The sequence below is a fragment of the Pseudomonas sp. Sample_11 genome (genome assembly GCF_004307505.1).
Classification (GTDB): Bacteria; Pseudomonadota; Gammaproteobacteria; order Pseudomonadales; family Pseudomonadaceae; genus Aquipseudomonas; species Aquipseudomonas atacamensis.
This window is the reverse complement of sequence record NZ_RCOD01000073.1, coordinates 1-51,966: the sequence shown is the minus strand read 5'-3', so window position 1 is coordinate 51,966 and position 51,966 is coordinate 1. Positions and strand designations below refer to the sequence as shown.

General features: G+C 61.5%; 41 protein-coding genes. 21 read left to right on the top strand and 20 right to left on the bottom strand.

Translation table 11 applies throughout. The features are described 5' to 3' along the window. From D8U60_RS20140 to D8U60_RS20115, 5 genes are all read right to left on the bottom strand, one after another. On the bottom strand, positions 1 to 168 hold a 168-nt coding region (locus D8U60_RS20140; protein WP_130900765.1), incomplete at its 3' end, for a pilus assembly protein TadG-related protein. 215 nt (positions 169 to 383) lie between these two features. Beyond that, positions 384 to 941: a DUF4136 domain-containing protein gene (locus D8U60_RS20130; protein ID WP_016771849.1), complete on the bottom strand. Its 558-nt coding sequence runs from the start codon at positions 939 to 941 to the stop codon at positions 384 to 386. Between the two features lie 41 nt (positions 942 to 982). Then, positions 983 to 1,594: a DUF4136 domain-containing protein gene (locus D8U60_RS20125; RefSeq protein ID WP_073471800.1), complete on the bottom strand. Its 612-nt coding sequence runs from the start codon at positions 1,592 to 1,594 to the stop codon at positions 983 to 985. Between the two features lie 12 nt (positions 1,595 to 1,606). Further along, positions 1,607 to 2,356 (bottom strand): methyltransferase, encoded by a 750-nt coding sequence (locus D8U60_RS20120; protein WP_130900761.1) that lies wholly within the window; start codon positions 2,354 to 2,356, stop codon positions 1,607 to 1,609. After that, positions 2,356 to 2,658 carry a MazG-like family protein gene (locus D8U60_RS20115; RefSeq protein WP_016771852.1) on the bottom strand — a complete coding sequence of 101 codons (303 nt, stop codon included), beginning with the start codon at positions 2,656 to 2,658 and terminating at the stop codon, positions 2,356 to 2,358. Before D8U60_RS20115 ends, D8U60_RS20120 begins: the two co-directional genes overlap by 1 nt. Positions 2,659 to 2,903: 245 nt before the next feature. On the opposite strand from D8U60_RS20115, the gene D8U60_RS20110 reads away from it, so the two are divergent. After that, complete coding sequence (locus tag D8U60_RS20110; protein WP_016771853.1) at positions 2,904 to 3,197, top strand: hypothetical protein; 294 nt, start codon at positions 2,904 to 2,906, stop codon at positions 3,195 to 3,197. Between the two features lie 214 nt (positions 3,198 to 3,411). Continuing rightward, positions 3,412 to 4,761, top strand: a complete 1,350-nt coding sequence (locus D8U60_RS20105; protein WP_130900760.1) for an MATE family efflux transporter — start codon at positions 3,412 to 3,414, stop codon at positions 4,759 to 4,761. 9 nt (positions 4,762 to 4,770) lie between these two features. Here the strand turns inward: D8U60_RS20105 and D8U60_RS20100 are convergent, their stop codons facing one another. The 6 genes from D8U60_RS20100 to D8U60_RS20075 all read right to left on the bottom strand — a co-directional run bounded on the left by D8U60_RS20100 (position 4,771) and on the right by D8U60_RS20075 (position 11,488). Then, on the bottom strand, positions 4,771 to 5,562 hold the full coding sequence (locus tag D8U60_RS20100; RefSeq protein ID WP_123443893.1) for a DUF4123 domain-containing protein: 792 nt from the start codon (positions 5,560 to 5,562) through the stop codon (positions 4,771 to 4,773). Then, positions 5,559 to 6,905, bottom strand: coding sequence for a contractile injection system protein, VgrG/Pvc8 family (locus tag D8U60_RS20095; protein ID WP_130900759.1), 1,347 nt, complete (start codon positions 6,903 to 6,905; stop codon positions 5,559 to 5,561). The genes D8U60_RS20100 and D8U60_RS20095 overlap by 4 nt, the downstream gene beginning before the upstream one ends. Before the next feature lie 233 nt (positions 6,906 to 7,138). After that, a complete protein-coding gene (gene speA, locus D8U60_RS20090) occupies positions 7,139 to 9,052 on the bottom strand; it encodes an arginine decarboxylase (RefSeq protein ID WP_016771856.1) in 1,914 nt (637 codons plus the stop codon). 220 nt (positions 9,053 to 9,272) lie between these two features. Further along, on the bottom strand, positions 9,273 to 9,644 hold the full coding sequence (locus D8U60_RS20085; RefSeq protein WP_007914613.1) for a translation initiation factor Sui1: 372 nt from the start codon (positions 9,642 to 9,644) through the stop codon (positions 9,273 to 9,275). A 215-nt stretch (positions 9,645 to 9,859) separates the two neighbouring features. After that, the gene (locus D8U60_RS20080; RefSeq protein ID WP_130900758.1) at positions 9,860 to 10,417 is read right to left on the bottom strand and encodes an NUDIX hydrolase; all 558 of its coding nucleotides are present in this window, start codon (positions 10,415 to 10,417) and stop codon (positions 9,860 to 9,862) included. Positions 10,418 to 10,420: 3 nt separating this feature from the next. Then, positions 10,421 to 11,488: a DUF2333 family protein gene (locus D8U60_RS20075; protein WP_016771859.1), complete on the bottom strand. Its 1,068-nt coding sequence runs from the start codon at positions 11,486 to 11,488 to the stop codon at positions 10,421 to 10,423. A gap of 415 nt (positions 11,489 to 11,903) precedes the next feature. Here D8U60_RS20075 and gcbA point away from each other — a divergent pair, with 415 nt between their 5' ends. From gcbA to accC, 5 genes are all read left to right on the top strand, one after another. After that, complete coding sequence (gcbA, locus tag D8U60_RS20070) at positions 11,904 to 13,574, top strand: diguanylate cyclase GcbA (RefSeq protein WP_016771860.1); 1,671 nt, start codon at positions 11,904 to 11,906, stop codon at positions 13,572 to 13,574. A 51-nt stretch (positions 13,575 to 13,625) separates the two neighbouring features. Further along, positions 13,626 to 15,572 carry a methyl-accepting chemotaxis protein gene (locus D8U60_RS20065; protein ID WP_130900757.1) on the top strand — a complete coding sequence of 649 codons (1,947 nt, stop codon included), beginning with the start codon at positions 13,626 to 13,628 and terminating at the stop codon, positions 15,570 to 15,572. Between the two features lie 241 nt (positions 15,573 to 15,813). After that, the gene (gene aroQ / locus D8U60_RS20060; protein WP_016771861.1) at positions 15,814 to 16,269 is read left to right on the top strand and encodes a type II 3-dehydroquinate dehydratase; all 456 of its coding nucleotides are present in this window, start codon (positions 15,814 to 15,816) and stop codon (positions 16,267 to 16,269) included. Positions 16,270 to 16,293: 24 nt separating this feature from the next. Next, entirely contained in the window at positions 16,294 to 16,752 is a 459-nt protein-coding gene (gene accB / locus D8U60_RS20055; RefSeq protein ID WP_016771862.1) for an acetyl-CoA carboxylase biotin carboxyl carrier protein, read from the top strand. A 17-nt stretch (positions 16,753 to 16,769) separates the two neighbouring features. After that, positions 16,770 to 18,125 carry an acetyl-CoA carboxylase biotin carboxylase subunit gene (accC, locus tag D8U60_RS20050; protein ID WP_024011424.1) on the top strand — a complete coding sequence of 452 codons (1,356 nt, stop codon included), beginning with the start codon at positions 16,770 to 16,772 and terminating at the stop codon, positions 18,123 to 18,125. A 65-nt stretch (positions 18,126 to 18,190) separates the two neighbouring features. Here accC and D8U60_RS20045 read toward each other — a convergent pair whose 3' ends face one another. Then, positions 18,191 to 22,144: a type III effector 1 gene (locus D8U60_RS20045; protein WP_130900756.1), complete on the bottom strand. Its 3,954-nt coding sequence runs from the start codon at positions 22,142 to 22,144 to the stop codon at positions 18,191 to 18,193. A 194-nt stretch (positions 22,145 to 22,338) separates the two neighbouring features. Here D8U60_RS20045 and prmA point away from each other — a divergent pair, with 194 nt between their 5' ends. The 8 genes from prmA to D8U60_RS20005 all read left to right on the top strand — a co-directional run bounded on the left by prmA (position 22,339) and on the right by D8U60_RS20005 (position 32,693). Continuing rightward, positions 22,339 to 23,217: a 50S ribosomal protein L11 methyltransferase gene (gene prmA, locus D8U60_RS20040; RefSeq protein ID WP_130900755.1), complete on the top strand. Its 879-nt coding sequence runs from the start codon at positions 22,339 to 22,341 to the stop codon at positions 23,215 to 23,217. Positions 23,218 to 23,247: 30 nt separating this feature from the next. Then, the gene (locus tag D8U60_RS20035; RefSeq protein ID WP_130900754.1) at positions 23,248 to 24,507 is read left to right on the top strand and encodes a DUF3426 domain-containing protein; all 1,260 of its coding nucleotides are present in this window, start codon (positions 23,248 to 23,250) and stop codon (positions 24,505 to 24,507) included. A gap of 184 nt (positions 24,508 to 24,691) precedes the next feature. Then, positions 24,692 to 25,702 (top strand): tRNA dihydrouridine synthase DusB, encoded by a 1,011-nt coding sequence (dusB, locus tag D8U60_RS20030; protein ID WP_016771866.1) that lies wholly within the window; start codon positions 24,692 to 24,694, stop codon positions 25,700 to 25,702. Further along, positions 25,699 to 26,019, top strand: coding sequence for a DNA-binding transcriptional regulator Fis (gene fis, locus D8U60_RS20025; protein ID WP_002555375.1), 321 nt, complete (start codon positions 25,699 to 25,701; stop codon positions 26,017 to 26,019). Before dusB ends, fis begins: the two co-directional genes overlap by 4 nt. A gap of 83 nt (positions 26,020 to 26,102) precedes the next feature. Further along, a complete protein-coding gene (purH, locus tag D8U60_RS20020; RefSeq protein ID WP_016771867.1) occupies positions 26,103 to 27,710 on the top strand; it encodes a bifunctional phosphoribosylaminoimidazolecarboxamide formyltransferase/IMP cyclohydrolase in 1,608 nt (535 codons plus the stop codon). 151 nt (positions 27,711 to 27,861) lie between these two features. Beyond that, the gene (gene purD, locus D8U60_RS20015) at positions 27,862 to 29,157 is read left to right on the top strand and encodes a phosphoribosylamine--glycine ligase (RefSeq protein WP_071174280.1); all 1,296 of its coding nucleotides are present in this window, start codon (positions 27,862 to 27,864) and stop codon (positions 29,155 to 29,157) included. A 99-nt stretch (positions 29,158 to 29,256) separates the two neighbouring features. Beyond that, a complete protein-coding gene (locus D8U60_RS20010) occupies positions 29,257 to 32,034 on the top strand; it encodes a hybrid sensor histidine kinase/response regulator (protein WP_130900753.1) in 2,778 nt (925 codons plus the stop codon). Between the two features lie 62 nt (positions 32,035 to 32,096). Then, a complete protein-coding gene (locus tag D8U60_RS20005) occupies positions 32,097 to 32,693 on the top strand; it encodes a MarC family protein (RefSeq protein WP_016771870.1) in 597 nt (198 codons plus the stop codon). A 77-nt stretch (positions 32,694 to 32,770) separates the two neighbouring features. On the opposite strand, the gene D8U60_RS20000 is transcribed toward D8U60_RS20005, so the two are convergent. The 8 genes from D8U60_RS20000 to D8U60_RS19965 form a co-directional block, all read right to left on the bottom strand. Then, on the bottom strand, positions 32,771 to 39,877 hold the full coding sequence (locus D8U60_RS20000; RefSeq protein WP_130900752.1) for a TcdA/TcdB pore-forming domain-containing protein: 7,107 nt from the start codon (positions 39,875 to 39,877) through the stop codon (positions 32,771 to 32,773). A gap of 368 nt (positions 39,878 to 40,245) precedes the next feature. Then, positions 40,246 to 41,946 (bottom strand): precorrin-3B C(17)-methyltransferase, encoded by a 1,701-nt coding sequence (gene cobJ, locus D8U60_RS19995; protein WP_130900751.1) that lies wholly within the window; start codon positions 41,944 to 41,946, stop codon positions 40,246 to 40,248. Then, entirely contained in the window at positions 41,946 to 42,677 is a 732-nt protein-coding gene (locus tag D8U60_RS19990) for a precorrin-2 C(20)-methyltransferase (protein ID WP_122693333.1), read from the bottom strand. Before D8U60_RS19990 ends, cobJ begins: the two co-directional genes overlap by 1 nt. Beyond that, on the bottom strand, positions 42,677 to 43,303 hold the full coding sequence (locus D8U60_RS19985; RefSeq protein WP_024011415.1) for a precorrin-8X methylmutase: 627 nt from the start codon (positions 43,301 to 43,303) through the stop codon (positions 42,677 to 42,679). The genes D8U60_RS19990 and D8U60_RS19985 overlap by 1 nt, the downstream gene beginning before the upstream one ends. Next, entirely contained in the window at positions 43,296 to 44,594 is a 1,299-nt protein-coding gene (cobG, locus tag D8U60_RS19980; protein ID WP_130900750.1) for a precorrin-3B synthase, read from the bottom strand. The genes D8U60_RS19985 and cobG overlap by 8 nt, the downstream gene beginning before the upstream one ends. Positions 44,595 to 44,750: 156 nt before the next feature. After that, the gene (locus D8U60_RS19975) at positions 44,751 to 45,401 is read right to left on the bottom strand and encodes a hypothetical protein (RefSeq protein ID WP_130900749.1); all 651 of its coding nucleotides are present in this window, start codon (positions 45,399 to 45,401) and stop codon (positions 44,751 to 44,753) included. 52 nt (positions 45,402 to 45,453) lie between these two features. Beyond that, positions 45,454 to 46,491, bottom strand: a complete 1,038-nt coding sequence (locus D8U60_RS19970; RefSeq protein ID WP_130900748.1) for a hypothetical protein — start codon at positions 46,489 to 46,491, stop codon at positions 45,454 to 45,456. Further along, positions 46,415 to 47,086 carry a hypothetical protein gene (locus tag D8U60_RS19965; protein ID WP_130900747.1) on the bottom strand — a complete coding sequence of 224 codons (672 nt, stop codon included), beginning with the start codon at positions 47,084 to 47,086 and terminating at the stop codon, positions 46,415 to 46,417. The genes D8U60_RS19970 and D8U60_RS19965 overlap by 77 nt, the downstream gene beginning before the upstream one ends. Positions 47,087 to 47,310: 224 nt before the next feature. On the opposite strand from D8U60_RS19965, the gene cbiE reads away from it, so the two are divergent. The 6 genes from cbiE to D8U60_RS19935 all read left to right on the top strand — a co-directional run. Further along, positions 47,311 to 48,522 (top strand): precorrin-6y C5,15-methyltransferase (decarboxylating) subunit CbiE, encoded by a 1,212-nt coding sequence (gene cbiE / locus D8U60_RS19960; RefSeq protein ID WP_130900746.1) that lies wholly within the window; start codon positions 47,311 to 47,313, stop codon positions 48,520 to 48,522. Continuing rightward, positions 48,515 to 49,612 (top strand): cobalt-precorrin-5B (C(1))-methyltransferase, encoded by a 1,098-nt coding sequence (locus tag D8U60_RS19955; protein WP_130900745.1) that lies wholly within the window; start codon positions 48,515 to 48,517, stop codon positions 49,610 to 49,612. Before cbiE ends, D8U60_RS19955 begins: the two co-directional genes overlap by 8 nt. Then, positions 49,609 to 50,325, top strand: coding sequence for a cobalt-precorrin-6A reductase (locus tag D8U60_RS19950; protein WP_130900744.1), 717 nt, complete (start codon positions 49,609 to 49,611; stop codon positions 50,323 to 50,325). Before D8U60_RS19955 ends, D8U60_RS19950 begins: the two co-directional genes overlap by 4 nt. A 317-nt stretch (positions 50,326 to 50,642) precedes the next feature. Beyond that, positions 50,643 to 51,041 carry a DUF2946 domain-containing protein gene (locus D8U60_RS19945; protein ID WP_073471760.1) on the top strand — a complete coding sequence of 133 codons (399 nt, stop codon included), beginning with the start codon at positions 50,643 to 50,645 and terminating at the stop codon, positions 51,039 to 51,041. Between the two features lie 48 nt (positions 51,042 to 51,089). Next, positions 51,090 to 51,569 carry a copper chaperone PCu(A)C gene (locus tag D8U60_RS19940; protein WP_073471757.1) on the top strand — a complete coding sequence of 160 codons (480 nt, stop codon included), beginning with the start codon at positions 51,090 to 51,092 and terminating at the stop codon, positions 51,567 to 51,569. 21 nt (positions 51,570 to 51,590) lie between these two features. Next, on the top strand, positions 51,591 to 51,966 hold a 376-nt coding region (locus D8U60_RS19935), incomplete at its 3' end, for a DUF2946 domain-containing protein (RefSeq protein ID WP_130900743.1).

The window sequence follows — 51,966 nt, the reverse complement described above, 5'->3', positions numbered from 1 at the left end:
GGCGGCGGTATCGACGACCCGCTGCAATTTGCGCTGTTCCATGTACAAGCGACCGCTGTCGACCACCAGCAACATCATCACCAGCGCCAGACTCAGGGTGGCAGCCGCCATCAAGCCGATCGCCCCGCGTTGCCGGGCCGGGCCGTTGCCTTGCGATCCTGGCGACATGGCGCACTCCTTTGCCGGCGCAGTGCCGAGCGCTACCTCCGTTGGTGAAAATGAGTGTAGACGCGGCTGCCGACAATGCGCTGTTGGCATGGCAAACCACCGTAGGAGCTGCCGAAGGCTGCGATCCTTTGATCTTGCCTCTGAAAATCAAAAGATCGCAGCCTTCGGCAGCTCCTACAGGGGATTTGCGTCCGGGCGGGAAAAGGGCCGTTCATTCAACGCGGTGGATAGTTCGCCAGGATCCGCGCGACGGTCTCGCGAATGGCATTACTGCGGTCGGCCGGATTCGGGCGGTTGCTGAGCATTTGCTCATCGCTGCCGCGCCAGACCAGTTTGCCGTCCTTGCCGTCGAGCAGGTCGATCTGAATGGTCGCGACCTTGTAGGTGATGTTGCGCGTTTCGTTGTACATCGGCGCGCCCCAGTAGCCGTTCCACGGGCCGCCCCAACCGCCGCCGTAATTGGTTGTCACCTGCTGCTGCCGGTCCTCGACGATCAGGTAGGTCTGCACGCTCAGATCACCCTTGCCGCCGCCGGCAGCCGGGCGCAAACCGCGCTGATCGAGTTGATCGGCCACCGCCTGGCGGATGCGCTGTTCGGTCAGGTCGCTTTTGATGCGCGGATCATCGGGGCGATATTGCAGGGCCGGGTCTTTCCAGCTCCAGCTGCGATAAGCGGCAAAGTCGCGGCTGGCGTCGAAATCGTGATTGACCTGATTGGCGGCGCAGGCACTGAGCAGCGCGGCAACAGCGAGTAGAGCGAGACGGCGGAACATGATTTTTCTCCGGGTGAAGACATGAACCTGCTGACACGACGTCAGCTGGGAGGATACGCCGCCATGGCTTTTTCCACAGCCTCGCGGATCGCATCGGCGCGTTCGATCTGATTGCCCTGGGTGCCGGTCTCGGCGCTGGCGCTCCACACTGGCTGACCATTGCCGGCATCGAACAGATCGACCCGCACCACCACGACCTGCTCCTGATAAGTGCGCATGACCGGCACGCTGTTGTACATGCCGTAACCGCGACCATAACGATCATAGCCGCCGTATCCGCCGTAGTAGCCGTAATCATCGCGCACCTGACGCAAACGGGTTTCCAGACGCAGGTCGGCGCTGACCAGCAGGTCGGCCGGGCGGTTGTCGCGCATCGGCCGCAAGCCGCGTTGGTCGAGGGCGTTGCTGACCGCCTCGGCCACTTGCGCCGAGTCAGCCCACGCCGTGCCCGGCGGCAACTGCCCGTCGCGCCAGGCCCAATTGCGGTAGCGTCCGTAATCCCGCGGCGGCGCCGGGTAGGCGCTGCGGTCGAAGGTGGTGGCGGCTTGCGGCGGTGCCGGCGGCAACGGCCGTGACTGGGCCACGTAGGGGTTGCTGCCCTGGCAAGCGGCCAACCCCAGACTTATCAGCAATAACCCGCATCGAGCTTTCATGTCGCGCTCCGCTCAGATCGGCCGGCAGATCCAGTGCAAGTAACGCCCAAGCCCGGCGAAGCCTGGGTGACGACGGTGCGCGAGTTCCATTTCCAGCAAGTCCGCCAGTTCGGCGCGGGCCTGGAATTCCACCGGCATGTAATCGTGAAATACCCGTACGCCGCTCTGACTTTCGACCTGCCACATACCCGCGAGTTGCGTTGCCAATTCCCGAGGGTCGAGAGGCTGCTGCGGGGTCAGGCTCTGCTTCTCGCCGGCCATGACGTTCTTGCGCATTTTCTTGAAATGGCCCTTGAGCAGATTGCGATAAATCAGCGCATCACGGTTGTAGAACGCCAGCGACAGCCAGCCGCCGGGCTTGGTCAGTTGATGCAGCACCGGCAGGATCGCGTGGGGTTCGGCGAGCCATTCCAGTACGGCGTGGCAGATCACCAGATCGTAGGGCTCGGTGAGCTGACCGGGCAGTTCCTGCCACGGCGCCTGAATGAACGTAGCGGTGTGTCCGGCTTCGGCAAAACGCTGGCGCGCGCCTTCGAGCATCGGTTCGGCCGGCTCGGTGAAGGTGACGTCATGGCCGCGCTCGGCCAGCCACAGCGACATATGCCCCAGCCCCCCGCCGATATCCAGCACGCGTAGCGGCCGATCCGGCAAGGCCTCGATCAGATCGGCCTGCAATACCGCGAGGCGAATCGCGCCTTTGGCGCCGCCGTAGATTTTTTCGGCGAAGCGCGTGGCCAACTGGTCGAAATGACGGTCGCTCATCAGCTGAACCGCCGTTCGCTGTCGGCGAGCTTGGCGCGCACCACTTCATTCATGTCCAGACCCAGTTCGCTGCACAGAAGCAACAGATACAGGACGATATCGCCGACTTCCTGCCCGGCATGGGCGAGTTTGTCCGCCGGCAACTGGCGCGACTGGTCTTCTGTCAGCCACTGGAAGATTTCCACCAGCTCGGCCATTTCGACGCTGGCGGCCATGGCGAGGTTTTTCGGGCTGTGAAATTGCCGCCAGTCATTGCGGTCGCGAATGGCGTGCAGGCGTTCGGTCAGTTCAACAAGGTTCATCGGGCTCTCCTGAAGACGCATAGCTTCGGGGGGATGCGGGCTGAAGGCAAGCAGCGCAGATGATCTATTGGGGGAGCGAGCTTGCTCGCGAAGGCGTTGGCTCATCCAGACCGGATTTGCCTGACACGCCCCCTTCGCGAGCAGGCTCGCTCCCACACATGATCCGGGCAAACCTTCTATCATGCAGGGAACTCGGCCGCCCTCGGCGTGGCCCAAGGCTCAGCTCTTTCATCAGGGATGCACACATGCGTGTAGAAAGCTTTTTCGAATGGCTCGGCCAGGCACTCGGTTCGGTCATCCGCTTTATCGTCGATGGCCTCAGCGGCCTGTTCAATATGCTCAGCAATGCCGGCAGCAACTTTGTCGACGGCCTGGCGCAAACGCTGGGGATGGACACCTCGATCATCAGCATCATCGCCCTGATCGTTGGCCTGATGCTGCTGTGGTCGGCGATCCGGGCGTTCATGAACGCGTCGATCATTGCCGGGATCATCTGGTTGCTGCTGGGGTTGTGGTTGTTGAGCTGGATTATTCACTAGCGCTTCAAAAGCCCCTCACCCCAGCCCTCTCCCAGAGGGCGAGGGAGTTGACCGCGTTGCTTTGAAGTTCTCCACCGACCTGGAATATCGAGTCGAACTCACGCTTGAGAGCGACGAAGATCGGCCCCCTCTCCCTCTGGGAGAGGGCTGGGCGGGCGGCGTTCCGATGAGGGTGTTTCTGCCGCTACAATCCCCGCTCCCCCAAGGAGCCTGCATGTCCTCTCTGATTACCGACTGGCGCGACCGCCCGACTCACCGCAAGGTCTGGGCGCTCGCCGCGCCGATGATTCTTTCCAATATTTCCGTGCCGCTGGTGGCGCTGGTCGACAGCACTGTCATCGGTCATTTGCCGCATGCCCACCAACTCGGCGCGGTGGCGGTCGGCGCCAGTCTGTACACCTTTCTCGCCTGGGCGATGGGTTTTCTGCGCATGGGCACCACCGGTTTTGCCGCCCAGGCTGCCGGGCGCAGCGATGGCGCGGCGTTGCGGCAGATTCTCTTGCAGGGTCTGTTGCTGGCACTGGGCTTGGCCGTCGTGCTCGGCGGCCTCGGCGTGCCGCTCAGCGGCGTCGCGCTGCACTTCATGCAGCCGTCGGCGGAGCTGGAGCAACTGACCCGGGAGTTTTTCCACACGCGCTTGTTTGGCCTGCCCGCAGCGCTGGCGACGTATGCGCTGGTCGGCTGGTTCCTCGGCACGCAGAACGCGCGGGCGCCGCTGGCGATTCTGCTGAGCACCAACCTGATCAACATTGTGCTCAATCTGTGGTTTGTCATCGGCCTTGACTGGGGCGTGGTCGGCTCGGCGCGCGCTTCGGTAATCGCCGAATGGAGCGGCGCCCTGCTCGGCCTGTGGCTGACGCGCACGGCGTTGCGCGCCTATCCGGGGCAGATCATCTGGTCGGCGCTGAAAGTCTGGCAGAGTTGGCGGCCGCTGCTGGCAGTCAACCGTGACATTTTCATCCGCAGCCTCGCCCTGCAATCGGTGTTTTTCCTCATTACTGTGCAGGGCGCACGGCTCGGCGATGCGACCGTAGCGGCCAACGCGCTGCTGCTCAACGGCCTGCTGCTGACGGCCCATGCACTGGACGGACTGGCCCACGCAGTTGAAGCCTTGTGCGGCCATGCCATCGGCGCGCGGGATCGCCTGGCCTTGCGTCGATCGCTGGTGGTGGCCGGCGGCTGGTCGCTGATCGCCAGCCTCGGGTTCGCTGTGCTGTTTCTGCTGGCCGGGCACCTGTTCATCGAGATGCAGACCGACATTCAGAGCGTGCGCGAGACGGCGTTCATCTATCTGCCCTACCTCGCCGTGCTGCCGCTGATTGCGGTGTGGAGTTACCTGCTCGACGGCCTGTTCATCGGCGCTACCCGCGCGCGGGAAATGCGTAATGGCATGCTGCTGACGGTGTTGTTGCTCCTGCCATTCGCCTGGTTCTTGCAAGCGCTGGGCAATCACGGCCTGTGGATATCTTTTCTGCTGTTCATGGTCTTGCGCAGCGTGACCCTTGGCGCGCAAGCCTTGTGGCTCAAGCGCAGCGATGGCTGGTTCAGCGGCAAGGCTCACTGATCAGAAAAGTCAGTCCGCCGCGCCCCACTGCCGACGCAGAAAGTCGAGCCGTTCCGGCTGCGTCAATCCGGCCGGCGGCATAACCAGCACGGCGCGCGGATTGAGCAGGCGCAGCCACAGCCAGCCATCGAGCACAGCACGATCGCTGAAACCCAGCGCCAGACCTTGTTGCACATGCACAGCGATCGTCTGGTAATCAACGCTCAGAGACTGGCACCAGCGCCAGATGTGCTGCTCCAGCAGACAGGTTTGCAAGCGCTCGCGCTGGCGCCGGGTCAGGCTTTCTTCGATGCCCAAAGGTTCGACGAGCAGACCGGGATTGCGCAGCTGTTGCCAGCCCTGACTGCCGATGGCGCGGTCCGCCCAGGTGCCGCCAAACCAGCGCAACTGGCGGATTGGCCCGAGCCAGCGACTCAGTTGGGTGGCGTCGCAGGCGTCGAAGAAGTAGCTGGCGGTCTGACGGTTGTAATAGCTGAGCAAGGCCCGATGATTCAAACCGAACGAGACGGTAAGCATGCGCTGCAAGTGGCAGAGCAGTTGCTGCGCCGGTATTTCGCAGCTCAGCAACAGGCCGCGCCAGGTGTCCGGGTCGCGCAGGCACAGGGCGGTCAATGCCGGGCTCTCGCGCAAATCGACGAGAACCGGACCGTGCTCACTGACCGGCTGAAATTCGGTGCCGTCAAACAATCGGTGCCGCTGCACATCGGCAAAGCCCTGGCGCAAGGTCAGCAGGGCACGTGCCGCGTCCGGGGTATCGAGCAACAGCCATTGCGCCATGGGCTCTAGCGCCGCGCCGCTCATCGTGCGCTGCTCTGATCGAGCGCGGTGAGCAGCCGGCAACTGCATACGGACTCGGCGCAGTGGTTGAAGCTGCCACCGCCCGGCATCAGGCACAGCAACAGCAACGGCTCGCCAGACTGCAACAGTTGCTGCAACCCATCACTCACCAGCAGTTCCGGGAGCGATACCGGCTCATCGTCCTCGACCGCAGCCTCTGGCAACACCGAGGGCTGGAGCACGCCACTGACCACCGGCTGATCGGGATCGCCCTCAAGAAAACTCACCACCACTTCCACGCCATCGGCGAGTGCCGCCGAGGGCAGCTCGTTCAGGTCAGGCGCGAGGGGTAGCCAGCAATGGCTCGGCGCTGCGCCTTCGCCCTGGTAGAGCCAGTCGAATTGCACCGCGACCGGCCGCGCGCGATCCGGCTGCGGCTCATCGACGCTGACCACCCAGGCACGCTGCAAGCTGTGCATGCGCTGCTTGGACTGCGCAGCGGCGGGCACACAGACGGGTACCCGCGCGGCCGCGAACAGGCGATTGCAATAGGGCGATTCGAGAGATTGATCGGCACGGTGTTCGATGCGGGTCAGCAGCCATGGGCGGTTGCATTCGAGGAAAGGATGGCCGTCCAGCGGCAACCACTGACCACTGCGCAAGGCCGGCAGATCACTGTGGCCTTCGGCATCGGGGCCTCGCTGGCTGGCCTGCGAGTCTTCGTGCAGTTGCCATTGGCGGACGGCTGGAGCGACGCCACGCTGGTCATGCTCGCCCTGATAGTGCGCGACGTCTGCATGGGGCATCCGCGTCGGATCGTCGCCGAACACCAGGCAGTGCCTGTCGCGGTAATGTTCGAAGTAATAGTGAATGCGCGCCTCTGCGCACAGGCGCTGGAGCAGTTGCAGATCGGATTCGCGGTATTGCGTGCAGAAGGTGCGGGCCGGGTAGTCGCTGTGCAACTCGTAACGTCGCTGCAGGCCGACGATGCCATGTTCGCGCAGCACCTGTTCGATGATCTGCGGCACGCAGCGGCCACTGAAGATGCGCTGGCTCAAACGCAGGTCGAGGCAGTCGAGCCTGGGCCCGAGACGCACTCGGCACAAACGCAAGCCATGGCCGTGCTCGTGCTGGACAAGGCTGTGCAATTGCCCGTGCACACCCTGGTCGGGCGCGCCGAAACACAGGAACGCGGAACGGTGCAGCAGGCCGGCGAGATCCAGATGCGGATCGTCGATCACCACATCGATCTCGAAGGCGAAGGGTTCGCTGAGCGCTTCCCTTCCGGTAAAGGCGAGAACTTCGAAGGGGTCGGACAGGCCCGCTACATCGAGACGAAACGACGGCTCGTTGACTGGATCGAACATGGGCGGATCTCTACAGGAGGGGCGGCCGGGGATTCTCGCCGAGAGGCATGGCCGAGTAGAGAGGCGAAGTACAACTTAGGAAATGACCTACGCGAAAAGCAGACCAGATGAGTTTGCTGACCGTGATAGCACAGGTTTTCGGGAAAAAATCAGGAGATGTCCCACCGGGTTGTCCGAATTTTCCACAGCTTGCGGAAAAAAATCGGACAACCCGGACGGAACGCTATCGGGTCTCAGGAAGACAGATAGGAAGAGCGGGTCAGGCCCAGACGCAAGGCATCAAGGAACTGCGTGCGCTCGCTGGCACTGATGCGGGCACTGGCGCACTTGTCGCGGTAGTGAGTCATCAGTTCTTCCGGCGACAAGTGCACGTAACGCAGCATGTCTTCGATGGTGTCGTGGGTCTCGATACCGGCGTGGTACACGCTGCCATCGGCGTTCTGGTAGATGTTCACCGAGTCGGTGTCACCGAACAGGTTGTGCATGTCACCGAGGATTTCCTGATAGGCGCCGACCAGGAACACGCCCAGCAGGTAATCTTCGCCTTCATTCAACGCGTGCACCGGCAGGCTGGTTTCGATGCTCTGCTCGTCGACGTACTGGTTGATCTTGCCGTCGGAGTCGCAGGTCAGATCCTGCAGCACCGCGCGGCGCAGAGGCTCTTCGTCGAGGCGATGCAGCGGGATGATCGGCAACACCTGATCGATCGCCCAGGTGTCCGGCAGGCTCTGGAACACCGAGAAGTTGCAGATGTACTTGTCGGCCAGCTTGTCGTTGAGTTCGTCGAGCACCTGGCGGTGCGAACGCTGACGCGCCTTCAGCGAGTTGTGCAGGCGACGGCACACGGCGAAGTAGCATTGCTCGGCCAGGGCTTTTTCCGCCAGGGTCAGCTTGCCGTCGGCGTACTGCGCGGCGACGTCGCTCATGTAGTGGGTGGCGCGCCAGTAGGTTTCGGTGACCATTTCGATGTCGGTCGGGCCGAGCAGATCGACCAGCCACTGCACGGTTTCCGGCAGGCTTTCCTTGTTCTCGATCAGCGGGATTTCGTCGTTGTGTTTCTCGACGTCGGTGACCTGCACCACCAGCATTGCGTGGTGCGCCGTCAGCGAGCGGCCGCTTTCGGAGAAGATGTGCGGGTGCGGCAGGCTCTGCGCGTCGCAGAATTCCTTGAGCATGCCGACCACGACACCGGCGTAATCGTCCATGTCGTAGTTGATCGAACTGGCGTTGCGCGAGTGGGTGCCGTCGTAGTCGACACCGAGGCCACCGCCGACGTCGATGTGATCGACCGGCAGACCGAGGTTGCGCAATTCGCCGTAGTAACGGATCGCTTCCTTGAAACCGTGCTGATAGTCAGCGAGGTTGGCGATCTGCGACCCCATGTGGAAGTGCAGCAGGCGGATGCCCTGATCGAGGCCGGCGCCACGGAAGCGCTCGACCACCGACAGCAGTTGCGCCGCCGACAGACCGAATTTGGATTTCTCGCCACCGGTGTCCGCCCATTTCGACGAGGCCAGCGACGACAGCCGCACGCGCAGACCCACCTGCGGCTTGACCTTCAGCGAGGCGGCTTCTTCGATCACCAGGCCGACTTCGGATTCTTTCTCGATGACGATGAACACGTTATGGCCGAGCTTCTGGCCCATCAGCGCCAGACGGATGAACTCGCGGTCCTTGTAACCGTTGCAGACGATGGTGCCGCCCTTCGGCGCCAGCGCCAGCACCGCCAGCAGCTCAGGCTTGGAGCCGGCTTCCAGACCGATGGAGACGTTCTGGGTGGCGATGATGTTCTCGATCACCGCTTCCTGCTGGTTGACCTTGATCGGGTACAGCGCAGTGTATTTGCTCTGGTATTCCAGGCGCTCGATGTTCGAATCGAAAGCACCGGTCAACTGACGGACACGGTCTTGCAGGATGTCGGGGAACCGCACCAGCAGCGGCAAGGACAAACCGCTCTTGCGCAGTTGGTCGACTTGTTCGAACAGATCGATAGGCGAGCTGCTCGGGCCGTTCGGACGTACTTCGACGCGACCGGCTTCATTGATCGCGAAATACCCGGCCCCCCAATGGCGAATCCCGTAAACGCTGCGGCTGTCCGCAACTGTCCATTGGCTGCCATCGTCTTTACGTGTGCGTCGTACGGACATCGAAGTCCCCTATAAAGAAGTCAGAGTGCGTCGCCTGACGTTCAGGCCGGCGCAGTCTAAAGAATGAAAATGACGGTTCGTCAGTGCGGCGGTAGACCGCACTGACTGCGTGGAGTTTAGAAACCGGTCATGAACAGGCTCTGTGAAAACCATGGCGACGACGCCGGATCCGAGAACACTCGAAGCCGGATCAAGCCGCCGGAGGGTTTCACAGAGGCTGCTAGCCGCCGGATTTCTTCGCTTTGAAACCGTGCTTGATCAGCTCTGCCAAGAGTAGCTCGACGTGATCGCCCTGGATTTCGATGATGCCGTCCTTCAACGCCCCGCCGGTGCCACAACGTTTCTTCAACGTCGTCGCCAGCTCCTTGAGCGCGTCTTCGGCCAGGGGCACGCCGGTGATGGTGGTCACCGTCTTGCCGCCACGGCCCTTGCTTTCGCGACGCACGCGGGCAATGCCGTCACCGGCCGGGATCACGGTTTGTTTGCAGATACAGGCGTCCACCGGTTTGCTGCATTCCGGGCAATGACGACCTGCGTCGGTGGAAAATACCAGGCCGCCCAGGGCGGCGAAGGATGCGGCTTTCTTGGCCACCGGCAATCCTCTCGGGAGGACAAAGACTGATCGCAACCTTGGGCAAGGTCAGCGACCGCGAAGCCCCACTCAGGCAGGGGCAGCGCTACTGCATCGGAAAACTTTGAACGCTGGACTGAATCTGCAGGCCAACCTCAAGCTATCCGGTGCAGTTTGAAAAGGTCGCGCAGTGTAACGGCAAAAATCGCGATTGCTAAGTGCCAATCGGCGCCAATTCATGTGTTCTTTGCGACGTTGCTTTGCTGCGCCTTGAGATAGCGCTTCAGCGCGGCCAGAGAGTCCGGGCAATAAGGCTTTTCGCTGATTTCGCGCATGACCTGTTCGATGGGGATGAATCGCGCTTCGAGGACTTCTTCCGGCTGCAATTTCAGCGGCCCGTCCCACACGGCGGAAAACGCCGAACACCACAGGCGGTTGCCGGTGTCTTCGAAGTAGAAGTGATCGTGAGCGGTGAGTTCGACGCCGCTGACGCCCAGCTCTTCTGCAAGCTCGCGCGCCGCCGACTCGGCATAACTTTCGTCGGCCTGGACCATGCCGCCTGCGGCAACATCCCAGTAACCGGGGTAAATCGCCTTGCTCAACGTGCGCCGGTGCACGCACAGCTCACCGGCGGAATTGAACAGCATGATGTAGGTGCCACGGCCAATCAGCCCGCGCTCGCGCAAATCGGAGCGCACCAGCGCGCCGAGCAAGTTGTCATGCTCGTCGACCCAGGCGATCTGTTCGGCGTCCGAGGCGGCGCGGTGGGCCGCCTCTCTTGTGCTCTGGCTCACCTATCAGCCCTGATTGAGCAGTTGACGCAAGTCGATCACCGCAGCGTTGGCCCGGGAAATGTAGTTGGCCATGACCAGCGAGTGGTTGGCCAACACGCCGAAACCGCTGCCATTGAGAATCATCGGGCTCCACACCGGCTCTTGCGAAGCCTCCAGCTCACGGATGATCTGGCGCACGCTGACGGTGGCGTTCTTCTTCGCCAGCACATCGGCGAAGTCGACCTCGATGGCGCGCAGCAGATGCGACAGCGCCCAGGCCTGACCGCGTGCTTCGTAGAACACGTTGTCGATCTGCATCCACGGGGTTTCCACGACTTCTTCGTCAACCTGCGGCACTTCGCCGACTGCCGGAACTTCGGTCTTCAGCGCAGTATTGAGCTTGACCCGGCCGACACTGGCCGACAGGCGTTGCGACAGCGAACCAAGACGGGTACCGACATCGCCCAGCCAGTTGTTGAGGTTGTCGGCGCGGGCGTAGAACAGCGCGTTTTTCTGATTCGGATCCGACAAGCGCGACTGATAGCGGCTCAGGGAGTTGATGCCTTCCTGGTATTCCGACTCGCTGGACGGCAGCACCCAGCTCTTGTTGTCGAAGTTGAAGCGCGGTTCGGCCTTGGCCAGATCGGCGTCTTCGGCGGACTGCGATTGCGAACGTGCGAAGTCTTTGCGCAGGGCACGAGTCAGGTCACGCACCTGCACCAGCACGCCGTATTCCCAGCTCGGCGTGTTGTCCATCCACAGGCCCGGCGGGAAACGATCGTTGGAAATGTAACCGCCCGGCTTGTTGAGCAAGGTGCCGGCAACGGTCTTCAGGGTCTCGACCGTGGTGTAGCCGACCACCATTTGCTTGCCTTCTTTCTCGGCAGCGACCTGGGCGTTCTGCGCCACCGGAAACAGCTCCGGTTCCTGGCTCCAGTACCAGCCCAGCGCGATGGTGACCAGCAAATACAGACCGACCACTGTGGCCAGCGCCCGGCTGAACAGCAGCCCGCCGACATAGCTGCGGGTGGCCGACTTGGGCTCGGCAGCACGTTCAGGCGCGCTGCCCGCGCGGTTTTTCCAGTCCAGCATGGCGATATCCTTTCAATCACTTGGGTTCAACGGTTCGACCACAACCATACAACAACGTGCCAAGGCCGGGCACCCGTCGCTAACGATAAGCCGCAAATGGTGCGGCCCGATGACGCTTCGCGACACACTAAGGGATTCCCTGATACGGCAACGCCAGCAACGCAGTGAACTCTGATCCGGGTTCGGCCCGAGCAGCGATGTACAAATTCCCGACTGTTCTGCCCTGCCCTTCAAGTCAAGCGTCCGGATTTCGGGCATCTGACTGACCTGCAAGTGCATGAAAGAACCACCCGGTCAGAAACTGAATCGTGTCGTCCAGCAGATTATTGACGTACGACACTCGTCTAAGGGAAAAGAGGTGCTAGCATAGAGCCACCAGTCGATCTCAGCATGCACCCTAACTAGTAGTCAGGATATGACCGAGCCAGAAGACCCCAGCCGTGAGCGTCTCAAGCACCACTTTGCCCAGCGGGTAATTCATCAGGCACGTCAGATTCTTGAGATATGGCAGCGCCTGCAACGCAGTGAGTGGTCCACCGTCGACCTCGCCGAACTGAGCGAGGCGAATCTGCGTCTGCTGCGTTTTGCCGAGCGTTTCGAACAGCCTGAACACACTCAGTTGGCGCATCACATCAGCCAGTCGCTGCAAGCGGTGGATGCCAATCGTGGACGCCTCAGCAGCGGCCTGATCACCGATCTCAATCGTTTGATGCAGCGCCTGTCGCGCACCGGCCTGCGCCATGGTGATCAGCTCGACCAGACGTTCCTGCCGCCGCTGCGCAAGCCGATCTACGTAATGTTGCAGGATCACGACCGCGCCGAACGCCTGGCCAAGCAGCTCGAATTCTTTGGCCTAAGCGCGCAGGCACTGGACAGTGTCGCGGCGTTTCGCTCGTCGATGGTTGAGCGCTTGCCCGCGGCGATTGTCATGGACGTGGATTTCAGTGGCCCCGGCATCGGCCTGAAACTCGCCGCCGAAGCTCAGGTCGGCCTCGAAGAACCGCTGCCGCTGCTGTTCTTCAGCCTGCACGAAACCGACACCCCGACCCGCCTCGCCGCCGTGCGCGCCGGTGGCCAGGAATTCCTCACCGGCACGCTCGAAGCCTCGAGCCTGCTGGAAAAAATCGAAGTGCTGACCTGCGTCGCTCAGTACGAGCCCTATAAAGTGCTGATCATCGACGACTCGCGCGCCCAGGCCTTGCACACCGAGCGCCTGCTCAACAGCGCCGGGATTGTCACACGCACCCTGATCGAACCGATTCAGGCAATGGCCGAACTGGCGGATTTCCAGCCGGACCTGATCATCCTCGACATGTACATGCCGGCCTGCACCGGCACCGAGCTGGCCAAAGTCATCCGTCACAACGACCGCTACGTCAGCGTGCCGATCATTTACCTGTCGGCCGAGGATGATCTGGACAAGCAGCTCGACGCCATGAGCGAGGGCGGCGATGACTTCCTGACCAAACCGATCAAACCGCGGCACCTGATCACCACCGTGCGCAACCGCGCCGCGCGGGCACGCAACCTGAAAGCGCGGATGGTTCGCGACAGCCTCACCGGCCTGTACAACCACACGCACATCCTGCAATTGCTCGAAGACTGCTCGTTCCGCGCCCGCCGCGAGAACAAGCCGCTGAGCTTTGCCATGCTCGATATCGATCACTTCAAACGGGTCAACGACAGCCACGGCCACCCGATGGGCGACCGTGTGATCAAGAGCCTGGCGCTGTTTCTCAAGCAGCGGTTGCGCAAGACCGACTTCATCGGTCGTTACGGCGGCGAAGAGTTCGCCATTGTCATGCCCGACACCGATATCGATGCGGCGCACAAAGTCCTCGACGAGATTCGTCAGCGCTTCGCCGAGATTCATTACCCGGCGCAGCCGCAGGATCTGTGGTGCACGTTCAGCGCCGGCGTGGTGGAAATGTGCGATGACTCCGACAGCCTGATGATGGCCAGCCAGGCCGACGAGGCGCTGTACCGCGCCAAAGGTGCCGGACGCAATCGGGTGCAGACCGCGCGGCAGTCAAAGCAAAGTGCCACTTTTTCATCGGAATCCACTGATTCGGTCATAACCTTGTAATGGATCCGCAATAAATTCAGGCGCTTACCATTCCTGCCGTTGGTAGCCGTCATGCGCCTGAAGTTGCTCACCAATCTCAACACTCTGCTGTTGGTCGCCGTCTGCGTGGCCCTTGGCGCCACGCTGTGGTGGTCGCAAAAAGCCCTCGAACGTCCGTATCTGTTGATGGAGCGTTACCTCGGGCTGTCGCAACAATTTCAGAATGAAGTGGCGCGCAACATCGAGGATTACCTCGCCAGCGGTGACGCGCTGCGCCTGAGCAGCGCCGCCCAGGCCATCGACAGCGTGCACAAGCAACTGGGTGAGCTGCCCCCGGCGCTGGCCGACAGCGTGCAGCCAAGCCTGTCGAGCCTTGATGAATTCAGCAAAACCGACCTGCTCGCCGCCGGCAAACTGGCTGGCGATCCGCAGGCGCTGCTGTTGCAGGCCGAACGCGAACTCAGCGCCAGCCTCGACCAGCTCAACACCTACGCCAATGGCAACGCCGCCTACCTCGCGCCACTGCTCGCAGCATCGCAGCATCTGGGCAAACTGTCGCTGGCGCGGGACAAACTGGTCAGCAGCGGGCGCAGTGAACTGGCTGCCGATGTCGAGCGCGAAGTGAGCAACATGCGCGCCCAGGCCGAGGCCATCGATGCCCTGCCCTTGCTCGGCGTGGTCGCCAGCAACGAATCGAGCAGTGACGATTTCGCCGCGTTGATGGGCATCGAAACCACTGATAAAGCCGCCGCTGAAGATGCCGGTGTCGGCCTCAAACGCGAACTCAATAGCTTGCTCGGCCGCTATCCGGCGGAACTGGCGCGCACCCGCGAGCAGATCCAGAAACGCGCCGAGCTCAGCGCCGCGACCCACGAAAAAATCGCCAGCGTGCAACACGCCATCGCCGGCCTCGAACCGGTGGTGCGCGCGCAACATGGGCAGATCCAAGGCGAAGTGCGCCTGATGCAAGGCGTGATGATCGGCCTGATTCTGCTGATCGCCCTGCTCATCGATACCTTGCAGCGGCGCCTGGCCCGCACCCTGACCAACCTCGCCCCGGCATTGTCGACTTGGGCCGAGGGCGATTTCAGTCGCGACATCCAACTGGGCAAGACCAATCGCGAATTGCACGACATCGAAGCGTCGCTCAATCGCTTGCGCGCCTATCTGGTGGATCTGGTCGGCACCATTCGCGGCAACGCCGAGCAAGTCGCAGGCAGCAGCCGCACCCTCGCCGAACTGAGCAATGACTTGCACAGCGGCGCCGAGCATCAGGCAGGTGACACTGCGCTGATTCGCGACTCGCTGGGTGAACTCGAGGCGACCATTCAGCAGGTGGCCGGCGATGCCCGTCAGGCTGCCGACGCCAGTCGTCATGCCGGTCTCGCCGTCGAGCATGGGCAGGCTGTAATCGGCCAGAGCCTCACCGGGCTGCATGCTTTGGTCGGTGAAGTTCAAGGCAATGCGCAGATGATCGAACATCTGGCCGAAGAGTCGGCAACCATTGGCGGCGTGCTGACGGTGATTCGTTCGATTGCGGATCAGACCAATCTGCTCGCCCTGAATGCCGCGATCGAGGCGGCCCGCGCCGGGGAGATGGGCCGTGGTTTCGCCGTGGTCGCCGAGGAAGTGCGCTCGCTGGCACAACGCACCGCCGGGGCCACGGCAGAAATCCAGACGCTGATCGCCGGCCTGCAGACCGCCGCGCGGCAATCGGTCGAAGGCATGCGCGCGCAGGTCGAACACGCCGAAGCCACGGCCAGTCAGGCGCAAGCGGCGGACGGTGCATTGGACAAAATCGTCGGCGCGATCCAGACCATCGCCGACACCGCCGTGCGCATCGCCGATGTCACGGCGCAGCAAAGTGGTGCGGTCAGCGAGATCCGCGATCACAGCGAGCGCATTCATCAATTGGGTGGGGATAACCTGCTGCGCATCGGCCAGGGCCGCGAACAGGGCGAGAATCTGCTGGTTCTCGGCGGCCAATTGCATACAGCCGTTCAGGCCTTCCGCGTCTGACATACCACCTTCGCGAGCAGGCTCGCTCCCACTTTGGAATGCATGCCCCTGTGGGAGCGAGCCTGCTCGCGAAGAGGCCCTTGCCAACATCGCGAATGACCGGATCAGCTCACCCGGTCACAAATTTCGCGCAAACATCGCCCATCGTGCCGCCTATTGCATGGAACTGGACAGTCACAAAGGCTTTGCGGCATAGTCGCCGGGTTCTGACGACTGCTCATTGATAACAAGGACAACGCAGATGGCAACGCTACTGGTGCTGCACGGCCCCAACCTGAACCTGCTCGGCACCCGGGAACCGGGGACCTACGGGTCGACGACCCTGGCGCAGATCAATCAGGATCTGGAGCGGCGCGCCCGCGAAGCCGGCCATCATCTGCTGCACCTGCAAAGCAACGCCGAGTACGAATTGATCGATCGCATCCACGCTGCGCGCGGTGAAGGCGTGGACTTCATTCTGATCAATCCGGCGGCTTTTACGCACACAAGTGTCGCATTACGTGACGCGCTGCTGGGAGTGAGCATCCCATTCATCGAAGTGCATTTGTCCAACGTGCACAAGCGCGAACCTTTCCGCCATCACTCCTACTTCTCCGATGTAGCGGTAGGAGTGATCTGCGGCCTTGGCGCCAGCGGTTACCGACTGGCCCTGGAGGCCGCACTAGAGCAGCTTGAACACCAAGCTATACGCCCCTGACCGACCCTTGGGAGTTGATGATTCATGGATATCCGTAAAGTTAAGAAACTGATCGAATTGCTGGAAGAGTCCGGCATCGACGAGCTCGAGATCAAGGAAGGCGAAGAGTCCGTACGCATCAGCCGCCACAGCAAGACCCCGGCGCAGCAGTACTACGCGCCAGCCCCGATGCAGGCTCCGGCTGCTGCCCCTGCTGCCGCGCCAGTCGCTGCCGCTGCTCCGGCTGCCGCTGCTGCACCCGCGCTGAACGGCACCGTTGCCCGTTCGCCGATGGTCGGCACCTTCTACCGTAAATCTTCGCCAACCTCGCCAGCCTTCGTTGAAGTCGGCCAGACCGTGAAGAAAGGCGACACCCTGTGCATCGTCGAAGCCATGAAGATGATGAACCACATCGAAGCTGAAACCAGCGGTGTGATCGAATCCATCCTCGTCGAAGACGGCCAGCCGGTTGAGTACGACCAACCGCTGTTCACCATCGTTTGAACCGCGGAGAGCCTTTGATGACTGCGAAGTTGGAAAAAGTTCTGATCGCTAACCGCGGTGAGATCGCCCTGCGGATTCTGCGTGCCTGCAAAGAGATGGGCATCAAGACCGTCGCCGTTTACTCCAAGGCCGACAAAGAGCTGATGCACCTGGGTCTGGCAGACGAATCCGTCTGCATCGGCCCGGCGTCCGCCGCTCAGTCTTACCTGCACATTCCGGCCATCATCGCTGCCGCTGAAGTGACCGGCGCTACCGCCATTCACCCAGGCTACGGTTTCCTCGCGGAAAACGCCGATTTTGCCGAGCAGGTCGAGAACTCCGGCTTCGCCTTCATCGGCCCGAAAGCCGACACCATTCGCCTGATGGGCGACAAGGTATCGGCCAAGCACGCGATGATCGAAGCAGGCGTACCGACCGTTCCAGGTTCTGACGGCCCGCTGCCGGAAGACGAAGAAACGGCGCTGCGCATCGGTCGTGAAGTCGGCTACCCGGTGATCATCAAGGCCGCCGGTGGCGGTGGTGGTCGCGGCATGCGTGTGGTGCACAAGGAAGAAGACCTGATCGCCTCGGCGAAACTGACCCGCTCCGAAGCAGGCGCGGCGTTCGGCAACCCGATGGTCTATCTGGAAAAATTCCTCACCAACCCGCGCCACGTCGAAGTGCAGGTACTGTCCGACGGCCAGGGCCACGCCATCCACCTGGGCGACCGCGACTGCTCGCTGCAGCGTCGGCACCAGAAGGTTCTCGAAGAAGCGCCAGCACCGGGCATCGACGAGAAGGCGCGCCAGGAAGTATTGGCTCGCTGCGTCAAGGCATGCATCGACATCGGCTACCGTGGCGCCGGTACTTTCGAGTTCCTCTACGAGAACGGCCGTTTCTACTTCATCGAAATGAACACCCGTGTTCAGGTGGAGCACCCGGTTTCGGAGATGGTCACCGGTATCGACATCGTCAAGGAGATGCTCAGCATCGCCGCTGGCAACAAGCTGTCGTTCACTCAGGATGACGTGGTCATCCGCGGTCACTCGCTGGAGTGCCGGATCAACGCTGAAGATCCGAAGACCTTCATGCCGAGCCCGGGCACGGTCAAGCATTTCCACGCTCCAGGCGGCAACGGCGTTCGCGTCGATTCGCACCTGTACAGCGGTTATGCCGTGCCACCGAACTACGACTCGCTGATCGGCAAGCTGATCACTTACGGCGCAACCCGCGACGAAGCCATGGCACGCATGCGCAATGCCCTGGACGAAATCGTGGTCGACGGGATCAAGACCAACATCCCGCTGCACCGTGACCTGGTTCGTGACGAAGGCTTCTGCAAGGGCGGTGTGAACATTCACTACCTCGAGCACAAGCTGGCCAAACAGTCGTAAGGCTGAAGCCGCATGAAAAACCCGATCCCTGCGGATCGGGTTTTTTTATGCCTGCAACAAACCCATCAGACCATTACCGTGGAGAACGCCTGCTGCTCGACCATTGCGGCAGATGCCCGCAGGCCGGCATCATCGACCACCGCTCCTGCGGCGTTTTCATGTAACGGCCTGCGGGTGAACCGCCTCGTAAAGTTTCGGGCACGTATCGAGAGGCCGTCCGTGGCATAGCCCGATCTGGCGATAAGCGGGTTGTACAGCCTGCCAATCTGACCAGAGGAATGCTTGAACACTCTCGAGACTCCATTGTTCAGATTCAGCACCACGCCATAGCTGTTGCCCAGGCACGACGAGTACGACCAGTAATCCCAGGTCGGCTGCAGGCCCTGTTCGCGCAAAACGCGCCTGACCGGACCGCCGATGTCAGCGCCCGCCGAAAGCCAGTCGCCGCCCACCAGCGTGGCGCGAATGTTCTGCGGTGCGCCCCCCAGACGCTCCAGCACCTGCGTGACACTTCGCTCGATTAACGGGCGAATATTGTGATCAAAATGAATGACCGCCCCCACCCTCGTCGTCGGGTTATACAGCGAGGCGATGACGCAACTCTGCGCATTCAACGAAAACAGATAGTTATCTGGCGATCCGGGACGAAAATGCGCCACCACCGCTTCGCCCTGCAGCGCGCCGCGGTTCAGCACGGGCTCGACACCTCCAGGAAAAGCATCATTCAAATCGCTCACGCGCCCAAGGTTGCGCACGTTGCCACCTGTGAGTCCGACCCTGGCGTGTGTCCACTTGCCCCCCGGAGCAAGCCGAATCGGTTGCTGATAGATGGCGGTCGGGCGACGGGCATCGACCAGGCTCAGCCCACCAAAATGCGGATTTTCCCTGACCAGGAAATACTTGCCCTTGTTGCGAATGTAATAGGCCGGTTGCGGCTGCGCAGCGCTGGGCGGACTGCGCCATGTGCCGAAAAACACGCCTTCTTCGGTCACCCTTTGCAAACGCTCGGGCGCCTTGCTGACGGCCTGCCTGGCATGGAAGCGTACTTCCCGGATCGCCGGCAGTGCTTCCCTGCGCAGCGGAGCCACGGTGTTCAGACGCTCTGACAACAACGAGGCCGGCCGCATGGTGTGCTTCAGACTTCTGGCCGCACCGCCCAGCCACTTGATCGCACTGCCGGCGCCGACCATAGCGAACAACGCGCCCCACGACGCCTCCAGCCAGTGGCCGAGCGCGCCATCGACGTCACCCTCCAGATGCGCAGCGACCGCCTGACCGGCGCTGACGGCGATGAACACGACATCGAGCAGCAAGGCAAACGGAGGGAACACCATGCAAAACGGTGCAGCTGCAAACATCAGCCCCTTGACCACTTGGCGTTCGATCATTTGCGCGCGGCTGGTGGTGATGTCCTGCACATCCGTGACCGCGCGCTCGATGTACGCGTTGAACTCGCTGCGTGCGTCAATCAGGCGCTGCGCTTCGTACAGCGTATCGACGCGCTGTTTTTTTGCTGCAATCGCATACAGGGTGCGCGACACGATGCTGCGGGCGGCGACCGGCGTACGCGCCATCAAGTAGTCATGCAAAGCGCCTGCGATGTCGCCGAACAGCGACTGATACGCACGCACCACAATGCCGTCGGGCGCATCAGGCGTGTACAGCCACCAGGACGGCTCGGGGTTGAACGAGGTCAGGACATAAACCCCGAGCACGACGTGATGGCGCACGGTGAACCTGAACACGCCGTCACTTTCAACCATGCTGGCGCCCGGAAAATGCGTATCCGGCGCTGGCACCTGGCTCAACAGAGAGACCTGACGGACCAGCGCTGAATACACCGCGTCGCTCAATCGCGCCTGACTTCTCGCCACGCGCAAATCACGGTCCATCTTTGACAGCAGCACGTTGCGGTAGGCAAAGCGACGCGGTTCGTAGGCAGCATCACGCGGGTCGAGATATTTGCCACGGATCTCGCTGGCATATTTTTCACCCAGCCACGCCCGGCGCAGATACAGCGCCAGATCGGCGCTGCGCACCTGGCTCAGATCCTGGCCAACCGCCGATCGCACGCCTCTTTTCGGATGTTCGATGCCGGAGTTGTCATCGTAGCCGTGAATGGCCAGGTCGAGCAGCGTGGCCACCTGCTGCTTCCTGCGGTCAGCGACGCCAGGGTTGTAATCGATCAACACAGTGGCCGGATCGACCGGTTCCAGCACGTTCTTGCTGCGCATATAGGGCGTGATCGCTGCGGCAACCGTGCGCCTGGCGAAATCGACGAAAACCTCGAAACCGCCCAGCAGCTCGTTGAACACCTGCTGATGAACGATCAGTTCCTGATTGAGGCTGCTGATGCGCCGGCGAGCCTCGAGCCCGAGCGTCGTGTACCAGCGCAGCGAGTTGTCCTGCTCGACCCGCTGCAGGTTGTTTGCCAGGCCCATTTTTGCAGCGGCGTCGACGCATTCGGTGAACGGCAGGGGCGCTCGGCGAAGGTCACTCTGCATGCCCCAGAGAGCGGGGCTGGCCGCAGCGGCCAACAGATAATCCCGTGCAGGGTGATGTGCAGCCGGCGAAAGCTGCTGCAACAGATACTCACGACCGGATTCGCTCTGCGTCCAGCTCCATACTTCGCCGGTCAACGCCGCGATCGAAGGCAACCGGACCCACTCTTGACCGTCCGGCTTGTTGGGCGCGTACAGCACCAGGTTATTCACCGCTTGCTCAGTCTCTGCCTGGTAGAACACCAGAAGATCGGCGCATTGCATGCCGTTGGGCAGCGTCAGTGCGGCCACTTGCAACGGTTTCTTTATGGTTTGCCCAGACCACATCTGCTCCAGACGCTCATGGTCGGAGTCCGACAGATGAGCTGCGCAGCGCGCGACGAATGCGCTCTGCCTGAGCCGTAAGGCAAACCAGTCGACAAGTGCCTTTTGCACTTCTATACGCTGGTACTGCTCGGCGAGGGCTCGCAGGTAGTCCGCCGGATAATCCTGTTGCGCCAGCATGTCGGCAATGAATGTCGGCTTCAGTGACTGGTTGCGCAATGGCGCAGGACTGCTGATCTCCAGTACCGCTGCGAAGTCCTGTCCGATCGGCCCGCATGCCAGCAGGTCACTGAGGCTGCGATTGTGGGTCGGCTCACCGACCGCCGAGCGCCATCTGAGCCGCACGTCGATCCGGTCCGGTTCAACCGTCATGTCGAGCTTGAGCTGAATGTATTCGATGGCCTGCTGGCGGGCAAAGTCGCGCAACGAGCCGTAGCCCAGCAGCAGGTCATCAAGTGCTGCCTGGGCCAGTGAGGTCTGCTCCTGATAATCACGCAACAAGGCGCGATCCGGCTCCTTCAGCGCCTTCATCCATGACGGCAGTTGCGCGAATGAATGGGCCTCGAGAATCTTTTTTTCTGCACCGGTTGCCAGGGCGGTCAATCGGTACCGACGCGTGCTGCGGGCCTGAACCCGGTCGATTTTGCTGCGCAATTGATCCAGTGTCAGGCCAGCCAGTTGGTCACGGCGCAACAGCAACTCGATGTCCTTGATATAGCGCCGCAGCTTGCGTTTGATCAGGCGATCGAACAACGCCTCCCGCCCCTTTGTCGCCCAATGTTCTCGCAGGTATTTCTTGTACTGGTCGAGGAAGTGCAACGAAACGCTATCCACCGTCCGGATCACATGCTCATGACGGCTGGACGGCAAACCGGGATCGGCGCCCCCAGGCCAGCGAAATGGCGCGTCCTGGAGCGCCAGGAACATGACTGGCCGGCCGTCGATAAGCTTTTGCAGAATGGCGTCAAGCAGGGCAACCACAAAGCCCGGGGCGAAATGACCGTCCGGGTAATGCCTGCGCAGTTCAGTCAATGCGAAATGCTCCAGCGCCTCGAGCAACGTCATCTGGCTGCTCAAGCGCTTGTCGATCATCACCTGCCAGCGCGTGATGCGCAGGAGGATCTCCTGCACCGACCCCGTAGACGCAGCGGCTATCGGTGGTTTTTCTTCTACAGTCCCTTGTTGATCCGCCATGTCGTCCAGCCTTTTGTCGCGTAGAGATGAGCGCTCACTCTATTTGCCGACAAAAGTGCTCAGGCCATACATATGTATATCGCGGCCGCGAATGTGTAACAGCCAAGCGGTGTGTCCACTTTGCCGGCGACCTGGCGTAAACTGCGCGCTTTTGCAGCTTCGGGCTGCCCCACAGATTTTCAAAGGTGCCCGCCATGCCTTGGCTGCAAGTCCGTCTCGCCATCACCCCGGAACAAGCCGAAACCTACGAGGACGCATTCCTCGAAGTCGGCGCCGTGTCGGTGACTTTCATGGACGCCGAAGACCAGCCGATCTTCGAACCGGAACTCAACACCACGCCACTGTGGTCGCACACTCACTTGCTGGCCCTGTTTGAAGGCGGCACGCAACCGGAACCGGTCCTCGCCCACCTGGAGCTGCTGACCGGCAGCCCGTTGCCCGAGCACCACAGCGAAGTCATCGAAGACCAGGACTGGGAACGCAGCTGGATGGACGGTTTCGAGCCGATGCGTTTCGGCCAGCGTCTGTGGATCGTGCCGAGCTGGCACGCCGCGCCCGAGCCTGACGCGGTCAACCTGCTGCTGGACCCGGGCCTGGCGTTCGGCACCGGCACCCACCCGACCACCGCGCTGTGCCTGGAATGGCTCGACGGCCAGGATCTGAAAGACTGCCACGTGCTCGACTTCGGCTGTGGCTCGGGGATTCTGGCGATTGCCGCCCTGCTGCTCGGCGCCAAACAAGCTGTGGGCACCGACATCGACGTGCAAGCGCTGGAAGCCTCGCGCGACAACGCCGGGCGCAACAACATTGCCGATGAGCTGTTCCCGCTGTACCTGCCCGAGGATCTGCCGCAGGTTCCGGCCGACGTACTGGTGGCCAATATTCTCGCCGGCCCGCTGGTGTCGCTGGCACCGCAGCTGTCCAGCCTGGTCAAGAGCGGTGGGCGCCTGGCGCTGTCGGGCATTCTCGCCGAGCAGGGCGAAGAAGTAGCGGCAGCTTATGCGCAGGACTTCGAGCTCGACCCGATCGCCAATCGCGATGGCTGGGTGCGCATCACCGGGCGTCGGCGCTAAAATGACCGCTTGCCTGAACCGGATCGCCGCATGACCGACAGTTTCGTCACCCAATGCCCGCATTGCCAGACCAGTTTCCGCGTCAACCATGCTCAGTTGAGCGTGGCGCGCGGCGTGGTTCGTTGCGGCTCCTGCCTGCAAGTGTTCAATGCCGCCAAGCAGCTGCTCGAGCAACATTCTGGCAAGGACACGGTGACGCCGCTCGCACCAGCGCTGCCTGAAACGCCCGCGCCTGTCAGCGATTCTGCGGTCGTCGAACAGATCCCCGCGCCGCGCGCCATCAGCCAGAAGCAATGGAGCGCGTCGGAACTGGATCTGGACAGCCTCGATCTGGACGAAGAACTCGCCCGCCTCGAACAGCGTGAAATCCAGCCGGTCGCAGAATTCGGCCGTACCCGCGAAGAATCCTTGAGCGCCCGGCGCGACAGCCCGGAACCGGACGAAGGCACATGGCCCGACAGCCTGTTCAGCGAGCCTGCCGATGAGCGCAGCGCCGCGCCGGATGTCGAACCGTATATCGAGGGCGTCGAAACCCTCGAACCCGAGCGCACCGAACCCTCGTTATCACTGGAACCGGTGGATCTGGATGACGAGCCGCCGATCCCGCAACTGCGCCTGCACGATCCGATCGACCCGGCCGCCCGCCGCGAGCGCTTCTCGGCCAGCGACGACAGCGATGACGACGATCTGCCGTTGATCACTTCGCCGCGCAAAAAACGCGAACGGGCCGAGCCCGGCGTGCGCGCCGAGGTCCTGCAGGATCTGACCGACGACCCGCTGCAACTGGACTGGCAGCAACGCCGTTCGCCCTGGGGCCGGCGCCTGCTCTGGCTGGTGCTGGTGCTGCTGGCCGCCGGCGGTCTTGCCGCTCAGTACATCTCCTATCATTTCGAGGAACTGGCGCGGCAGGATCAATACCGACCATGGTTCCAGCAGATCTGCCCGCAGATCGGCTGCACCGTGCCGTCGAAAGTCGATATCGGCAAAATCAAGAGCAGCAACCTGGTGGTGCGCAGCCATCCCGAGTTCAGCGGGGCGCTGGTGGTCGATGCAATCATTTACAACCGGGCGACGTTTTCCCAGCCGTTCCCCTTGCTCGAACTGCGTTTTGCCGACCTCAATGGTCATCTGATCGCCAGTCGTCGCTTCAAACCCGGCGAGTATCTGAGCGGCGATCTCGAAGGCCTCGCGGAAATGCCGCCGCAGACGCCGATCCATATCGCCCTGGATATTCTCGATCCGGGGCCGAAAGCGGTGAATTACAGCCTGAACTTCCACTCACCGGAATGAACCGCTTCAGCGTTTCCCGATTGACGGCATTTTTCTGACTGATCGCGGCCGACCAAACCGTTGGCGATAACAGAATAACTGTTCAGATTTTGTTCAATTCAGCCTTTAACCAGTCATCGAGAGCGGGTATCATGCCCACCCTTTTTCGAACTCTCATGATCCGGCCCCACTTCAGGGAAGTCCTATGTCGGCGGTACGCATCGGCCCATATACATTGCAGAACGGTTTGATTCTCGCCCCAATGGCGGGCGTCACCGACCAGCCCTTTCGTCAGCTGTGCAAGCGTCTGGGCGCAGGGCTTGTAGTCTCGGAAATGGTCACCAGCGACATGAGCCTGTGGAATACCCGCAAGTCGCGCATGCGCATGATCCACGAAGGCGATCCCGAGCCGCGCTCGGTGCAGATCGCAGGTGGCGACGCGCAGATGCTGGCCGATGCGGCACGGGCCAACGTCGAACTGGGCGCACAGATTATCGATATCAACATGGGTTGCCCGGCCAAAAAGGTCTGCAACAAGGCCGCCGGCTCCGCGTTGCTGAAAGACGAAGCACTGGTGACCGAGATCCTGCAGGCCGTAGTGGCCGCGGTTGATGTGCCGGTCACCCTGAAGATCCGCACCGGCTGGGATCGCGAAAACAAGAATGGCCTGAACGTGGCGAAGATCGCCGAACAGGCCGGGATCACAGCGCTGGCCGTACATGGCCGTACGCGCGCCGATCTGTACACAGGGGAAGCCGAGTACGACACGATTGCCGCGATCAAGCAGGCGGTGTCGATCCCGGTGTTTGCCAATGGCGATATCGATTCGCCGGAAAAGGCCCGATACGTGCTTGATGCGACCGGTGCCGATGGCCTGCTGATAGGCCGTGCCGCTCAAGGGCGGCCATGGATTTTTCGCGAGATCGATCACTTCCTGCGCACCGGCGAGAAATTGCCCGCGCCGGAACTGAGCGAAGTGGAACGCATCCTGCTGGAGCATCTGGCTGCCCTTCACGCCTTCTATGGCGACGTGATGGGCGTGCGCATTGCCCGCAAGCATGTGGGCTGGTATCTCGCAACCTTGCCGGGCGCCAGGGAGTTTCGCGCCCGTTTCAATCGTTTGGATGGTACGGAAACACAATGCGCCGACGTTCGGGAGTTCTTCGCCGAGCGTTACAAGAGCCTGACAGGGGACGAAGAAGGGGTGGCCGCATGACGATGATGACCGAGACTTTAGTGAGTGGAACAACACCCGTGAGCGACAACGTGAATTTGAAACAGCACCTCAACACGCCGAGCGAAGAAGGCCAGACCCTTCGCGGGAGTGTCGAGAAGGCGCTGCACAATTATTTCGCCCACCTTGAGGGCGCGTCCGTCACGGATGTGTACAACCTGGTGCTGTCCGAAGTCGAGGCGCCCCTGCTCGAAAGCGTGATGAACTACGTCAAGGGCAACCAGACCAAGGCCAGTGAGCTGCTGGGACTGAACCGCGGCACGCTGCGCAAGAAACTCAAGCAGTACGATCTGCTGTAAGCATTCAATCAAACCAGAAAGGCGCCCGCGTAAAAAACGGTCGCCTTTTTTGCTGACTTCCTTTGCTTTTGATGGAAATTGAGATGACCGACCAGACTACCCGCCTGCCGATCCGCCGCGCCTTGATCAGCGTTTCCGACAAGACCGGGATCCTCGAATTCGCCAAGGAGCTCGAAGCTCTGGGCGTCGAGATCCTCTCCACCGGCGGAACGTTCAAGCTGCTGCGTGACAACGGCGTTGCCGCAGTGGAAGTCGCGGATTACACCGGTTTCGCCGAGATGATGGACGGTCGGGTGAAAACCCTGCACCCGAAAATCCACGGCGGCATCCTCGGTCGTCGCGGTACTGACGATGCGATCATGAACGAGCACGGCATCAAGCCGATCGATCTGGTAGCGGTCAACCTGTACCCGTTCGAAGCGACCATCAACAAGCCAGGCTGCGACCTGCCGACCGCCATCGAGAACATCGACATCGGCGGGCCGACCATGGTCCGTTCGGCAGCGAAGAACCACAAAGACGTGGCCATCGTGGTGAATGCCAGCGATTACGCCAGCGTTCTGGAAAACCTCAAGGCCGGCGGCCTGACCTACGCTCAGCGTTTCGACCTGATGCTCAAGGCCTTCGAACACACCGCCGCCTACGACGGCATGATCGCCAACTACATGGGCACCGTGAACCAGGCCGCTGAAACCTTGAGCACTGAAGGTCGCAGCGAATTCCCGCGCACCTTCAACAGCCAGTTCATCAAGGCTCAGGAAATGCGCTACGGCGAGAACCCGCACCAGAGCGCGGCGTTCTACGTGGAAGCCAAGCCGGCCGAAGTCGGCATCGCCACCGCGACCCAGCTGCAAGGCAAAGAACTGTCGTACAACAACGTCGCCGACACCGACGCTGCGCTGGAATGCGTGAAGAGCTTCGTCAAGCCAGCGTGCGTGATCGTCAAGCACGCCAACCCGTGCGGCGTGGCGGTCAGCCCGGACGCTGAAGGCGGCATCCGTCAGGCTTACGAACTGGCCTACGCCACCGACACCGAGTCGGCGTTCGGCGGCATCATCGCCTTCAACCGTGAACTGGATGCCGAGACCGCCAAAGCGATCGTCGAGCGCCAGTTCGTTGAAGTGATCATCGCCCCATCGGTCAGCGAAGAAGCCCGCGCCATCGTGGCCGCGAAAGCCAACGTACGCCTGCTGGCCTGCGGCGAGTGGTCGGCTGACCGCGCCGCTGCCTGGGATTACAAGCGCGTCAACGGTGGCCTGCTGGTGCAGAGCCGCGATATCGGCATGATCAGCGCCGACGACCTGAAAGTGGTGACCAAACGCGCGCCGACCGAACAGGAAATCCACGACCTGATCTTCGCCTGGAAAGTCGCCAAGTACGTCAAATCCAACGCCATCGTCTACGCCAAGAATCGCCAGACCATCGGTGTCGGCGCCGGCCAGATGAGCCGCGTCAACTCGGCCCGCATCGCCGCGATCAAGGCTGAGCACGCCGGTTTGCAGGTCGCCGGTTCGGTCATGGCGTCCGACGCATTCTTCCCGTTCCGCGACGGCCTCGACAACGCGGCCAAGGTCGGCATCACTGCGGTGATCCAGCCGGGCGGTTCGATGCGTGACAACGAAGTGATTGCTGCTGCTGATGAAGCCGGCATCGCAATGGTATTCACCGGCATGCGCCACTTCCGTCACTGATTATTTTGCTTGATCGTACCCACGCTCTGCGTGGGCACGCAGCCCGGGACGCTCCGCGTCCCTCGGACGCGGAGCGTCCGTAGAGGCATTCCCACGCGGAGCGTGGGAACGATCAGCCCCCACAGAATTAGCGTCATCCGAGGTTTTTGAAATGAATGTTTTGATCATTGGCAGCGGTGGCCGTGAACACGCTCTGGCCTGGAAAGTGGCTCAGGATCCGCGTGTGCAGAAGGTTTTCGTTGCACCGGGCAACGCTGGCACCGCTATTGAAGCCAAGTGTGAGAACGTCGCCATCGACGTGCTGGCGCTGGAGCAACTGGCTGACTTCGCCGAGAAAAACGTTTCCCTGACCATCGTCGGCCCGGAAGTGCCGCTGGTGGCTGGCGTGGTCGATCTGTTCCGCTCCCGTGGCCTGGACTGCTTCGGTCCGACCGCCGGTGCTGCGCAACTGGAAGGCTCGAAAGCCTTCACCAAGGATTTCCTCGCGCGCCACAAGATCCCGACCGCCGATTACCAGAACTTCACCGAGATCGAGCCGGCCCTGGCTTATCTGCGTGAGAAAGGCGCGCCGATCGTGATCAAGGCCGATGGCCTGGCTGCCGGCAAAGGCGTGATCGTCGCCATGACCCTGGCCGAAGCCGAAGACGCCGTGCGTGACATGCTCGCCGGCAACTCGTTTGGCGACGCCGGTTCACGTGTGGTGATCGAAGAATTCCTCGACGGCGAAGAAGCTTCGTTCATCGTCATGGTCGACGGCAAGAACGTGCTGCCGATGGCCACCAGCCAAGACCACAAACGCGTCGGCGACGGCGACAGCGGCCCGAACACCGGTGGCATGGGTGCCTACTCCCCTGCCCCGGTGGTCACCGCCGAGGTGCATCAGCGCGTGATGGACCAGGTGATCTGGCCGACCGTACGCGGCATGGCCGACGAAGGTAACGTCTACACTGGTTTCCTCTATGCCGGTCTGATGATCGACAAGGCCGGCAATCCGAAGGTTATCGAGTTCAACTGCCGCTTCGGCGATCCGGAAACCCAACCGGTGATGCTGCGTCTGCAATCGAGCCTGGTGCTGCTGGTTGAAGCCGCATTGGCGCAAGCGCTGGACAAGATCGAAGCACAGTGGGATCCGCGTCCGAGCGTTGGCATCGTGCTGGCCGCTGGCGGCTACCCGGGCGACTACGCCAAAGGCGCAGCGATCAACGGTCTGGACGCGGCGGCAGGTCTGGAAGGCAAAGTCTTCCACGCCGGCACCGCACTGAAAGACGGTCAGGTCGTTACTGCCGGTGGTCGTGTACTGTGTGCCACTGCCATGGGCGCCACCGTCGGTGAAGCTCAGCAGCAGGCCTACAAACTTGCCGCTGCCATCGACTGGGAAGGCTGCTTCTACCGCAAGGACATCGGCTACCGCGCCATTGCCCGTGAACGCGGCGAAACCCAGGAGTAAGCGATCCATCAGGCCCGGCGCGGGATGCCATTCCTCGCCGGGCTGTTCGGTCGTCGCGCATCGTTATATTCTGGCATCAACCTACGAAGGGATTTCGCCGTGCGCTGGCTCAGGATTGCCATAAGCTTCACCGTCACGCTGATGACCTTGCTCTGCACGCTCCCGGCCCAGGCCGCGCAAGGCAGTGGCTGGTCGGTATTGCTTGACGATCAGGGCATCCTGCAACTGAGCGACATCCGCTCCGCTCGCTACACCAATCAATTCAGCCCCATCGAGCTTGACCGCCTGACCGCGGCCGAACCCGACGGCGCCCTGTGGCTGCGCTTCAAACTGGCGCCGGGCAAGCACGAACAAGTGCTGCGCATCTTTGCCCCCGACCTGTCCCAACTCAATCTCTACGTGCTCGACGGCGACCGGCTGATCGAGCAACGCAATACCGGCAACGAACGGCCCCAGGCCGAACATCCATTGCCGAGCAGCGATTTCATGCTGCCGCTGCCCCAGGCCGACAAACCGCTGGACGTCTACGTACGCATGGTTTCCGACCATCAGCTGCGCCCGCACATCACCCTGCAAGCGGCAATCGAAGGCGCCGCCGATCAGAAGCAGACGCTGATTTTCGGCCTGCTGTTCGGCTGCCTCGCCATGCTCCTGCTGCACAACCTGGTGCGCTACGCCTACTCGCGCTCGCGCAGCAGTCTGTGGCTGGCGATCTGTGAAGGCCTGCTGGGGCTGAGTCTGTTTCTGTTGCTCAACCTCGCCGGTCCGTGGCTGCCGAACTGGCAAGCCATTCAGACGCCGGGCGCTTATCTGGCACTGCTGCTGACGGCTCCAGCCGGTTTGATGTTCGCCCTGCGCTTCTTTGCGCCACTGGGCCAGCACGCGCTGAACAAACTGCTGTGGGGCGACATTCTGTTGATCGTCACGTGCAGCCTGTTGCTGCTGTTCGTCAACACCTTGCCGCTGAACATCATCACCTACGCCCTGGTCGCACTGGCCGGCCTGAGCATGTTGCTGGTGGGCTTCTATCACTGGCAAAAAGGCTATCGCCCGGCGCGTCTGTTCGTCGCCGCCATGGTCGTGTTCAACATCGGCACCCTGGTTATCCTGCCGGCGCTGCTCGGCCTGACACTGGTCACGCCGCAAGGCCTGATCATGACGCTGATGGTGTTCATCTGCATCAGCGGCCTGCTGATGAGCATTGCCTTGGGCGAGCGACAGCGCAGCATCACCGAAAGCCGTTTCAGCATCAGCCGCGACCTCGCGGCAAGCAACGCCGAAATCAACGCCAAAGCCGAATTCCTCGCCAAGATCAGCCACGAAATCCGCACACCGATGAACGGTGTACTGGGCATGACCGAGCTGCTGCTGGGCACGCCGCTGTCGGTCAAGCAACGCGATTACGTGCAGACCATCCACAGCGCCGGCAACGAACTGCTGACGCTGATCAACGAGATCCTCGACATCTCCAAGCTCGAATCCGGGCAGATCGAACTCGATGACGTGCAGTTCGACCTCAACGCGCTGATCGATGATTGTCTGAGCATCTACCGGGCCAAGGCCGAGCAACAGAACGTCGAGCTGATCAGTTTCATCCAGCCGCAAGTGCCACGGGTGATCAGCGGCGATCCGACGCGCCTGCGCCAGACCTTGCTGAGCCTGCTGGAAAACGCCCTGAAGAAAACCGAAGAAGGCGAAGTACTGATCGTCGTCGCCCTTGACGAGCGCAGCAGCAAACCGCGCCTGCGCATTGCCGTGCAGGACAGCGGCGTGCCAATGGAGCCGGAAGAGCGCGAGGCGCTGCTGCACGCCGAATTGCACAGCAAGCACTTCCTCTCGGCCAATCGCCTGGGCGGCAATCTCGGCCTGGTGATTGCGCGGCAACTGATTCGTCTGATGCAAGGCGAGTTCGGCATCAAGAGCGGCGCCACTCAGGGCAGCACTTTGTGGCTGACCTTGCCGCTGGACCCGGATCGCCTCGAACATCCGACGTCCGATCTGGACAGCCCACTGCAAGGCGCACGGGTGCTGGTAGTCGACGATAACGACACCTGTCGCAAAGTGCTGGTACAGCAATGCAGCGCCTGGGGCCTGAATGTCAGCGCCGTGCCGTCGGGCAAGGAAGCGCTGGCGCTGCTGCGCACCAAGGCGCACCTGCGCGATTACTTCGACGTGGTCCTGCTCGACCAGAACATGCCCGGCATGACCGGCATGCAACTGGCAGCGAAGATCAAGGAAGACCCGAGCTTGAACCACGACATTCTGCTGATCATGCTCACCGGCATCAGCAACGCGCCGAGCAAGATCATTGCGCGCAATTCGGGGATCAAACGGATTCTGGCCAAACCGGTGGCCGGTTATACGCTCAAGACCACGCTGGCGGACGAACTCAATCAGCGCAACAAGGGCCAAGTGGTGTTCCAGCCGCAAGTCGTTACGGCGGCCACTGCTGCGAAAGTGCCGAGCGACTTCCGCATCCTCGTCGCCGAAGACAACACCATCTCGACCAAAGTGATCCGTGGCATGCTCGGCAAGCTCAATCTGCAACCGGACACCGCGAGCAATGGCGAAGAAGCGCTGCAAGCGATGAAGGCCCAACGTTACGACCTGGTGCTGATGGACTGCGAAATGCCGATCCTCGATGGCTTCTCCGCGACGCAGCAACTGCGCGCCTGGGAAGTCAGCAATCAGCGCATCCGCACACCGATCGTCGCCCTCACCGCGCACATTCTCGCCGAACACAAAGAACGCGCCCGCCAGGCCGGCATGGACGGGCACATGTCCAAACCGGTGGAGCTGTCGCAACTGCGTGAACTGATCGAGCATTGGGTCGCCGAACGTGATCAGCAGAACCGGGCCACGACCCAGCCGTCGTAAACCGACAGATTGTCCGGTGCCTGATAGACTCCCCCCGACTCCATCGCCAGTGAGCTTGCATCATGCTCCATGTGTTGTTCAGCGTTTATCTGAAGATGCTGGTGCTCTACAGCCCGTTCTTCGTGTTGTCCTGCTTTATCAGCCTGACCCGTGGCTATTCGCGCAAGGAACAGCGGCGTCTGGCGTGGAAGGTCGCCCTCGCCACACTGATTTCCAGTGTTCTGCTGTATTTGTTCGGGCGGGTGATTTTCGATGTCTTCGGCATCACCGTGGACGCCTTTCGCATCGGTGCTGGCAGCGTGTTGTTCATTTCGGCGCTGGGCATGGCCCAGGGCAAACCGGCGGTGCAGGCCGACAATGTGCAGCAGGACGTGACCATCGTGCCGCTGACCATTCCGCTGACGGTCGGCCCCGGCACGATCGGCGCCTTGCTGGTGATGGGCGTCAGCCAGCCGCACTGGGACGACAAGCTCACCGCAATCATGAGTATTGCGCTCGCCAGTTTCACTGTCGGTGTGGTGCTGTACCTGTCCAATCGCATCGAGCGGATTCTCGGCGATCAGGGCTTGCAGATTGTCAGCCGCTTGATGGGATTGTTCGTTTGCGCGCTGGCAGCGCAAATCATCTTTACCGGTGTGAAGGGTTATCTGGTGCCTTGAGCATTGTCGCAGTGCAACCGCCACAACAAACGCCGCGTACGGTCACCGTTCGCGGCGTTTTGTTGTGCATGGCGGCCTCAGCGCAGCGCTGCGATCACCGCTGTCAGGCTGACCGTTGCCTCGACACCGCGCGCAGTGGCGAAGGCTTGCAGCCCTTGAGCCAGCGTCAAGGTATGTGGCCGCCCGGCGATGGGCAGCATCAGTAGCAGTGGGCGTTGTCCGTCGAAATTGCGCACGATCAGACTGTGTCCGGAGTCCGGATCGGTCAGCACCACATCGTCATCGACCCGCGACATCCACCAATGCCCGCACTCGTCCAGATCCAGATCCAGCAGGCAAGGTTCTGCCGTTTCAGCATCCGAAGCCTGTCGCCCATCGACCACGATGCAGTCCAGGCGCTGGAAGGACGCTTGCGACAGCCGATAACCCGAGGTCTGCGCACCGTAAGCCAGCAGCAGCCTGGCGACGCCTTCGGGCAGCAATGGCTCGATCTCTGTCATGTCATCACCCACCTCGAGCGCCAGGACTTCGGCGTCGCGCTGGGCATAACTGCCGGGCAGCCAGACGCCGTCGTTCGGGCCGGCGCTGAAAATCAACTGGTCGCCCGGGTCGAACAGCATCGGCTGCTTCGACCCGCGCGTACCGAGGAATGCCGACCACTGCCCGTCGCTGCGCCCGGCCAGATCGAACAACCGGTCAAGTGGCGGCAGGTAATACAGGTAGCGTCCGGTTGCACTTGCCACTTGTATGACAGGCGCGTGGGCATGCCCTTGCAACAATGCTCGCAGGCGCGCACGTAACTGTTCATCACTCTGACCCGGCACATGAGACCAGCGATTTTCCATGCCAACGATCATTGCCGGCTGGTTATCGAGCAATTGCAGATGCACCCCGTCGAGGGTCTGCGCGACCAGCCCTTCACCCTGGCGCCGCACCTGAGCAAAAATCCATGACGTCCAGACCTTTTCAGGCCTGCCGAGCGCCTGCGGTTTCAGCAAACGATGGTCCTCGGCAAACACTCCCCGCAGTGCTTCGATCGCCATCAGCGGCTGGCGATAAAGTTGTCCGGCGCTGACCTCAAGCAACCAGACAGCGCTTTGATCCGGGGTCAGACCGAGCAGCGCCAGCTCCTTGCCCTGACCGATATCAGCCACAGCGATTCTGCCATCGACACACCATGCCGCCAGGAACGCCTGACCTGCCACATCACGTAAACCGAAGATCGGCAACGGCAGCAACGGCGCTTTCGTGGCCAGCGGGGGCAATGCGCTCAACCAATCGGGATGTCGCTGCAGCCAACGCGGCCCGACACCGGCGAAGCGGAGAATCGACGGTTTATCGGCCTGATCGAGCCACGCCTCATCGCTTCTGTGGGCAAGGGAAGGTACCCCGTACTGAAACACAATCGCGTCGTCGATCGCTGCCGCTGCCGGCACGTCGACGATATCGATTTCGAACAGTCGGCCGTCGTCCTTGGTGGCGATGAAACGCTGATTGGTCTGAGTGACCTCCACCACATCGTGTTCGATCACCACATTCTGCCAATGACCGGCACGGGGTTCGATGCCGCGGCTGATCGTCCGCTCCTGCGGGCTATAGAACAGCACCGCGTTGTTTTCCGAGCTGGACGGCACCAGCATCAACAAGTCCTCGGGCCAGGACCGGTCCTGCCCGGCCTGAATGCACTTGCCCGTCGCCTTGTTCAGCCAGGCCCGGTCGCGCAGCTGCAACCCGGCATAGCCTTCCACGACAATGAGCGGAGCATAAGACCAGCCGCTGCTGCTGGCGGGCGTGTCTGGCGATTCGCGCCTGAACGGGGCATCGATTTGTCGAAGCGCTTCGCGCGGTTCGAACCGATAATCCTCTGCCGCGAAAGTGATCTTGCAAGCCGTCAGCTCCACATCCCGACCGGTGATCCGATACTCGATGGTGGTGGTGCCATGCAACGCTTCTGCCGTCAGCTTCTGCACAATCCGCAGCGCACCATCGGCTTGTTGTTGGCAGCCAATGATCGTCGATCCCATACGCGGATTTTTCAGACGGTAGCGATGCTGGACGGTGCCGGTCAGCACATCGACCCGCCACAGCGATGGATGATCGGGATGATAAAACCACGCATGGCCCGCGCTGACGCCTGCCAGAACCACGCCCTCGTTGACCTCCTGCGGCAGGTTACGTGCGAACAGCACCCGGTCCCGCGCAGTGTCGTAATAGCCGGTGGTCACCACTGGTTGGCCCGGCGAATTGAACGGCACTCTGAAGTTACGCAACGGCAAATACGCTGCGGTCAATTGCCCGCTGGTGACCTGAGCGCGCAGATAGCGCAGAACCGGCGCCGGGATGCCGCTGGCTGTCATGTCGGCGCTGCGCAGCTGATCCGCAGCTTCGTTTTCGTAGTCGAGAACAACACCGATCAGATGCAGGCTGAGGCCTGTCCAGTCGATCCGGAACAGCCCCTCGGCCAGCTCGATGACACCGTCGAAACGATTCAACATCACGCCATCGACCAGCATGTCAGGTGCGCTGTCGATGCTGTCCCGTGGCTTTTCCCGAAAGCTGACCTGTTCCACCCGGGCCCAGGACGCTTGCACCGTCCATGTCACCCGTTCCCAGCCCTGCGCTTGTTCGAAATTCACCGCCAGCAGGCCTGGCGCCAATCGAATCCGGTATTGCCCCTGCGGCGCGGTGATCCGGTAGGCAATCTTCTCGCGCCACTCTGGTGGCAGGTCCGGAACCACCAGTTGGCTGACCTCAGCGCTCAACTGCACCTTGATCGTCGTGGCCATGAAGACCGGATGCAGCTTGTAAAGGATGTGTGGCGCAAACGGCGTGCTGAACAGGTAAAACACCCGGTTACCGAGCGCGTCATATTCCAGCTGATGTGCCAGACGGTCATGCAACCGCGGATAGCGGGTCGTGGAAAAAGGCACGGCCCCGGCGCTGCCGAGCTGATATTCGTAGCCGTAGTAACAGACGGGTGAACAGGGCAGCACCAGCGCCTCGGGCAAGGTCCCCCAGACGCTGCCGACAGCAGGCCGTTGAAAGGCTCTGGGGATGTTGATCGCGGCATGTCGCCTGGCTGGATCATCGTCGTACTGCGGCAGCTCCAGCGCACTGCCTTTCCAGGGGTAAAACTTCTGCCCCTCGAACGCCACCCTTCTGCTGTGCAGATCCACCTCGGTTATCACGGCCAGAGCGGGGAACTGCAAGACCGCACCAGCGCGTTCGTAAGATTGCTGATAAGCGTCGTGAATCTGCGAGAGGTGCTCGCCGATGGCCGCAGCCTTGTCCATGATCTGCCCGAGATTGCTGGCAATGGCGGTCACCCCGATACCCACGCCCAGTAGCGGCACGGCCAGCGCTGCGGCGAACGCGCCCACCGTTCCGCCCGCTGCCAGGGCGACAAGATCCAGACCCAGCGCCGCCGTGTTGAACGCCAGGGACGTGGAGAACCGCGCTCGCTGCTCATGATTCTCTGCCTGCGTCAGGTTGTAGATGTCGAAGCCGATATTGGCCACGGAAAATGCCACACCAACGCCCGTGGCGGCGTGTCCTGCCAGGCGTGCGGCGAATGAGCCCTGCTGCAACGCCCGCTCGGCCGCTGCTGCCTGACGCACCAGTTGGACGATCTGCACAGCATCGCTGGCGACACCAAAGCCCAGCTGTGCATAACTGACGTACACCTGGATCTGCAGAGCAACGGTCAGCGCCGGCACGGTATCGCCAGCGCGGTAATCGCGCTGGCGCATTTCACTGATCAGCGTCTGGATCGCAAAGGCAAAACTCAGCCGGCTGCCACCGTCGTGGTCAGCCGTCTGCCCGGGCCTGGCCGCACCGCCCTGCACGAGTCGTTCGACGTATTGCCTGATTTTCTGAAAGCGCGAATCGCGGGTGATCACCGTCAGGGGGGGTTGCGCATTGCGCGGATCGATCAGGGTAATGCTGTGGCCGCCGTCGGCTTTGTTGCCGAGGGTATCGAGCAACGGCACGTAATCACCCGCCACCTTGTGCTCACGGCGCAAGCGCTCGGTCGCCTGCTCGAACTCGCTGGCCCAGTAGCGTGCATCCAGTTGCGCGAGACTGGCGCCCAGTCGAGCGTTTTCGCCCAGAGATCGGGTGCGGGCCAACGCTTGTTTGTGCCAGATCGACGCTCCCTGCGGATCGGCCAGTGCAACGTTGTGCAGAAAACTGTCCACGCGCAGATCCGATGACAGCCTGCGTTCGGCGATCGCCCAGGTGTCCAGTTCGATCACGTTGAATGGCGCATTGGCCGCTTCGCCCAGACCATAAAGCTTCGCCAGCGCGTTATCGTCTGCGCTCAGATAATGCTCTACGCCACGCTGCAACTGCGCACCATCGGCAAACCCATAGATAGCAAAGTTGGGGTCGTAGAAGCGATAGGCCGCGTGCTCACCGGTTCGCACTTTGGCCAGCAGCAGGGCGTGGTCGCCGGTATCGAGCAGCAGCACCGCAGGTGCCGCAGTGGCGTCCAACGCGGCGATGATGCTGTCCATGCGCTGCACGCCGCGAGCGCTGCCGACCTCGCCGGTGGGCAAGGCGCGCAGTTCGTCCAGCGCACTGCGCAACGCCCGCGAGCCAAGTTCGTCGGGACTCGCGCTGGCGCTGGCGACATGCCCGACCAACGCCCGCTCCGCCGGCTCGCCAGTTGCAACGGCGGCGCCCATCAGCAGCACCAGCGGATAACAGCGGCGCCCCGGTTCGCCTGCGTTGTGCTGCAACAGATCCTGCGGCAACTGCTTGACCGACACCGCGCCAGCCTTGAAAAAGACCTCACGCACCTGGCCGCTGCGCTGCAAGATCTGCGTGCGAAACTCCTGCCGGGCGCTGCGCTTGATCTGGCCGATACGCTCGCCCCACTGGCGCAGCGTCAGCGGCTCGGACATGGCTTGCACCTTGAGTTCGCGGGTCGTCGATGTGGCCGTCGGCAGGTCGCGTTCCAGCCCGTTCTCGAACGCCGCCGAGCGGCGCTGGCGCACGGCTTGTTCAATCGCATCGTAGCGCGCGAAAGTGCCGTCGCGGTCGGTGGCGATGGCCAGGTCGCGCACCTGTTGCCAGGTATCGGCGAACCCGCCATCGTCCACGCTCGTGGCACCGAAAATGCCGCCGAGCACGACTCGCATCGACGGGCTCAGTTGCTCCAGCGGCAACGTACCGTGGGCGATGCGGCTGAACAGTTCGTTGAGATGGCTGATGGAATCCGCACCACGGGAAGTCGGCACAGCGACAGGTCCTTGCGCGAGCACCTGTTGGCGGGTGTCGAAGTCGATGACCACGGCTTGATCGAAGGTAACCTCCCCGCTCAACTTGTCGCGCATCGCTCGAATGAACGGCTCGCCGAGATCATCCATCAAACGTTGCAGCACCGCGGTCAACAGCACCGATTTGCCTTCGACAACGGGCCAGCCGCGCTCGAAGGTCAGGCTTCGATCACTGAGCAGGTCGGACAAGCGTCCGGCATAACGGGATTTGAGCTTGCCCTCGGCCCACCGGGCGTGTTCCATCTCCAGCCAGTCTTTTTCCGTGCCCCTGACGATCCAGCCGGAAATGGTTTCCTCTTCGGTATTGACGTTGTAGCCCTCGCGCAAACGCTGTTGCGCCAACACCTGACGAGTGAAAAACGGATCGCAATTGGCTTCGATGTATTCATGCAATCCGGCGAGGGCCGCGCCCGGGCCGGTGAGCGCTACCGTACCCCCCGCGTCATTACGAATGCCGTCCTGGTAATAGCTGACAACCGCTTTGAGCAATTGGTAGGCATAAGCTTCATTCCAGTTGGTGAAGTTCGACCTGACCAACATCTCTTCGATGACTGCCGCCGCGACCGTGGTCAGGGTTTCACTGTCGGCCCACCCGGATCCCGAGTTGGCCATGCGTCTTTCAACTTCAGTAAGCACGTCGTAATTAAGCCGAATCACTTGCATGATCGACATCGTCATGCCGCTGCCCGGCTGGGCGATGAAATGTGCATTCATTTCTTCGCCGATTTGCAGCCCCATGCGAAAGCCGTTCTCGCCGGCCTCCACGGTTTGTGGCGGCACGAACAGTTCAAGCACGTCGGGTTTGCTGCGAGCATAATCCTCGAGAAGTTGTTTATGTTGTTCTGGGAGACTGTCGGTTCTGTCGGGGTAATGCTGCGGATCGCGTCCAGGCATCAACTGCGGGTTGTTGTTCAACAGAAGTTGCAGAACACCGATCTTTTGCGTCTGGCTGTAATCGCTGATATCGACACCGCCCAACTTATCGAGCAGTGGCGGCAGATAATCCATGTCGGTATAACGCCCGCCTTCACGAAGTTCTGCCTGCAAGCGCACCACATCGCTCGCTGCGGCAAAGTTACCGCGCATCGAAACTTCGCGGCGGTAAACGTCCGCCAGCAAGTCATCGGCAAAGGCGTGAGATACATCGCGTAATTGCAGATCCGCGCCAACCATCGCCAGATGGCTGTCGAGGCAGCGCTGACGAAAAGCCTGCAGCGTCGCGCGGTCCTTGCCATAAGCACGCACCATCAGGTCGATGCGCGCTTGATCGGCTCGCCCCTTCCACTTCGGCTGGCTGAGGTAGTCGAACATCTGCTGTTTCAACACCCGTGCGCGGTCTTCAATCATCGTCGCCAGTTGCCCGGCATGCTTGAGTGCAGCGCCACCGGACGCCATCGCATCAGCCCTGGCACTGTCGAGAATGACCCGGTTCATTTCGAAAGCCAGCAACGCATCGCTGTCGTACCAAAGGTTGAAGCGGTAACCCTCCGCCGCCATCACCTGGCGCCAGATATTCATGTAATCGCGCTGATTGACACCGACTTCGCTGCCGCCAACCCAAACGAAATGGATGACCTTCGGAACCGGCCGGATCAGCCCCGACAACATTTCCACGGTCGTCGAAAGCCGTGACAGATAACGTTGCAGCCCGCGCGCAATGTCATCGACAGCCACCGGGACAGGGGTTTTCTTGCGTTTGAGCAGCGCTGCAAGTTGCTCTTGAAACAGGCTCGCCAGGGTCAACAACGACACCGGATCGGTCGTTTGACTGGCTTGCTGGTAACAGTCGTTCAGCGCTTGGTACTGCGCCGAGGCAGAGAACTCCCGTAACGCCCTGGAGATCACCGAATACTCTTGCGCAGATACGAACGCTCGCCCGAACGAATAATCGTTTTTCAAAGCCATTACACACTCCTTGTTTATTAAATGGCTCATTGACCGCGCACACTTTCGCGCCGCTGCAGAGCGGTAGATTGATTTGAACGACACTCGACAAGTGCTGTGAACACAGCACCCTAGTGGGCGAATACGCGCCACACAAACAACAAGGAATACAAAGCTTGTCCCCGGCAATATCTGATAACACCGGAGCAGTACGCTGTAACGGCAGCGAAATAATTAGCGGAGCGGCGCGACCGTCGGGCATAAAAAATGGCCCTGCCCTGTGGGACATGACCATTGTTTATTGCTGGTGGAAAACAATTGAAACTTCAATCGGACTTACAACCGCTCAAACTTTCCCGTCGCAGAGAATTGCATGAGCGGAGGTTTTTTCAGGACAGCGGTTTTTCACCATACCAACGCGGCGTGTACACCCATTCACCGCCCCCGGCACGGGCGAAGGTGCAGGTGGTCGAAGAGCCGATCAACACCATGGTGCGCATGTCCACCTGTTCCGGTGTCAATGCACCCAGGGTCGTGGTGCGCAGCGTCTGCCCCGGCCGGCCGATGTCCCGACCAAGGACCACCGGTGTTTCAGGCAAGCGGTGCTGCGCAACAATCTCCAGCGCCCGGCCCAACTGCCACGGGCGCGCCCGGGAAATCGGGTTGTAGAACGCCAGGGCCAGATCCGCTTCGGCGGCCAGATCCAGACGTTTCTCGATGATCGCCCACGGCTTGAGGTTGTCCGACAGCGACATCACGCAGAAGTCGTGGCCCAGCGGCGCACCGGCCTGAGCCGCAGTGGCCAGCGAGGCGGAAACGCCCGGGAGGATTTCCAGATCAACGCTGTGCCACGCCGGATCGTCCGATTCGTGCAGGGCTTCGAGCACCGCAGCGGCCATGGCGAATACGCCCGGGTCGCCCGAGGAAACCACGATCACCGAGCGGCCTTCGGCGGCGAGCCTGAAGGCATGGCGGGCACGCTGCATTTCTTCGCGATTGTCGGTGCAGTGCTGCACCTGATCATCGCGGAACGGGCCGGCCATGCGCACGTAGGTTTCATAGCCAAGCACATCGGTGGCGCGGGCCAGTTCGGCTTTCACCGCGGGCACCATCAGTTCGGCGGCGCCGGGGCCAAGGCCAATGACCGCGAGGCGACCACGCGGGCGGCCGATCTGCGCGACGTCCAGCGGTTGCTCGGCAATCGCGATCGCCAGATGTTCTGCGCTGATCACCTTCGCCGCAGGCACTGCAACCCGGGCCAACGCCTGAAGATCGTTTTGCGCTGCGACGAAGCGCAGCGGCACGCCCAACTCGAGCGCAGCCTCGCGCAGATTCGATGCGGCCATTTCAGCGTCCGCTGCCACCAGACACGCCAGTGCTGGCACGGCGACGCTGGCCTGTTGCAACGCAGCGCGAATGGCGTTCGGCAGATCCGCCACGTCAGCGCTCACTGCCACCGCCACACTGCGCGGGTAAATCAGCAATTCATCGGCACTGGCCACCCGCTGCGCACTGCTCACATGAATCGACCGCTGCGCCTGCGGATCCTGCGGCAACTGCGCCTGATCCAGCCACGGCGCCGCGCCTTCGATGCGCACGCTGTGCCCGGCGAGCAGATCGGAAACGAAGCGTTTGCCCGATTCCAGATCAGCCAGTGCGTAGCCGCTTGGCGGATTGAGCAGGCAGGTGCCAAAGCGCAATTCGCCGCTGGTGGTGATCGCCGGCGCCACTTGCAGCGCCGCCGCAATCTCCCGGGCCATGACATTGACCCCGCCGAGGCCACCGAGCAACGGCACCACCGCGCTGCCGTCTTCGGCCACCGCCAGCACCGCCGGTTCGGCGCCTTTCTCCAGCAACAGCGGCGCCAGCGTGCGAATGACAATACCGGCCGCGCACAGGGCAATGATCGGTGTGTCCTGTTGATACAACGCGCGCAGGGTCGCGCCGAATTCCTCATAGCGGCTGTCGGCGCCTTCAACCCGTCCGGTAAGGCCATGGATTTGCGCCGCCGGATAGACCTGTTGAATGCGCCGCGCCGTGGCGAGGCTGCCCTGGCCGAGGATGACGATGGCGGGAGTCGCTTGGCTCATCAACCTTGCCACCGTTCGCCCGGGACGATGATCAGCGAGAAGTACGGCGAGGACATCGGCTCGACCTGATCCATCGGCACGATCTTCTGATTGGCCATGGTCGCGCGCTCGACATACAGCGCGCGCTCGGCGAGACCGAGTTCTTCCAGCACCTGACGCACCTTGGGAAAGTTGCGTCCCAGTTTCATGATCACCGCCGCATCGGCATCGGCCAGACGCCGCTTCAATTCTTCCTGGGGCAGCACGCCGGAAAGCACCGACAGGCTCTGATTGCGATACACCAGCGGCGCGCCGAGCACCGAAGCGCCGCCGAGCATCGAGCACACGCCGGGCACGACTTCGGCCTCATAACGGCTGGCGAGGCGGTCATGCAGGTACATGTAGGAGCCGTAGAAGAACGGGTCGCCTTCGCAGATCACCGCCACATCGCGGCCGGCATCCAGATGTTCGGCGACCGCCACAGCGGCTTCGTCGTAGAAATCGCTGATGACCTGTTCATAGGACAGCGGCGCCGGCAACGCCTCGGTGGTCACCGGATAGACCAGCGGCAGCAGATTCTGCGCCTCGACCAGATGCGCCTCGATGATGCCGAACGCATTGCCCTTCTTGCCCTTGGCCACGAAATACGCGACCACTGGCGATTCGCGCAGCAGGCGCAAGGCTTTGACAGTGATCAGTTCCGGGTCACCGGGGCCGACACCGAGGCCGATCAGACGTCCTTTGGCCTGCATCATTCGATCTCCGTGGCGAGGGCATTGACGGCGGCGGCGGCCATGGCGCTGCCGCCCAGCCGGCCTTGCATGATCACGAACGGCACGCCGCGACTGTCGGCGGCCAGTGCCGCTTTCGACTCGGCAGCACCGACGAAGCCGACCGGGAAGCCAAGGATCAGTGCCGGTTTTGGCGCGCCGGCGTCGAGCATTTCCAGCAAGTAGAACAGCGCGGTCGGTGCGTTGCCGATCACCACCACACTGCCTTCGAGGTGCGGGCGCCACAGTTCCAGCGCGGCGGCCGAGCGGGTGTTGCCCAGCTCACGGGCAAGCTCAGGCACGCTGTCGTCGCGCAAAGTGCAGATCACTTGGTTATTGGCCGGCAGACGCGCGCGGGTCACGCCTTCGGAGACCATCCGTGCGTCGCAGAGAATCGGCGCACCGGCCGCCAGAGCATCGCGCCCGGCCTTGCCCGCGCCCTCGGAAAATTGCAGACCGTCGACGGCCTCGACCATGCCGCAGGCGTGGATCACCCGCACCGCGAGTTTCTCCAGATCGGCGGGAATGCGCGCCAGATTGGCCTCGCGGCGAATGATCGCGAAGGAGTTGCGATAGATCTCCTGACCGTCGCGGATGTAATCAAGCATCAAGGGGGCTCCGGGAGCGGGCGTCGAGCAGGGTCGCGACCGCTTCAATAGTAAGGTTGCAGGCGTGCAGCGTGCCGAATCCGGGCTGTGCTGCATCGCGAAAATAGAGGTCGTAATGACCGGGGGCGACGGCCAGCAGCGTGGCTGGCGCGCAATGGGCGGCGGCGCAGGAGCGCGAGCAGCCCGACAGGTGCACGCTGAGCCCTGCGGGCAGCAAAGGTGCCAGTTGCCGGGCATCCTGTTTGGTGTCGGCAAGGCCTTTGCCGCAGCCATCGGCGCCGGTGCAGGCGATCAGCCTTGTCAGCGGTTCGGCGTCGGTCGTCAGCAGGCCCAACGCCCGCAACTGCTCAAGCACGTTGTCGGTATCCGTGGCTTTCACGTTCGGCAGCAGCAGGCTCTGCCACGGCGTGAAGCGCAGACTGCCATCGCCAGACTGTCGGGCCAGTTGCGCCGCGCCACGCAGCATCGCCGGATCGAGTCGGCCCAGTGGCGGCTCCGCGCCGACGTAGCAGCGACCTTGCGTGTTCTGCTGATGAGCGCCGATGTGCAGTGCGTCTGCCGACGTCGGGCGCTGCCAGTTGCTGATCGCTTTGAGCGATACGCGCTCGCGCAACGATTCCAGAAACGCGAGCCTGGGCAACTCGTCGAGCAGATGGCGCATCCGTGTTTGCTCTGGCCGGGCCAGGTCGAGGAACAGTTCCAGCACGGCGACCACCAGCGCGTGAGCGTTGTCCTGGGTCACAGCGCCGAGAGGCCGATCGATCGGGCAACCGGCCAGACCGAATGCCCAGAGGATATCGCCGTCACGCTCGAACGCCGACAGCCACAGATCATGCGGATGCTCAAGCATTGCCAGCGCTTCGCCGCCATCGAGCTGCACGGCGAACTTGGCGCTCAACTCATGGAAGCGCGGATGGCTTTGCAAGGTGTCGAGGATTTGCCCTGCGAGCGAGCGCGTGTCGATCAGCATCTGCCGATCGATGCCGGCGGCCGGGCTGAGCATCAGATTGCGCACATCGTCGCCGGCAGCGTTCTTTGGCCCGAGGCCAGCGGCCAGCAAGCGCTCGATCAGCGCTGCCGATTGCGCACCGATGCCGCGAATCTGCAGATTGCCGCGATTGGTCGCTTCGATCGCACCGCTCGCAAACGCTTCGGCGGCAGCGGCCACCGCATCGGCCTGATCCGCGCTGATCGAACCGCCATCAAGCTTGATCCGGCAGATACCGCCGTCCAGTGCCTGGACGATACGCAGCAACCCCGGGCAGGCCGAGGGGCGTAAGGCAGTGGACATCGGGCGTTCGTTCAAGGGGCTGACCAGTTGTGTGGCAGAAGCGCTTCGCGGGCGAAGGCGCGGTATTATGCCTGCTTTGCCCACCGGTATGAAAAGTCTGCCCTCTGTCTCGACCGGTGGGGCAGGCAGGCTTCAATTGTTGCCTCTGCCGCGCTCTCAGGTCAGGGCGATAATCTGCTTTTCGCGCCGCTCACCCAATAACGCAATAATCCTGGCTCTCGAGAAACAGTAATCATCGGCATCTATAAGAGCCTTGTAGCAATCAACAGCAAGGTTGCCCAATATCTGCTCAGCATTGAAGCGTCGCTCAAGCACATTGCCCGGAACAGGCTCTTTGACGGCAAACGAAATGACGACCATCGTAAGCGTCGATTCCGCAGATACGCTGCCAAGCATGAAGCGAATCGACTTGCCCTCTTGCAGAATATTTCGCTGAAGCAACTCAAGGGCCGCACCGTTGCTCTCCAGTTGCGAGGTCAGATTGGCAATTACCTGTTGGTTCAAAACTGCCGGCGCCCATCCTTGCAAGAGTTCTTGAGTCAACTCCAGCAGAGTAAAAGTATCGGGCGTAGTGACCGGCGCGCTAATAACCGGATCGTCGAAAAACAAAGCACCGGTGATTTTCAAAGCCGTTTTATTGGCGTCATTCCATGCATCGCATTCAACAGCATCGGGAACTTTATGCGAGGCGACCGTTTGTGAATAAAGCAGCGCATCGAGACTGTCATCAATGTCAGATGCCGACAGCTCTTTACTCACCAGCACTAATGCCCCTGCGCATACGAAAACCTTTGAAATCGCGAACATTTGCATCTCCCACAAAAAAACCAGAGGCTTGCGCCTCTGGCATTAATCACTTTCAGACCGATTGGCCAAACTCGTAGCTGAGCGCTTTCTCACGTTGCTCAGTCAGAGCCTTGACAATCAATGGTTCTACCATTGCATAGTCTTCCTCATCCATATACATCGTGGCGCCGGCGTTATAAATCTCCACAGCAGATGTTGCCCATTCTACAAACAGTACTTTGGTAGGTTGAGCCGAAGCCAGATATTGCACAGCAGCGATTGCCAGGGTGATACCACCTTCATCATCCTGCGAAGCCGCACTCATGCAAAAGTTGCCACCTTCGGCTTTCTTCGAGTTGTTCTCGAACAGCGTCAGGGCCTGTGGTTCATTTTTCAGTGCATCCATGGTCGCATCTGCCACAGAGGACAATACTTTAAGGGCTGCCTGGCCCTGCCCTACCGCAGCACCAACAGCGGTATGCAGAACAGACAGGACAACATTGTCCATGGTCAGCTTTTGCGAAGTAGCGGTATATCGATTATAAGGCTGGCTGAAAGCAAACCAGCCAGCCAGTTTCATCAATCGCATAAACTCGTTATAGCGCTGTTCTTTCTGGTTGGACGCCGGATATTTGAGCAAGGCAACCAGATCGGCATACATGTAGGTGTTTTTAACGATTCGCTTGCTGCGCTTGGACATGCTTGCATCAAAGCCTGCAATACCCGAGCCCATGATTGCAGCATTCAGTTCATCTTTATCAATCGGCAAGCTACTGCCAACACTTGCCGAACGAGAACGCAGCACTGGCTGCGCAGCGATAAAGTCATTGGTTTGTGCAATCAAACTAAACCGCTCAACAGCGGACATTACATCTTTATTCAGCTCAGTCATAAATGGATTCCTTTCATGGTTAAAACACCGACTTGGTGTGGAAAACAAACTAACCACAGCACCGGAGTTAATCAAATCGAAAATCCATGCATTTAATTTCAGACCGTCATACAAACCATCAAACAAAGCTGTACAACTAACATCAAGCGCCCCGAGCCAACTCAATTTCACGCGCGCGCATATCAAGCACTGCAGCAGCCAACTGAAGCCGATTTTCATTTATCGCGGCAGACCTGATCAAAAAGCGCCTGGAGCGGATATCAAGCTCCGAACCCGTATGTTGAATAGTCCAGAACAAATAGGTAGAGGACCACTTCGCATCAAGCAAGCGAACATTACTGACGACAATCTCCAACTCCCTATTGAAATTGTATTGAGCAGGAGAAAAACGAAAATCGCTCCACTCCCGAGCGCTGCCTCTAAATACGTCTATGGCGTCCGAATGTGTCTCAAGCATATGGAACGCTTCCTTCATTAGCCCGACTTTTTCCCGACTTAGTTGTTGCGACAAGGATCGCGCCCAGACGTCCAGCGCATTGCCGGTAAAGTTCTTGTCAACATGGATTACCGGAGCCTGCTCCAGGCTCCAGCCGACAGACCAAAGCACCCCAGAATAATATTCGAACCAAGCAGCTGGCTCACTGTTTCTGTTATGACGCAAATCGGCTCTGTATTCTGCCCAGCGCATACTGTCTTTGACGAATCGTTTGTCTTCCGGCGTCAACCCGGAAAAGAAGGACAACAGATTATTCCCCATCACTGTCGCACTGCCTTGGTTGGGCAGTGCCGAGATACTGTTCAAAACATTGCTCATTTCAATTATCCATTCGATTATTCAACTTACTAAAAAGTACCTTCCAGATAGTCACAAGTACTTTCAGCGGAACGCCGATTCAATACTTGCGAAGAACTCGAAAAATCACAAAAAACAATGTAAACATTCAATGTCGGCGCTCCTGAAAAAAGGACAGCAGCCAGTTATCGATTGTCGCGTTATCATGTCGCCCGCTTCGCTGGACGCAGGATCTGGAGTATGAAATGGGCGATTGGCTGACCGTTGTGGGTATTGGTGAAGACGGCTTCAAAGGCCTGGGCAAGAACGCCCGGCGTGCTCTGATGGGCGCTTCACGGATCGTCGGCGGCCAGCGTCAGCTGGATCTGCTGCCGCCGTGCATCGGCGGCGAGCGGCAATTGTGGCCGAGCCCGTTTTCCCTCGCGCCAGTGCTCGAGTCGCGTGGCGAGCCGGTCTGCGTGCTGGCCAGCGGTGATCCGATGTTTTACGGCGTCGGTGCCAGTCTGGCGCGTCATGTGCCGAGCGCCGAGATGGCGATCATCCCCGCCCCTTCGTCCTGCGCATTGGCCGCGGCGCGCCTGGGCTGGCCGTTGCAAGAGGTGACGGTTGTGTCGCTGGTGGCGCGTCCGCTGGCGGCGCTCAATGCGCATCTGTTCAGCGGCGTGCGTCTGTTGCTGCTGAGCAATGACGGCAGCAGCCCGGCCGCCGTTGCGCAATTGCTGTGCGAGCGTGGTTTCGGCCCAAGTCGCATGACTGTTCTGGAACATCTGGGCGGCGACGCCGAGCGGCGGATCGAACGCCGCGCCAGCGAATGGGACGACCTGGCGGTCGCCGACCTCAACGTTATCGCTGTCGAGTGTCTGGCCGAACCCGGTGTTACCGGCCTGTCGCGCCTCGCCGGTCTGCCCGATTCGGCGTTCCGTCACCACGGCCAGTTGACCAAGCGCGACGTGCGCGCCATCACTCTCGCCCGTCTGGCGCCGAAGCCCGGCGAACTGCTCTGGGATGTCGGCGCCGGCAGCGGCTCGATCGGCATCGAGTGGATGCGCGCGCACCCGAGCTGTCGTGCCATGGCGGTCGAGGCCGACGAAGGACGTCAGCAATTGATCGAACACAACCGCGATGCGCTGGGCGTACCCGGCCTGCAACTGATTCGTGGCAAGGCGCCGCAAGCGCTCAATGGCCTTGAACGTCCGGAAGCGATTTTCATCGGCGGCGGCGTCACCCGCGAGGGTGTTTTCGAAACCTGCTGGGACCGGCTCAAGCCCGGCGGCCGATTGGTGGCCAACGCCGTGACCCTGCAAAGCGAAGTCACCCTGATGCACTGGCGCGAACAATACGGCGGTGAGCTGACGCGCATCCATGTCGCCCAGGCGCAGCCGCTCGGCGAGTTCGACACTTGGCGTCAGGCGTTGCCGATCACCCTGCTGGAACTGGTCAAACCCCTCGATGCGTGACGAAACCGCCGAACAACCCGCGCCCCTGCGCAGCGGCCTCACCACCGGCAGCTGCGCCACCGCCACCAGCCTCGCCGCCGCGCGCCTGTTGCTCACCGGCATCGCTGCCGACGCGGTGCACATCACGCTGCCCAAGGGCAAACAGGTGCAGATGCGCCTGGAGTTCTGCCGCCTGAGCGCGGGCGGCGCCGAGGCCGGTACGATCAAGGATGCCGGCGATGACCCTGACGTCACTCACGGCGCCCTGCTCTATTCTCAGGTGCGACTGTGCGCCGAACCGGGAAATCGCTTCAACGCCGGTGTCGGCGTCGGCACGGTGACCCGACCGGGTCTGGTATTGGCCGTCGGCGAACCGGCGATCAATCCGGTGCCGCGCAAGATGATCAGCGATCACCTGGCCTTGCTCGCCGCCGAAACCGGCTACGGTGGCGGCTTCGAGGTCACGGTCAATGTCGAGGGCGGCGCAGAACTGGCGCTGAAAACCATGAATCCACGGCTGGGCATTCTTGGCGGCCTGTCGATCCTCGGTACCAGCGGCATCGTCCGACCGTTTTCCTGCGCCGCTTACATCGCCTCGATCCATCAGGGCATCGACGTAGCGAAAACCAACGGCTATCTGCACATCGCCGCGTGCACCGGCAACGCCAGCGAAGACACCATGCGCCGGGTCTACGACCTGCCGGAAATTGCCCTGATCGAGATGGGTGACTTTGTCGGCGCGGTGCTGAAGCATCTGCGCAAAGTACCTGTGGATAAACTCAGCCTGTGCGGCGGCTTCGGCAAGATCAGCAAACTCGCCGCCGGGCATATGGATCTGCATTCGCGGCATTCGAGCATCGATTTGCCGCAGCTGGCCGAATGGGCGGCGGCGATTGGCGCGGACCCGGCGTTGCAGCAAGGCATTCGCGAGGCCAATACCAGCCAACAAGCCTTGGCCATGGCGAGTGCGGCGGGCATTGCTTTGGGGGATGAGGTTTGTCGCCATGCGCTGAATTTCGCTCGCAGCGTAGTGCCGGCGCAGATCCAGGTCGAGGTGTTTGCCATTGATCGTCAGGGCGGGATTGTCGGGCATGCCGGAGGTTTTGTATGAAGCGGATCTTGTTGCTCGGCGGCGTGACTGAAGCGCTGGCGATTGCCCGCACGTTGGGGCCGCAACATATTTACAGCCTCGCCGGCGTTGGCCGGGTGCCGAGCGATTTGCGCTGCCAGGTTCGGGTCGGCGGCTATGGCGGCGCTGAGGGTCTGGCGCAGTTCATCGCCGATGAAGGTGTCGATCTGCTGCTCGACGCCACGCACCCGTACGCTGCACAAATCAGCGCCAACGCCGCCCGCGCGGCACAGCTTGCCGGCATTCCCTGCTGGGCCTTGCGCCGCCCCGCCTGGCAGCCGCAAGCAGGCGATGACTGGCGCGAGGTCAGTGACTGGGCCGAACTGATCACAGCGCTGCAACCGTTCCACCGCCCGCTGTTCACCCTCGGCCGTGAACCGCTGCAACACCTCGACGAAATCCCCGCCCACCAGTTCTGGACCCTGCGCGCCCTCGACGTCTATCCCGGCAACGCGCGCTGCGAAGTGATCGGCGCCCGTGGGCCGTTTCTGCTGGAAGACGAGCGAGCGCTGTTCGAGCGCCGACAGATCGATGTATTGATCAGCAAGAACAGCGGCAGCACCGCCACCGAGCCGAAGCTCGAAGTGGCGCGCGAGCGCGGCGTGCCGGTGCTGGTGTTGAAGCGCCCGGGGTTGCCGGGGGTTGATCAGGAGTTTGAATCAGTCGCTGAAGTCCTCGCTGCCCTTTCCCACTGAATCGGCACGGCCCTTTGTGGGAGCGAGCCTGCTTGCGAAGACGTCAGCACCAGTAGTCTTCCATTGTCTGACACAGCGCTTTCGCGAGCAGGCTCGCTCCCACAGGAACCGTGGATGTTGCTGATATCTGTGCACACTCACAAAATTTGTGGGAGCGGGCTTGCCCGCGAAGGCGTCAGGTCTGGCACTGCAAATTCAAGTAGCTACACTCCTTTAACAGCTCACTGCGACACCAAACCGCACGACGCTTTTTTACTTATCGGCCCTGATCAGGCTAAATGGGCCGCGCCTGATCGCCCACCCAACGGACCTGTCCCATGAACCGACGCCGGTTAGCATTTGCCTGGATCGCCTGCCTTGCAGTGCTGTTCAACATGCTCGCCATGCCGCTGAGCGGGGCGATGGCGCAGGCGGCCAGTTCACCGGCCGAGCAGATACTCTGGAGCAGTTTCTGCACCGGCAGCGGCATGAAGATGGTGGCGATCGACATCGGTGCCACGGATCAGAAGGCTCCGCAGAACGACAGCCATTCGAACATGCAGCACTGCTGGTGTTGCTCAGGTGGGGCGCCATTGCTGGCGCTGCCGGGGCATTCGCCGCAGCTGTATTTCGCGCAATTTGAAAGCAACCGCAGCGTTGCGCCCGTCTCCCTGCAAGCCCCGACGCCGCGCCAGCAATGGCCGAGTCTCAATCCCCGTGCTTCCCCTCTGGTCTGATTTGTTCGCGCCACAAATCCGCGTTTCAAATCGTTCTGGAGAACTGCCATGTTGAAGAAACTCTTCGTCCTCGCTGCGCTGTTGTTGCCGGCGTGCTTCGCTCATGCCCATGAATACAAGGCAGGTGCGCTGGAAATCGCCCACCCGTGGTCGCAGGAACTGCCGCCGAATGCGCCGACCGTCGCCGCCTACTTCATCATCCACAACACCGGCAAAAGCGCCGATCGCCTGCTCAGCGTCGACTCGCCCATCGCTGCACAAGCGCAGTTGCACGAGCACGTGATGCAGGGCGATCTGATGAAGATGCAGCAAGTGCCGAGCGTGGAAATCCCCGCCGGCGGCACCGTGACCTTCGCGCCGATGGCTTACCACGTGATGCTGCTCAACCCGAGCGATCGCAGCCTGCTCAGCGACGGCAAGCGTTTCCCGATGACCCTGCATTTCGAAAAGGCCGGTGACGTCAGCGTTGAAGTTGCCGTGCAGAAGAAAGCGCCGGAATCCGCTCAGGGCCACGTGCACGCTCAGTAACCGACCCGGCTGACTTCGCCCATGCGCTCGTTGCGCGTCAGGCCCGTCCCGCATCACCGTCAGACTCAAGCGCTGACGCGTGGCAGCTGGATCGCCCTGTTCGCCATGCTGATGATCTTCATCGGTCCACTGATTTCTCAGTCGATGCCGATGGATCAACACGCCTCGACGTCGATACCAATGAGCATGGACATGTCGATGGACATGCCCGGCATGGATCACAGCGGCCATGCAGCCCAGCCTGCGGCCGAGCATTGCCCGCCGCAATCTTCGCATCACGTGCTGTGGGAAAAATGCGGCTATTGCAGCCTGCTGTTCAATTGCCCGGCACTGACCGGCGGCGGCGATTTCGTCGCCTTCAACATCCCGCCACCCAACACCTTCACCCCACCCTCCC

Excerpts from the sequence above, each read along its gene's own strand:
- dusB (WP_016771866.1), top strand. The coding sequence starts at position 24,692 with ATGTCGGCGGTACGCATCGGCCCATATACATTGCAGAACGGTTTGATT.
- D8U60_RS19945 (WP_073471760.1), top strand. The coding sequence starts at position 50,643 with ATGAACCGACGCCGGTTAGCATTTGCCTGGATCGCCTGCCTTGCAGTG.
- D8U60_RS20115 (WP_016771852.1), bottom strand. The coding sequence starts at position 2,658 with ATGAACCTTGTTGAACTGACCGAACGCCTGCACGCCATTCGCGACCGC.
- D8U60_RS19965 (WP_130900747.1), bottom strand. The coding sequence starts at position 47,086 with ATGAGCAATGTTTTGAACAGTATCTCGGCACTGCCCAACCAAGGCAGT.
- D8U60_RS19950 (WP_130900744.1), top strand. The coding sequence starts at position 49,609 with ATGAAGCGGATCTTGTTGCTCGGCGGCGTGACTGAAGCGCTGGCGATT.
- D8U60_RS19975 (WP_130900749.1), bottom strand. The coding sequence starts at position 45,401 with ATGTTCGCGATTTCAAAGGTTTTCGTATGCGCAGGGGCATTAGTGCTG.
- aroQ (WP_016771861.1), top strand. The coding sequence starts at position 15,814 with ATGGCAACGCTACTGGTGCTGCACGGCCCCAACCTGAACCTGCTCGGC.
- accB (WP_016771862.1), top strand. The coding sequence starts at position 16,294 with ATGGATATCCGTAAAGTTAAGAAACTGATCGAATTGCTGGAAGAGTCC.
- accC (WP_024011424.1), top strand. The coding sequence starts at position 16,770 with ATGACTGCGAAGTTGGAAAAAGTTCTGATCGCTAACCGCGGTGAGATC.
- D8U60_RS20125 (WP_073471800.1), bottom strand. The coding sequence starts at position 1,594 with ATGAAAGCTCGATGCGGGTTATTGCTGATAAGTCTGGGGTTGGCCGCT.
- D8U60_RS20045 (WP_130900756.1), bottom strand. The coding sequence starts at position 22,144 with ATGGCGGATCAACAAGGGACTGTAGAAGAAAAACCACCGATAGCCGCT.
- speA (WP_016771856.1), bottom strand. The coding sequence starts at position 9,052 with ATGTCCGTACGACGCACACGTAAAGACGATGGCAGCCAATGGACAGTT.
- D8U60_RS20105 (WP_130900760.1), top strand. The coding sequence starts at position 3,412 with ATGTCCTCTCTGATTACCGACTGGCGCGACCGCCCGACTCACCGCAAG.
- cbiE (WP_130900746.1), top strand. The coding sequence starts at position 47,311 with ATGGGCGATTGGCTGACCGTTGTGGGTATTGGTGAAGACGGCTTCAAA.
- D8U60_RS20000 (WP_130900752.1), bottom strand. The coding sequence starts at position 39,877 with ATGGCTTTGAAAAACGATTATTCGTTCGGGCGAGCGTTCGTATCTGCG.
- purH (WP_016771867.1), top strand. The coding sequence starts at position 26,103 with ATGACCGACCAGACTACCCGCCTGCCGATCCGCCGCGCCTTGATCAGC.
- D8U60_RS19970 (WP_130900748.1), bottom strand. The coding sequence starts at position 46,491 with ATGAAAATCGGCTTCAGTTGGCTGCTGCAGTGCTTGATATGCGCGCGC.
- D8U60_RS19990 (WP_122693333.1), bottom strand. The coding sequence starts at position 42,677 with ATGCAGGCCAAAGGACGTCTGATCGGCCTCGGTGTCGGCCCCGGTGAC.
- fis (WP_002555375.1), top strand. The coding sequence starts at position 25,699 with ATGACGATGATGACCGAGACTTTAGTGAGTGGAACAACACCCGTGAGC.
- D8U60_RS20130 (WP_016771849.1), bottom strand. The coding sequence starts at position 941 with ATGTTCCGCCGTCTCGCTCTACTCGCTGTTGCCGCGCTGCTCAGTGCC.
- D8U60_RS20095 (WP_130900759.1), bottom strand. The coding sequence starts at position 6,905 with ATGTTCGATCCAGTCAACGAGCCGTCGTTTCGTCTCGATGTAGCGGGC.
- cobG (WP_130900750.1), bottom strand. The coding sequence starts at position 44,594 with ATGTCCACTGCCTTACGCCCCTCGGCCTGCCCGGGGTTGCTGCGTATC.
- D8U60_RS20035 (WP_130900754.1), top strand. The coding sequence starts at position 23,248 with ATGACCGACAGTTTCGTCACCCAATGCCCGCATTGCCAGACCAGTTTC.
- D8U60_RS19955 (WP_130900745.1), top strand. The coding sequence starts at position 48,515 with ATGCGTGACGAAACCGCCGAACAACCCGCGCCCCTGCGCAGCGGCCTC.
- D8U60_RS20100 (WP_123443893.1), bottom strand. The coding sequence starts at position 5,562 with ATGAGCGGCGCGGCGCTAGAGCCCATGGCGCAATGGCTGTTGCTCGAT.
- D8U60_RS19985 (WP_024011415.1), bottom strand. The coding sequence starts at position 43,303 with ATGCTTGATTACATCCGCGACGGTCAGGAGATCTATCGCAACTCCTTC.
- D8U60_RS20075 (WP_016771859.1), bottom strand. The coding sequence starts at position 11,488 with ATGCTGGACTGGAAAAACCGCGCGGGCAGCGCGCCTGAACGTGCTGCC.
- D8U60_RS20120 (WP_130900761.1), bottom strand. The coding sequence starts at position 2,356 with ATGAGCGACCGTCATTTCGACCAGTTGGCCACGCGCTTCGCCGAAAAA.
- purD (WP_071174280.1), top strand. The coding sequence starts at position 27,862 with ATGAATGTTTTGATCATTGGCAGCGGTGGCCGTGAACACGCTCTGGCC.
- prmA (WP_130900755.1), top strand. The coding sequence starts at position 22,339 with ATGCCTTGGCTGCAAGTCCGTCTCGCCATCACCCCGGAACAAGCCGAA.
- D8U60_RS19940 (WP_073471757.1), top strand. The coding sequence starts at position 51,090 with ATGTTGAAGAAACTCTTCGTCCTCGCTGCGCTGTTGTTGCCGGCGTGC.
- D8U60_RS20065 (WP_130900757.1), top strand. The coding sequence starts at position 13,626 with ATGCGCCTGAAGTTGCTCACCAATCTCAACACTCTGCTGTTGGTCGCC.
- gcbA (WP_016771860.1), top strand. The coding sequence starts at position 11,904 with ATGACCGAGCCAGAAGACCCCAGCCGTGAGCGTCTCAAGCACCACTTT.
- D8U60_RS20110 (WP_016771853.1), top strand. The coding sequence starts at position 2,904 with ATGCGTGTAGAAAGCTTTTTCGAATGGCTCGGCCAGGCACTCGGTTCG.
- cobJ (WP_130900751.1), bottom strand. The coding sequence starts at position 41,946 with ATGAGCCAAGCGACTCCCGCCATCGTCATCCTCGGCCAGGGCAGCCTC.
- D8U60_RS20005 (WP_016771870.1), top strand. The coding sequence starts at position 32,097 with ATGCTCCATGTGTTGTTCAGCGTTTATCTGAAGATGCTGGTGCTCTAC.